Below are 52,641 nucleotides of genomic sequence, written 5' to 3' on the forward strand. Positions count from 1 at the left end.
GCCGGTGGGCCGGAGGTGCTCAAGCCTGTGGAGCGGCCGGTGCCGAAGCCCGGTCCGGGCGAGCTGTTGATCAAGGTGGAAGCGGCGGGCGTGAACCGGCCCGACGTCATGCAGCGCATGGGGCTCTACCCGCCGCCCTCCGGCGCCTCCAGCATACCGGGCCTCGAGATCGCCGGGAAAATCGTCGCGGTGGGTCCGGGCGAACGGCCGTCGTCGATCGGCAAGCCGGTCTGCGCGCTCGTGTCCGGCGGCGGCTATGCCCAATATTGCACGGCGCCTGCCGGCCAGTGCCTGTCGGTGCCGGGCACGCTCAGCATGGTCGAGGCGGCGGCGCTTCCGGAGACCTTCTTCACCGTCTGGACCAACCTGTTTCAACGCGGCGGCGCAAAGCGCGACGACACGGTGCTTGTCCATGGCGGAACCAGCGGCATCGGCACGACGGCGATCCTGCTGGGCAAGGCCTTCGGTCTCCACGTCATCGTCACGGCCGGTTCGAAGAAGAAGTGCGAGCGGGCCCTGGAGATCGGCGCTGAGCATGCGATCAACTACAACAAGCTTGATTTCGTTGAGGCGGTGAAGACGGTCACCGGCGGCAAGGGCGTGCAGATCGTCCTCGACATGGTCGGCGGCGACTATGTGGCGCGCAACCTCGCCTGCCTCGCCGACGAGGGCCGCCACGTCTCGATCGCCGGCCAGCGTGGGGCCGTCGCGGAGGTCCCGCTCTGGGAGGTGATGCGCCGTCGGCTGACCCTCACCGGCTCAACCCTCCGGGCCCGCTCGGTCGAGTTCAAGACCGCTCTTGCCGGCGAGATCCGCCGCGAGGTCTGGCCCCACCTCGAAGCGGCTCGCATCCGCCCGATCATCGACAGCATTTTCCCACTCGCACAGGCTGCCAAGGCCCACCGGCGCATGGAAAGCAGCGACCATGTCGGCAAGATCGTGCTGGAGGTGAACGGCCACGCAAATCTGCAAGCGTGACGCGCGCAAATTCGCAGTGGGCGAGGCGGGCGACGGCTGGGTAGAGAGGGGCTTCTCGAGCGGGAGGGGAAGCCGAAATGGAGCGCCTGGTTCTTCACGAATATGCGGCGTCGGGTAACTGCTACAAGGTTCGCCTCACCGCGTCCCTGCTAGGTCTGCCGCTCGAACGGCGCGAATATGATATCCTCAAGGGCGAGACCCGAACGCCTGAATTCCTGGCCGAAGTGAACGCCAACGGTCGCATCCCCGTGCTCCAAGTCGGCGACCGGTTCATCCCGGAAAGCAACGCCGCCTGCTTCTATCTGGCGGACGGCTCGCCGCTCATCCCCTTCACGCGGTTCGACCGAGCGGACATCCTGCGCTGGATGTTCTGGGAACAATATAATCATGAGCCGAACGTCGCGACCTTGCGCTTCTGGATCGCCTTCGTCGGGGAGGAGCGGTTGAACGAGGCCCGGCGGGGTCAGCTCGGCCCGAAGCGCTCTGCCGGCGAGGCCGCGCTCAAGCTGATGGACGAGCATCTCGCCAGTCGGAGCTTCTTCGTGGCGGAGCGCCTGACGCTCGCCGACATCGCGCTCTACGCCTACACCCATGTGGCGGAAGATGCCGGCTTTGATCTCTCAGCCTACCCCGCAGTGAGCCGCTGGCTGGCGCGGGTGGCGGACCAGCCACGCTACACGCCGATGAGCGCCTGAGGTCACTCGCTCCCGCAGATCTCCCCATCGGCGCAGAGCTGCCCGAGGGTAAAAACCGCCGCCGCCAAGACGCCGACGCCGATCGCGACCCAGCCCAAGGTCGAGACGCCCAGTCTGCGGCCCGCTGGTCCGGCAGAACCCTGCGCGAGCTGCGCGACCGGCGTTCCGGAAAGAGTCAGACGCATCGGCGCCTCATTTCCCGAGAAGCCGAGTTCCGCACCCTTGGCAAACCGCAGCTCGGCCCTCCCACCGTTGCGCAGCGTCGACGTGAGCGCGAGGCCGGCCTGCGGCTTCTCCTTGCCCCCGCCAAGGGGGACGCGCAGGCGGGCTCCGGCGAAGGCACCCATCTGCCGCGAAACGGCGGCGTCGCCGGCAGTCAGGTCTGCGGCCCAGGCAGGCACGGAGAGGGTCTGAACGGCGCACAAGGCGGCAGCGAGAACAAACTTCATTTGCAAATCCCCTTTGCTCGCGGTCGCACACGGCCGCATCAGCCGTAGATGCCGCGGCTGCTCCATCTGGATGTGCGGCTGCGATCTTTTGGTCTGGTCGTGCCGCCATCAAGAAGGCGAGTTGACCCGCTTTCCGCGCCACTTCCGGCTTGCCTCCCGTCGCGCGCGGGCTTACATCGCGCCCACGCCTCGGCCGCTCCGTGAAGGGGCGGCCCTTATTTTATCCGGGAGATGCCACAGTGGCCCAGCCGCTCATGCCCCACGCCACCGCATCCTGGCTGGTCGACAACACCGCGCTCACCTTCGAGCAGATCGCCGCCTTCTGCGGCCTCCACATCCTCGAAGTGCAGGCGATCGCCGACGACACCGCCGCCACCAAGCTGACGGGACGCGACCCGATCCGCGCGGGCGAGCTGACGCAGGAGGAGATCGAGAAGGGGCAGGAGGATCCGTCCTATCGTCTCCAGATGCACAAGCAGCCCGATCAGGTCCGCCGCACAAAGGGGCCGCGCTACACGCCGGTTTCGAAGCGCCAGGACAAGCCGGACGGCATCGCCTGGATCGTCCGCAACCATCCCGAGGTCTCGGATGGGCAGATCTCCAAGCTGATCGGCACGACGCGCACCACCATCTCGGCGATCCGCGATCGCAGCCACTGGAACATCGCGAACATCCAGCCCAAGGATCCGGTGACCCTCGGCCTCTGTTCGCAGCGCGAGCTCGACGCGGTCGTCGCCAAGGCCGCCAAGGCGGCGGGCGTCGAGGCGCCGCAGGACACGCGTCTCGCCGGTGATCGCGAGGCGCTGATCGAGGAGCTTCGCGCCGAGCGCGAGGCGAATGCCCGCCAGGCCGAAGCTGCCCATGCGGCGGAGCTGGCCGAGGCGTCGGGCGAGACCATCACCACCGACCGCGGCTTTGTCGACCCGTTCAAGAGCTGAGTTGGACGACGCGGCTCCCCCTGCCGAGCCTTATTCTCACAGGGGCCTGACCTACACGTTCGGTCGCCGTGCGCCGGAAGCGGGCGAGGTGATCGCGATCGCGCCCGGCATCGGCTGGGCGCGGCTGCCGGTTCCCGGCTCACTCAAGCACATCAACATCTGGCTGCTCGATGACGGCGATGGCGTCGCGGTCGTCGACACCGGGCTCGATATCGCGCCCTGCCGCGAGGCTTGGGAGGCGCTGCTCTCCAGTGCTCTCGCCGGCCGCGCCATCAGCCGCATCATCGTCACCCATTTCCATCCCGACCATATCGGCCTCGCCGGCTGGCTCGCCGCGCGTTTCGGTGCGCCCTTGCTGATGACGCGCGAGGAATGGCTGTTCGCCCGCATGCTCACCACCGATGTGCGCGATGCGCCGCCGCGGGAGGCGGTCGCCTATTGGCGCGCGGCGGGATGGGAGGAGGAGCGGATCGAGGCCGAGACGAAGAAAGGCTGGGGCCGCTTCTCTTCGGTGGTGAGCACGGTTCCCGTCAGCTTCATCCGCATCCGCGATGGCGAGACGCTCCGCATCGGCGACCGTTCCTGGCGCATCGTCACCGGCAACGGCCATTCGCCCGAACATGCCTGCCTGATCGACGAAGCCGGCAACATTCTCATCGCGGGCGACCAGGTGTTGCCGCGCATCACTTCGAACATATCGCTGAGCCTCAGTGAGCCCGAAGGCGACCCGCTCGGCGACTGGCTCGCCTCGATCGCGAAGCTGCGCGGCCTGTCCGACGATCTGCTGGTACTCCCCTCGCACGGCGAGCCGTTTACCGGCCTCCATGCCCGGCTCGATGCGCTTGCTGAGGGGCATCGCGGGCAACTCGACAGCCTTCACGACCGCCTCGCCGCGCCGCAGCGCGCGGTCGATTGCTTCCAGCTCCTGTTCGGCCGCAAGATCGAGGATCACAGCTTCGGCCTCGCCACAGGCGAGGCTATGGCCCATCTGCGCCACTTGGAAGTGGAGGGGCGGGCGGTGCGGGAGGTCCGGGGCGGCGTCCACTGGTTCCGAAGCAGCGCCTCCGCTTGACCCTCGCACCCGCGGCCGCCAAAGCTTCTCCCATGTCCGACCCGGCAGATGCCATCCAGCAGCTCTCCTTCGAAGTGGCCCTGAAAAGGCTCGAGGAGATCGTCCGCAAGCTCGAGAGCGGCGAGGCTTCGCTCGATGAATCGATCGATCTCTATTCCGAGGGCGACCGGCTGAAGCAGCAATGCGAGGCGCGGTTGCAGGCAGCGCAGGCGCGGATCGAGCGCATCCAGTTCGGCCGCGACGGCAGCCCCGGTGGCACGACGCCCTTTGACGCCGGCTGAGCGGGTGAGCGCCGGCGCGTCGATCAGCCTCACGCTAGCGCTCGAACAGATAGCGGGCGAGATCGACACCCTGTTCGACACGTTGCTGACCGCCCCGCCGGATACCCGCGCCCAGCTTTACGAGGCGATGCGCTACGCCTCGATCGGGGGCGGCAAAAGGATGCGGCCGCTGCTGGTGGTTGCCGCCTGCTCGCTCTTCCATGTCGATCGGGCGCGGGCGCTGCGGGTCGGTCTCGCCGTCGAGTGCATCCACGTCTACTCGCTGATCCATGACGACCTGCCTTGCATGGACGACGACGACCTGCGCCGCGGCAAGCCGACGCTGCACAAGGCGTTCGACGAGTGCACCGCGATCCTCGCCGGCGATTCCCTGCACGCGCTCGCCTTCGAGGTGCTCGCCGACGATGCGACGCACGAGGACCCGTTCGTGCGCGTCGAGTTGATCGCCGAACTGGCCCGCGCCTCGGGCCCATCGGGCATGGCCGGCGGGCAGATGATGGATCTGATGGCGGAGCGGAGCAGCCTGGATCTGGCGGCGGTTACGCGCCTCCAGCAGCTCAAGACCGGTGCCCTGATCGGCTTCTGTCTGGAAGCGGGGGGCATCATGGGCCGGGTGCCTGCCGAGGGGCGCCGCCCCTTGCGCGGCTACGCGCGCGATGTCGGCCTTGCCTTCCAGATTGCGGACGACCTGCTCGACGCCGAGGGCGAAGAGGTCAAGACCGGCAAGCGCGTCGGCAAGGACGGCGCCAAGGGGAAGGAGACCTTCGTCTCCCTGCTGGGCATCGAGCGGGCGCGCCAGCAGGCCAATCTGCTCGTCGACCAGGCGTTCCAGCATCTCCAGAGCTTCGGCGCCGAGGCCGACCTCCTCCGCGCCATTGCCCGCTTCGCTGTCGAGCGGGACCATTAAGAGGCAAGCCATGCGCACAGGCGTCTATCCCGGCACGTTCGACCCGATCACGCTCGGCCACATGGACATCATCCGCCGCGGCGCAAAGCTGGTCGACCGGTTGGTGATCGGGGTCACCACCAACCCATCCAAGTCGCCGATGTTCAGCGTCGACGAGCGGATGGCGATGGTGCGCCGCGAGATTGACGGGCTGTCGGGCGAAATTGAGGTGGTCAGCTTCGACTCGCTGCTGATGGATTTCGCGACCCGGGAGAATGCCTCGATCATCATCCGCGGCCTGCGCGCTGTGGCGGATTTCGAATATGAGTATCAGATGGCGGGCATGAACCAGCAGCTGAACGACCGCATCGAAACAGTCTTCCTGATGGCCGACGTGTCGCTGCAGCCGATCGCGTCACGGCTGGTTAAGGAAATCGCCCTCTATGGCGGCGACATCGGCAAGTTCGTCACGCCGGCCGTCGCCGACGACGTACGCAGCCGCGTCGACCGGATCGGCCGCAAGGGGTCATGATCCGTTCAGGCTCTGGGCTTTAGCCGGAGCCGCCGCTATCATGGTAAACTGAAACTGAATCTCAGGGGTCATATGCGTTTGAAGAGCTTGTTCGCCCTCGCTGCGGGGGTGCTGGTCGCCACGTCCGTCGCCGCCCAGACGCCTGAGGCCGCGCAACCGGCGCCGACACAAGAGGCAGCTCCGGCACAGCAGGCAGCTCCGGCTGCTCCCGCCGCCGAGCCGCCGGTCAAGGTGGCGCCGATCGTCGTGCCGGCGCTCGATCCCGAGAACACGCTCCACCTCGATCTCTCGACCGGCGGCCGCGTCAGCATCCAGCTCCGGCCGGATGTGGCGCCGACCCATGTCGAGCGGATCAAGACGCTTGCGCGTCAGGGCTTCTACAACGGTGTCGTCTTCCACCGGGTGATCGAGGGCTTCATGGCCCAGACCGGCGACCCGACCGCGACCGGCACCGGCGGCTCCCAGCTTCCCGATGTCGCAGCCGAGTTCAGCACCCTGCCGCACGTCCGCGGCGCCGTCTCGGCCGCGCGCGCGACCGACCCGAACAGCGCCAACAGCCAGTTCTTCATCGTGTTCTCGCCGCGCCTGACGCTCGACGGCAAATACAGCGTGTTCGGGCGCGTCATCAGCGGCATGCAATATGTCGACGCGATTGAGCGGGGCGAGCCGCCCGCCAACCCGACCCGCGTGCTGCGCGCATCGATCGGTGCCGACAACGTGGCGCCGCCAACCGCGGCCGAGACCGCCGCGATGATGCAGATTCGGGCGCCAGCCGCGGCGCCGGCGCCGGCGCCGGCGGCGACCGCGCAGGCCGGAACCCCGACCCCGCAGCAATAATCCGGCGCCGTGCGCGTCGACCTGTTCGATTTCGAGCTTCCGCCCGAGCGGATCGCACTGAGGCCGGTGAGCCCGCGCGACAGGGCGCGCCTGCTGCTGACCGAGGGGTTCCGGCGCGCGGATCACGTGGTCACCGATCTCCCCGATCTGCTTCGAGCAGGCGATACGCTGGTCTTCAACGACACCCGAGTCATCCCCGCCCAGCTCGAGGGCAGGCGAGGGGAGGCGAAAGTCGGGGCGACGCTCCACAAGCGCGAGAGCCTGCGCGGCTGGCGTGCCTTCATACGCAACGCGAAGCGGGTGCGCGAAGGGGACCTGATCGACTTCGGCAGCGGCGTTGCCGTCCGGGCGAGTGATCGTGCCGAGGACGGCTCCCTTCTGCTTACCTTCGAAGGCGAGGAGCCGGTCGAACTGCTGCTCGAGCGCGCCGGCCGCATGCCGCTGCCGCCCTACATTGCCGGCAAGCGAGAGGCGGACGAGCGCGATGCGGCCGACTACCAGACGATGTTCGCGGCCGAGAAGGGAGCTGTCGCCGCCCCCACGGCCGCGCTCCATTTCACTCCCGAGCTGATGGAAAGCCTCGCTGCCGCCAGCATCGCGCGCGAGACGCTGACCCTCCATGTCGGTGCCGGCACCTTCCTGCCCGTCAAGGCAGACGATACCGACGAACACCGGATGCATAGCGAGTGGGGCCGCATCGACGTCCACACGGCGGAGCGCCTGAATGCCGTGCGCGCTAGCGGCGGCCGGATCATCGCCGTCGGCACCACCTCGCTCCGCCTCCTCGAGAGCGCGACAGACGAGAGCGGCACGATCCAGCCTTTCGAGGGCGATACCGCGATCTTCATCACGCCCGGCTACCGCTTTCGCGCGATCGACGGCCTTATCACCAATTTCCACCTGCCGAGATCGACCCTCTTCATGCTCGTCTCGGCCCTGATGGGCCTCGAGGTGATGCAGGAGGCGTATGCGCACGCCATCGCACAGGGCTACCGCTTCTATTCCTACGGAGACGCGAGCCTGCTTCTTCCCTGACCGGCCGCTGTCAGCACGGTGAGCTGGATCATCGCGCGATGGTGAAAGCCGAGGCTTCGATAGAGGCCGATTGCGCCCTCATTATGGGCGTAGGAGTGGAGGAACGGCGTCTCGCCCCGCGCCAGCATCCGCTCGCAGACGATGCTCATCAGCGCGCCCGCCAGCCCGCGACCCTGGAAGTCCGGATGAGTGCAGACGCCGCTGACTTCGCAATAGCCGTCGATGCGCATCCGTTCGCCGGCCATGGCGACCAGGCGCCCCTCGTCTCTGACGCCGACGAACCTTCCGAGGCAGTGAGTCCGGCTGGCGAAGGGGCCAGGCTTCGTCATGGCCGCGAGCGCCTGCATTTCGGGCGCGTCGGCATCGCCAAGTTCGATCGCCTCGATCGCCCGATGCTTAGGCGTGAACGCCTTCATCAGCATCTGTGACAGGACGCCGCGACGGGCCACGTGCACATCTTCCGGGATCACTGCGCCCTCCAGCTCCACCACCCAGAGCTCACCCTCCTCCGGCACAAGCGCCGACAGGGCCGCCAGCTCTGCAGCCGTCGAACCGGCCGAGGCCCCGAACGGGCCATGATCCTGGCGGAGTCGGAGTGCGTGCCCGTCGCCCTCAGCTAGCGCGGCCCATCCCGATCTCAGCGAGTTCCACACCGGCCGGTCCAGCAAGTCCGCATCAGCCATCGAAAGTCTCCGAGTCGGTCAGATTAGTTGACTGTGGCAACTAATACCGGCACGTCAAGCTGCATGTCCGATGCACATAGGCAGGCTGTGGAAGCGCTCCGGGCCTTCAACCGCTTCCACACCCGCTTCTCGGGCGTGCTCGACTCCTCGTTCATGGGAAGCGGCCTCAGCCTGACCGAAGCGAGGATCCTCTTCGAGATTGCTAACGGGCAGCCGGTCCTGGCTGCGGAGGTCCAGACCGAGCTCGGTCTCGACCGCGGCTATCTCAGCCGCCTGATCGGGCGTTTCGAACAGCGCGGCTGGATCGAACGGGGCCGGGGCGAGGATGCCCGGCAGCGCCCGATTGCGCTGACGGAGGCGGGCAGGACCTTCTTCGACAGCCTGGACCGGCGCACCTATGATCACGTATCCGCCAGCATCGGGCATCTCGATGCCGGTGAGCGCCGTGCGTTGGTCGAGGCATTGAGCGCGGTCACCCAGCTGCTGAGCAAGGGCGGCGAGCAGGGCTGAGCGGCATTCCGCTTCCTGGACATCGCCGCTAAGGGCCGCCGATGCCCGAGCGCGCCCGCTTCTCCTTCTCCATCTCCGCCACCGACGGCCGCGCCCGCACAGGCCTGATCTCGATGAAGCGCGGAGACATCCGCACGCCCGCCTTCATGCCGGTCGGCACCGCGGCGACTGTCAAGGCGATGAAGCCGGCGGACGTGCGCGCGGCGGGTGCAGACATCATCCTCGGCAACACCTATCACCTGATGCTCCGCCCGGGCGCGGAGCGGGTCGCGCGGCTGGGCGGGCTGCACAAGTTCATGGGCTGGGACCGCCCGATCCTCACCGACAGCGGCGGCTATCAGGTGATGAGCCTGTCCGAACTCACCAAGCGGAGCGAGGAAGGCGTGGCCTTCGCATCGCATCTCGACGGCTCGCGCCACATGATCACGCCGGAGCGCTCGACCGAGATCCAGCGCCTGCTCGGCTCCGACATCGTCATGGCCTTCGACGAACTGGTGCCGACCACCTCGACTCGTGACGTGCAGGCCGAGGCGATGGAGCGCTCGATGCGCTGGGCGCGCCGCTCCCGCGACGCGTTCCAGTCCGGCGGCGAGCACGCGGACGTGGCGGCGCAGTTCGGCATTCAGCAGGGCGCGCTCGACGAGGAACTGCGCCGCATCTCGGCCGAGAAGCTGATCGAGATCGGCTTCGACGGCTATGCCGTCGGCGGCCTGGCGGTGGGGGAGGGGCAGGAGGCGATGTTCGCCGTACTCGACTATGCGCCCGGCCAGCTTCCCCAAGACCGGCCGCGTTACCTGATGGGCGTCGGCAAGCCCGACGACATCGTCGGCGCGGTCGAGCGCGGCATCGACATGTTTGACTGCGTCCTCCCGACGCGCTCGGGCCGCACCGGCCAGGCTTTCACTTCGGCTGGTCCCATCAACCTCAGGAATGCAAAGTTCGGCGAGGACCAGGGGCCGCTCGATCCCGCCTGCGCCTGCCCGGTCTGCAAGACCTGGAGCCGCGCCTATCTCCACCACCTCATCCGTTCGGGCGAGATCCTCGGCGCGATGCTGATGACGGAGCACAACATCCATTTCTACCAGCAACTGATGCAGGGCCTGCGCGACGCGATCGCCGAGCAGCGCCTCGCCGCCTTCGCCAACGAATTCCGCGCCCGTTACTGCCGCTAGAGCGTGTAGCCGCCGTCCGACAGGAAGCAGCTGCCGGTCACATAGGCGCAGCGGTCGGAGAGCAGGAAGGCGATCTGCCCGGCAATCTCCTCTGCCCTGGCGTAGCGGCCGAGCGGCGTCGCGATCGAGGCGAGCGACCGGAACGTCGCGTCCTGGCCTTTCTGGTCCATCATCTCGGCGATGCCCGGAATGCCGCGCCAGATCGGCGTCTCCACGCCCCCCGGCGCAATGCTGTTGACGCGGATGTTCGACGGCGCGCCTTCCTTCGCCGCAACCCGGGCGAGCTGGATCACGGCGGCCTTGGACGCAGCATAAGCTGCGATCCCGGGCTCCGCCTTCAGCCCGGCCGCAGATGCGGTCAGCACGATCGACCCGCCCCTCCCGCCCATCGCGCGCATTGCGGCCTGGAGCGTCAGGAACGCGCCGTCGAGATTGACCGACAGCACTCGCCGCCATTCGGCAAAGTCGAGATCGACGATCGGCCCGCCTGCGCCGATGCCGGCATTCACCACTGCGTGGGTGAGGCCGGTCAGATCGGCGTCGCGCCAGATCGCCTCGTCCGTCACGTCGCCGATGATCAGCTGGCGCTCACAGGGCAGTGTGAAGGCGAAATCGGCCAGTCGCCCCTCATCCCTATCGACCAGGATCAGTTTGCGCGCGCCGTCGCCGGCAAGCAGGGTTGCGGTCGCCGCGCCGATGCCGGACGCTGCGCCGGTGATAAGGCAAATCGCGCCTTCGAAATCTCGCATGAGGCCAGCTTAGCAGCGGCCGGACGCGTTCGCTACGCCGCGTCCCCGATGCCCAGCTCGCCAAGCTTGCGGTAGAGGGTCGACCGCCCGATGCCGAGGCGACGAGCGACTTCCGTCATGCGACCGCGATAATGGCCGATGGCGAGGCGGATCACGTCGGCCTCGATCTCCTCCAGCGTGCGCATGTTGCCGTCCGATTCGAACAAGGTGATGCCGCCGCCGGCCGACAAAGCCGCCGTGTTGGAGGCGCCGTTGAGCGGCTTGGCATGATAATCGTCGGCGCGCTTGGAGAAGGTTGATTCCTGCCGGATCTGCGGGAAGTCGGCGGCAGTCAGGGCATTGCCGTCGCACAGGACGGCAGCGCGGAAGAGGGCGTTCTGGAGCTGGCGGACGTTGCCCGGCCAGCCATAGGCCATCAGCACCGCCAGCGCGTCGTCGGTGATCGACAGATGGCGCATGCCCGGCTGCTCGGCGATCCGCGCGAGCAGGTGGCGGGCGAGGCCGGGAATGTCGCTCTGGCGCGCGCGGAGCGGCGGGATCTGGGTGTGGACGACGTTCAGGCGGTAGAAGAGGTCCTCGCGGAACGTGCCCTTGGCGACCTCGTCGATCAGGCGGCGGTTGGTTGCGGCGATCACCCGCACATCCACCGTCTGGACGATCCGGCTGCCGACGCGCTGGATTTCACCGGTCTCGATTGCGCGGAGCAGCTTCACCTGGGTGTCGAGCGGCAGCTCGCCGACCTCGTCGAGGAACAGGGTGGAGCCCTCGGCATCCTCGAAACGGCCGATATGCCGGTCGAAGGCGCCGGTGAACGCGCCCTTTTCGTGGCCGAACAGCACGGAATCGACGAGGTTCTCAGGGATCGCGCCGCAATTGACGGTGATCATCCCCTTCTTGCCGCGAGGGCTCGCGGTGTGGATCGCCTGGGCGATCACTTCCTTGCCGGTGCCGCTCTCGCCTTCGATGAGCACGGAGACGCGGGCGCGGGCGGCCTTGGCGGCGATCGCGAGGGCAGTGCGGAATTCCGGTGCGGAGCCGACGATCTCGTCAAAGGCGAGCGGCTTGGAAATCTTCTCCGACAGCGGCCTCAGCTCACCATGCGTCTTGCGGCGGTCGGTGGCGGCGTTGAGCGCGGCGAGCAGGCGGTCGGGCGCGAGCGGCTTCACCAGGAAGTCGGCGGCGCCCGCGCGCATCGCCTCGACCGCGACGGCGACCGAGGTCTGCGCGGTCAGGATCAGCAGCGGCAGGTCCGGACGGAGCGCGCGGATCTGCTCGATGACCTCGGTGCCGGCAGGGCCGGGCAGCCAATGGTCGAGCAGGATCGCATCGACCTCCTCGCCTTGCTCGCCCTGGAGCAGCTTGCCCGCCGTCTCCACGTCGGGCGCGCCCATCACCCACCAGCCGGCACGCGCGCCGATCGCAGTCACCAGCCGGCGCTGCGCGGGTTCATCGTCGATCAGCAACAGACAACGGGTGGCTTCCGGCCGCATGCTCGCCCCTTTACGCTTTGACAGGCGCAATAATCGGCTTCCGGTAAAATTGACCTTAAGGCAGCGTCGAAAGCGCTGTCCGGCCGTCGGCGCAGGTGGCTTTCCTCGCACGCGCCGAGTTGATAAGAGTGAAGGCGACAGGGACGACAAGAGGATCAAATGGCAGCCGACCGCGAAGTTCAGGCCGACCTTCAAGCCCATGTGAAGAGCTATTCCTCTTTCGCCTGGATGATGAAGTGGGGTACGATCGTCAGCTTCATCGTGGCGGCAATCGTCGTCCTTCTGATCTCCTCCTGATCGGGGCCGCGGGGGGTGAAGATCGCGGTTCTGAAAGAGACGGCTGAAGGGGAGCGGCGCGTCTCCGCCACCCCGGAAACCATCAAGAAATTCATTGGCCTGGGCGCCAGCATGTCGGTCGAGGCGGGGGCCGGCGAGGCGGCTTCGATCGCCGATTCCGATTATGTGAATGCCGGCGCGATGGTCGGCCCGCGCGAGCAGGTGCTGACCGGCGCCGAAGCGGTGTTCGGCGTCCAGGGACCGGATCCGACATCCCTCAACGGCCTCGCGCCCGGCGCCCTCATCGTCGCCTCGTTGAACCCGTTCGGCATGCGCTCCCGAGTCGACGGCTATGCCCAGGCAGGGGTGGAAGCGCTGGCCATGGAGTTCATGCCGCGCATTACCCGGGCCCAGTCGATGGACGTGCTGTCCTCCCAGGCCAATCTCGCCGGCTACAAGGCGGTGCTCGACGGAGCCGCCGAATATGGCCGGGCCTTCCCGATGATGATGACGGCGGCCGGAACGATCGCCGCTGCGCGCGTCTTCATCATGGGCGTCGGCGTCGCGGGCCTGCAGGCCATCGCCACCGCGCGCCGTCTCGGCGCGATCGTCTCCGCGACCGACGTGCGCGCGGCGACGAAGGAGCAGATCGAGAGCCTCGGCGCCAAGGCGATCTTCGTGGAGAAGGTCGCGGGCATCGAAGGCGAAGGCGCCGGCGGCTACGCGACCGAGATGTCGGACGAGTATAAAGCCGCCCAGGCCGAGCTCGTGTCGGGCCATCTCGCCAAGCAGGATATTGTCATCACGACGGCGCTGATCCCAGGCCGGCCGGCGCCCCGGCTGATCTCGGACGCGCAGATCGCCTCAATGCGCCCCGGCAGCGTCATCGTCGACCTCGCTGTCGAGCAGGGCGGCAATGTCGAAGGCGCGGTGCTCGGATCAGTCGTCGAGCGCCACGGGGTGCGCATCGTCGGCCACCGCAACATGCCGAGCCGCCTCGCCGCGGACGCCTCCGCTCTCTACGCCCGCAATCTCTACAACTTCCTCAGCGCCTTCTGGGACAAGGAGGCGAAGCGGCCGGTCCTCCCTGACGACGACGAGATCGTCCAGGGCGTGCGCCTGACGAAGGGCGGTCAGGTCGTGAACCAGCGTCTGCTCGCAACCTGAGGCCGGGGAGGGGGCGCTGAAACGATCGAACCACAGCATCCGAACCGCCGGTGCCGCGGCCCTGCTCGCGCTCGCCGGCTGCGCCTCGACGACGCCCACTCTCCCGACGGTCGGCACCGGCTGGAGCCGCGCGCCTGATCTGTCCGTCTATGCGGCGATGCGCACCGCCGGCGAGATCGCCCGCGAACAGGACATGCTCTGCTGGGGCCGCAACCCCGCCGATGTCGAGGATCGCTGGCGCCTCCAGTTCAGCGAGCGGGAATCCTGGATCGCATCGGCCCTCGCGGCCCGCTACGGCGCCGCCGCCCTGCAGGCGAGCGGCCCCCTGCGCGTCGGCCGCGAACGCTGCCCCACCTTCGACACCGCGCAGTGGCACCGCCACCATGCCGAATTGCTGAGAACTCTGGAGCTGCGGCTCTACCCGAAAGATCATTGGAGCGCCGGCTGATGGAATTCGTCTCGATCCTGTCGATCTTCGTGCTGGCCTGCTTCGTCGGCTATTATGTCGTCTGGTCGGTAACGCCGGCGCTGCACACGCCGCTGATGGCCGTCACCAACGCCATCTCTTCCGTCATCATCGTCGGCGCGCTGATCGCTTCGGCGGAAGCGGGCTCCGCCGCCGCCAAGTGGCTCGGCCTGATCGCGGTGGTGCTCGCCAGCGTGAACATCTTCGGCGGCTTCGCGGTCACTGAGCGAATGCTCGCAATGTATAAGAAGAAGGAGCGGCATTGATGCACGAGGTCGCTGACGTGCCGGCCTGGGTGCCGCTCGCTTATCTGATCGCGGGCGCGCTCTTCATCCTCGCGCTCAGGGGCCTCTCTAGCCCGGAGAGCTCGCGTCGCGGCAATCGTATGGGCATGCTCGGCATGGCGATTGCGGTGGTGACCACGCTCGTCATGCACGACATTGCAAGCCTGCCGGAAATATTGGTGGCAATCGCGATCGGCGGCGTGATCGGCTTCCTCACCGCCCGGCGCATCGCCATGACGGCGATGCCGCAGCTTGTCGCGGCCTTCCACAGCCTCGTCGGCATGGCCGCCGTGCTGGTCGCGGCGGCCGCGTTCCTCAACCCGGGCGCGTTCGGCATCGTTGGCGCGGACGGCGAGATCCTGCCGGTCAGCCGGATCGAGATGGGCCTCGGCATCGCGATCGGCGCGATCACCTTCTCGGGATCGGTGATCGCCTTCCTGAAGCTCAACGGCAACATGTCGGGCAAGCCGATCATGCTGCCGATGCGGCACGTCATCAATCTCGGCACGCTCGCCGCCATCCTCGTCCTGATCGGCCTGTGGACCGTCGCGGCGGATCCCGAGCCCTGGATGTTTTGGACGGTGACGGCGCTCGCCTTCCTGATCGGTTTCCTGCTGATCATCCCCATCGGCGGCGCCGACATGCCGGTCGTGGTGTCCATGCTGAACAGCTATTCCGGCTGGGCCGCGGCGGCGATGGGGTTCACGCTCCAGAACAGCGCGATGATCATCACCGGGGCCTTGGTCGGCTCGTCGGGTGCGATCCTCAGCTACATCATGTGCCGCGCGATGAACCGCAGCTTCATCTCCGTGATTGCGGGCGGCTTCGGCGGCGACGCCGCGATCGCCGGCCCCGGCGGCGCCAGCGACCGGCCGTGGAAGCGCGGCTCGGCCGAAGATGCGGCCTTCCTGATGAAGCAGGCCGAGCAGGTCATCATCGTCCCCGGCTACGGCATGGCCGTCGCCCAGTCCCAGCACGCCCTCCGCGAAATGGGCGATTTGCTCGAAGCCGAGGGAGTGAAGGTCAAATATGCCATCCACCCGGTCGCCGGCCGTATGCCCGGCCACATGAACGTCCTGCTCGCCGAAGCCAGCGTCGATTACGACAAGGTGTTCGAGCTGGAGGACATCAACTCCGAATTCGCCCGTGCCGACGTGGCGTTCGTGATCGGCGCCAATGACGTCACCAATCCGTCCGCAAAAACAGACAGATCGTCGCCAATCTATGGCATGCCGGTGCTGGATGTGGAGAAAGCGAAGACGGTGCTGTTCGTCAAACGCTCGATGGGCGGCGTCGGTTATGCCGGAGTGGACAACGAGCTCTTCTACCGCGACAACACGATGATGCTCCTCGCCGATGCGAAGAAGATGGTCGAGGAAATCGTCAAGAATCTCGGGTAACAATCCCCAGCCGCTTCAAAAAGCGGTGGGTAACTCCGACCGGCAGCCTGTTAACCATTTTGAGCGAGCGTTAGGCTGAGCGCCTGAGGCAGCCGATTCATCGGCTGCGGGGCAGACGGAACGAGGTGGGGTTGTGCGTAAACTGGGAATGATCGGCGGCACGAGCTGGCACTCGACCGCGATGTATTACGAGCAGATCAACAAGGGCGTGGTCCGCCGCCGCGGCTCTGGAGCCTCGGCGCCTTTGCTGATCGAGAGCCTCGATTTCGAGCGCTATAACGGCTTCCTCAGCGCCGAGGATTGGGAAGGCGCGGCCGACATGCTGGTCAACTCGGCAATCCGGCTCGAAGGGGCCGGCGCCGAAGGCCTGATCCTGTGCAGCAACACGGCCCACAAATTCTTCGACCGCATTGCCGGCGCGATCGAGATCCCGATGATCCATATCGCCGACGTGACCGCCGCGAAGATGGCCAGGGACGGCGTCAAGCGCACCGGCCTGATCGGCACCCGCACCACCATGACCGAATCCTATATTCGCGAGCGGATCGAGGCGCAGGGGATTGCCGTGTCCGTGCCCGATCCGGTCACCGCGAAGGAGATCGACCGGATCATCTTCCAGGAGCTGGTGCGGGGCCAGGTCTCGCGGACTTCGCAGCGCACGCTCAAGACCTGCCTCACCGTCATGGGTCAGGCGCGCCAGCAGGCCGTGATCCTCGGCTGCACCGAACTCGTCCTCCTGGTTGACCCGGTCGCCAACGTGCTCCCGGTCTACGACACCACTGCCCTCCACGCCCAGGCCGCCGTCGAGTGGATCCTGACGGAGCCGGAGCCCAAGGCAGAGGAGACGGTGGAAGTGGAAGAGGCCGAGCACGCTTAACCGGCGGTCGAAGCCGCGCTTAGGCGAATCTTCACCCGTTGCGACTAACTCCGCCTGCCGGACAGCAGGACGGAGGCACGGATGCGCGTCGTTTCGATCGCTTGGGGCACGGCACTTTCACTCATCGGCACCGCCGCCGGCGCGGCCGAGCTCGAGGCCCGCAACCCATTCCACTGCAGCCTCGCCATGCAGGTCTCCTACGAGCTTGCGAAGGAAGCCCGCGGGGCCGAGGATCCGCTGACCAAGGAACTGCACGGCCGCCTGGTCTATCAGGCGTTTGCCGCCGCCCGCTTCCCCAAGGCGATCGACTCCGACCAGCAAGCTTCGGTAATCACCGAGCAGCTTTCCAGCGACGGTGAAACCGCCTTCGCCCTCACCGAAGCCTGCATGCTCCGCCAGGACGCAGCGCCGCGCTTCCGCCAGGCGCGGCTCGAGAAGCAGATCGCCGAGAATTTCGAGAAGGCGCCGGTGACCGTCCATGCCAGCCTCGCCGAGCTCAAGGACCTGTTCAAGGTTCAGCGGTAAGCCCAGGCGAGCAGCCACGCGGCCAGAACGGCCGCCACGATCCAGACGAGAATGACGATCAGTGCACCCGCGCGTGAACGCGGCCGCTCCGCCGCGGCGGCGGCAGTGCGGCGATGCTCGTCCATGACGCCTGGCGGCAGCAGCTTTACGAACAGCCACAGTCCCGCCGGAACGATCAGGCCGTCGTCCACGAGGCCCAGCAGCGGGATGAAATCGGGAATGAGGTCGATCGGCGACAGGGCATAGGCCGTCACCAGCAGCCCCACCGCCCGCGCATGCCACGGCGTCCGTGCATCCCGCGCCGCCAGCCAGGCTGCATGCACCTCGATGCGGATTTGCCGGACGAGCGACGGCGTCTTGCTCGCGGCTTTCCTCGGCTCGTTCAGCCGATCGCCTCCAGCAGGCCTTCGAAGAGCCGCCGGCCGTCGGTGCCGCCATGGGCCGGCTCGATCATCCGCTCCGGGTGAGGCATCATGCCGAGGACGTTGCCTTTGTCGTTGATGATGCCCGCGATGTCGCGTGCGGAGCCGTTGACCTCGCCCGAATAGCGGAAGGCGATGCGGCCCTCGCCCTCGAGGCGGTCGAGCGTCGCCGCATCGGCCGTGTAGTTGCCGTCGTGGTGGGCGACGGGGATGCGGATTTCCTCGCCGGCATCATAGCGGCTCGTGAAGGCGGACTGGCTGTTCTCCACCTTCAGGTCGACATCGCGGCAGACGAAGCTGATCGTCGAGTTACGCATCAGCGCGCCCGGCAGCAGCCCCGCCTCGGTGAGGATCTGGAAGCCGTTGCAGATGCCGAGCACCGAGACCCCGCGGTCGGCGGCGTTCTTCACCGCGCGCATGATCGGCGAATTGGCCGCCATTGCGCCGGAGCGGAGATAATCGCCGTAGGAGAAGCCGCCGGGGACGCCGATCAGGTCCAGACCTTCGGGCAGCTCGCTTTCCCGGTGCCACACCATGACCGGATCGTGTCCGCTCACTTCCTTCAGCGCCACGGCGAGATCGCGGTCGCAGTTCGAGCCCGGGAAGACGATCACGGCGCTCTTCATTGCGCCCGCTCGATCCGGAAATTCTCGATCACGGTATTGGCGAGGAGCTTCCTGCACATCGCCTCGATGTCGGCATCGGCGATGCCCTCGGAAAGGTCGAGCTCGATCAGCTTGCCGGCGCGGACGTCGTTGACGCCGGCAAAGCCCAGCCCTTCCAGCGCGTGGTGAATCGCCTTGCCCTGCGGGTCGAGGACGCCGTTCTTCAGCGTGACGTAGACGCGGGCTTTCATGGCGTGGACGCTCCTGCTGGCGGGTTGCCGGCTCTATGGCGGCAAGTTTTTCGCGCCACAAGCTTCACCAGAGCTTTACCCTTGCGTGAGATGATCGGCCGTCTCGAGCCTGCTTCGGGGAACGCTTATGGTGCCGCTGGCACTTGGAATGTTCATTGCCATCTTCGTCTACGGGGCCAGCCTGCTCGGCTGGTACGACCCGGAGAGCAAGGTGCGCCTTGGCCTTACCATGTCATTCCTGTTCGGGGTGATCAGCGGCTACCGGGTCCGCAAATAGCCTCGCTTGCGGGCGGGATGCCGCCCTCCTATCTCCCGTTCATGACCGCCACCCAGGACATCGCCCTCACGCCCGCGGCCGCGGCCCGTGTCGCCGCCATTGCCGAGCGGCAGGGCAAGCCCGCAATCCTGCGCCTTTCGGTCGAGGGCGGCGGCTGCGCCGGCTTCCAATATCGCTTCGGCCTCGCCGATAAGGTGGAAGGCGACGATCTTGCCGCAATCCAGGACGGCGTCACCCTGGTGGTCGACGAAATCAGCCTCGACCTGGTCCGCGGCAGCGCGGTGGACTTCGTCGAGAGCCTCGGCGGCGCCGCCTTCCAGGTCAGGAACCCCCAGGCCGCCTCAGGCTGCGGCTGCGGTACCAGCTTCTCGATCTGAGCCGCGGCGGCTAAGGCCGTCGCCATGAAGATCGTCACCTACAACCTCAACGGCATCCGCGCGCGGCTGCCGCGGCTGATCGAATATCTGCAGGAGCAGAAGCCGGACGCGGTCTGTCTCCAGGAGATCAAGTGCGCCGACGATTCGCTGCCGCTCGCCGACATCCACGCCGCCGGCTATGACGGCGTCTGGCATGGCCAGAAGGGCTTCAACGGGGTCGCCATCCTGACTCCCAATGCCCCGCCGACGCTCCGCCGCATCGGCCTCCCCGGCGACCCGGACGATACCCACAGCCGCTATATTGAGGCCGAGGTGGGCGGCGTCGTGATCGCCAGCCTCTATTTGCCCAACGGCAATCCGGTCGGCACCGAGAAGTTTGCCTACAAACTCGCCTGGATGGACCGCCTGCGCGAACATGCCTTGGAGCTCCTGACCGAGGAACGCCCGGTGATCCTCGCCGGGGACTGGAACGTGATCCCGACCGACGACCCCGATGACGTCTTCTCCGCCAAGGCCATGGCGAGGGATGCGCTGATGCAGCCGGAAAGCCGCGCCGCTTTCCGCCGCATCCTCAACGGCGGCTGGACCGACGCGATCCGGGTTCGCTACCCCGAAGGCGCGATCTACACCTTCTGGGACTATACGGCCGGCTGCTGGCAGCGCGACGCCGGCTTCCGCATCGATCATCTCCTGCTCAGCCCGCTCGCCGCCGACCGCCTGCTCGATGCTGGCGTCGACAAGGAATATCGCGGCCGTGAGAAAGCGAGCGACCACGCCCCGACTTGGGTGAGGCTGGAAACAGACACATAATTCTATCCGGATGATATTGACACTCATTTGATCCGGGTATAAATCGCCGCTGAAGGAGAGCGGCGATGACTGCAACCGTGACTGCATTTCTGGAGGACCGCGTTATCGCCGCCGGCGTGCGCGAGGAGGTGACTCGCCTCATCGAGGACCGCTTCGCCGCCGGCGACCATAGCGACATCCGCGTGTTCGAGGACGAGACCGGCCGGGTAACCGATCTCGATTATTGGGGTGCGGGGGCGTCGGCTCCGCAGCCGCGCGGGCGCGGCCGTCCCAAGCTCGGGGTCACCGCCCGCGAGGTCACCTTGCTGCCGCGCCAGTGGGATTGGCTTGCAGGGCAGCCCGGCGGCGCTTCGGCGACGCTGCGGCGGCTGGTGGACGAGGCCCGGCGCTCGGGAGCCTCGGCGACGCGCGAAAGGCGCGACGCCGTCTATCGCTTCATGCAGGCGACTTGCGGCGACCGCGCCGGCTACGAGGAAGCCCTCCGTGCCCTCTACCGCGGCGAAACGGACCGTTTCTCCGAACTGGTCTCAGGATGGCCCGACGACATCCGCGCCTATATCGCGCGGCTGCTCCAAACCTGATCGTCCACTATCCTTCGGGTGTGGGCGTGGGGGTCGGCGCCGGGTCGGCGGTCACCGTGTTCGCCTGGGCATTGCCGCCGGCCTGCAGCGCCTCCTGCGGGCCGGCGCCATTGTCGACTGCATCCTCGATGGCTTCGGCGGCGGCAGGATCGCTCTGCGCCGCCGCCTCGTCCAGCTGCTCGGTGCTGTTGGTCGCGGGCTGCGGGCTCCCGCAGGCGGCAAGGTCCACCGCAACGATCAAGGCGAGAAGGGCAGGGGCGGCTCTCATGACATCGTCCTTAAGATTGACGAGCCGCTGAACGAAACTAGGGCGCCGAGGTTGCGAAACGGTCCTCAAAGAGGCTTTTCGTAGATCCTGTAGATGCGGTTGACCTTGCTTTCGATCGTCTCGGCGATCGACCGCATGCCGACATTGTCGTCGAGGATCCAGCCGATCTCGCCCCGCGAGCAGCCGAAGCTCACGATCGCGTCGCGGCGGATATATTCGATCATCATGAAGGCGAGCTGGCTGGCCAGCCGCGTCGACTGGAGCCGCTTCACCACCCCCATCAGCGGCACGCGCATCGTCCGTACCTGCGGCTTCCTGAGGCGCCACAGCAATTTCGCCCAGCCGAAGGGGAACAGCCGCCCGTCGAGGTCGCGGGTGAGTTCGTTGAGGTCGGGCAGGGTGATCATGAAGGCGACCGGCTCGCCGTCCACCTCCGCCACCCGGATCAGCTCCTCATAGACGATCGGCTTCAGCTTCTTGCCCGCATAGGCGATCTCCTCGTCGGACAGGGGGATGAAGCCCCAATTGTCCGACCAGGCATCGTTGAGGATGCCGAGGATCAGAGCCGCTTCCTCGTCGAACCTTTTCTTGTCGACCTTGCGGATGCGGATCCGGGGGTTGCGCTCGCCACTGGCCACGATGCGCTGAACGAGCGGCGGGAAGGGTCCCGTCACGTCCAGGTCGAAGGTGTGGAGGTCCTTCACGCCCTTATAGCCGGCGGCCTCGACCCAGGCCTCGTAGCGTGGGCTGTTATGCCCCATCATCACCGTTGGCGAATGATCGAAGCCTTTGACGAGCAGGCCCGGCTCGTCCCAGATCGACAGGCTGTAGGGACCTTGGCTGACCTTCATCCGCCGGCCGCGCAGGAAGTCCTCGGCTCGTGCGATCAGCTCTGCCGCGACCTCGCCGTCCGCGGCCTCGAACATGCCCCACTGGCCGACGCCGGGGCCGATATGCTCCAGCACCTCCTGGTCGACCTGCGCGGAGATGCGCCCGACCGGCTCGCCGTCTCGCTCGGCGAGGAAGAAGCGCGCCTCGGCATGCTCGAACCACGGGTTGGTGCGCTTGTCGATGAGACCGTGCACCTCCGTCTTCAACGGCGGCACCCAGTGGGGATCGTCCTTGTTGAGCGTGTAGGCGAGATCGACGAACGCCTTGCGGTCGGCGGCGTCCTCGACGGGGCGGATGGTAACCGGGGGCGAGCTCATCGCCGCTCTGGTAGCCGCTCCTTCAGAGCCTGTCACCGAGTGACGCGGCCCGCTCGAACAGCAGGGCCGGATACCCCTTATACTCGATCTCCGTGAAGGGCCGGTAGCCCAGCTTCTCGGCCAATCTGAGCGAGGGGACGTTCGCGATGTGGATCATGCAGACCGTCGCCTCGGCTTGAATTCCATCCATCCAACGAAGAGCGGCCTCGGCGGCCTCGCGCGCAAAGCCTCGGCCCTGGCGCCCGGCCGTAATCGACCAGGTGACCTCGAGGCGGCTGTCGAACGGCTCACCGAGCGCGCGACGGAACTGGCTCAGCCCCGCCTCGCCGACGAAGCGGCCGGTCTCCTTTTCCTCGACGGCGAAGACGCCATAGCCGAGCAAGCTCCAGTGCCCGGCGTGGCGCAGCAGCCGCCCCCAGGCTTCGTCGCCGGTCATCGGGCCCCGCTCGGAATAGCGGAACATGCCCGGGTCGGCCGCCATGGCTGCAAGATCCTCGAAGTCGCTCTCCCGATAGCGCCTCAGGATCAGCCGCGGCGTCTCGACCCGGACATCGCCCCCGTCATCCTTCATTCCGCCGGTTATACACGACGGCCGCCACGTGCGAAGGCGGCTGCCATGCCGGGCGGGCTGGTGGGCCCACGCGCCCCGAATATTCCTGCGCAAGGCGGTCTCTCCCGATCGGCCTCGGCCGCGGCCGCCCCGCTGCCGAGCTCGAGCCGCCGTCGCGCCGCAGCGCTGAACGGCGGCAGGAGCGCGCCAGAGGTGAGCGCGTCAGGCAAGAGCCCTCTCCGCGCTGGGCAAGCAGCCCAGGACGACGACGGCACCGAATGCGCTCAGCGAAGCTGCGATCGCAATCAGGCGCCACTCGAACATCCTCACCTCCGGCTCTCCCTGCAGGACCGGGATTAGGAGCGGGCGCGGCCGATATCCTGAGCCAATTGTGAAAAGATTCTGGAATTGCGCTCCATCATGCTAGCCAGCGGGAGAGCTCGGGGGGCCAGCCCCGGGTCTCGCACGGTGGGGTTATGTCAGTTGCTACGGACCCGGGCAGGGTCCTCGTCTTCGGAGACTTCCGGCTCGATACGGAGGACGAGCGGCTGTGGGGCGCCCACGGCCCGGTCAAGCTCGGCCATAAGGCCTTCGGAGTGCTCCGCATGCTCGCCGAGCAGCAGGGGCGGCTGATCACCAAGGATGCGCTCTTCTCGTCTGTCTGGGACGGCACGATCGTGAGCGAATCCGCGCTCACCTCGGTGATCAAGGAGCTGCGCCGGGCGCTGGGCGACGAACCGCGCTCGCCCCAGTATATCGAGAGCGTCTACGGCCGCGGCTACCGCTTCATCGCACCGGTGAGCGGCGGGGGAGGCAAGGCCAACGGCACCGCTCCTGCCGCGCACAGGAGCGAGGAACCGAAACCCGTCGGTCGCCCGCCCTTGCTCTACCTGCCCCAGTTCGAAACCTTGGCCGCCGAGGACCCACGCGCCCATTTCGGACCTGCCTTGCGCGAGGAGGTGCTGTTCGCGCTTTCCCGCTTCCGGGACATCCGCCTCGTCTCCGATGTGGATGCCGAAGCGGCACAAGGGCAGGGTCAGTTCGGCAACCGCGACTATCAGCTGTCGGTGAAGCTGCTCCCGGAGGGCGAGCTCGTTCGCGTCTTCGCCCGCCTTTCGCGGCTGCGTTCCGGTGCGATCCTCTGGGCCGAGACGCTTGATCTCACCGCCGGCAATCTCGGTCGCAACGTCGAGGCACTGGTCCGCAAGATCGCGGCGGCGGCGCTGCCGCGCCTGCACGACGACCTGCTCGCGAACCTGTCGGAGCAGCCGCACGACCTTTACGAACTCTATTTCCAGACCAAGCTCAGGATGCGCCGCGGCGAGAGCCTGGCCGAAGCCATGGAGACCGCGGCGGTCTGGGAACGGCTGATCGCCGAGCAGCCCGGCTTTGCCCAGGCCTATCCGCCGCTCACCCGCCTCTACAACACCGACTTCTGCTTCAGCGGCATCGGCTCGACAACGGACGAGACCCGTGGGCGGGCCTATGAGCTTGCGCACCAGGCGATCGCGATCGATCCGACCGAGTCCAACCTCCACACTGCCAAGGGCTGGTGCCACCTCTGGGCGGGCGAGAAGATGCTCGCGCGCGAGCATCTGCAGGAGGCGCTCTACCTCAATCCCTACAACCAGCGCCGGCTGATCGAAGTCGCGACCGGCTTCATCTTCCTCGACGACCTGGCCGGCGCAGCCGACCTGCTCGAACGGCGCGATACCCTAAGCCCGTTCCCGAGCGAGGCACCGCATCTCGAGCAGGGCATGCTGCACTTGCTGCGCGAGGATTTCGGCCTCGCCGCGGAGAAGTTCTCGATGGTCCGCCGCCACCACCCGGACGACCATGCCAAGCCGAAGCCGACCGTGATGAGCGAGCTCTACGCCTTGCTCGCCGCGGCGGGCGCGGGAGCGCCGGACCTGCCCAGGCGCCTGTCCGCTTGGCGCGACCTGATGGCACGCGCCTGGTCGCGGCCCGAGCCGCTCGATGAGGCGCGGCTCAAGGAATGGGCGCTCTTCCACAATCCCTTTCAGGACGAGGGGCGCCGCGCCTGGCTCGGCGGGCTGCTGGACCGCGCGCTCGGCTGAGCGTCAGCGGTCCTGATCGTCCCCGATATTGGCCGCGGTCGACGGCCGCGACATCATCTGGTCGTTGCCGATGTTCGCGCCCGCCATCGGCTGCTCCATCGCCGGATCGTTGCCGATATTCGCGCCTGCGCTCGGCGCCGCCATCGACTTCACCTCCAGGTCGGGCAGCATAACCGCGCGGCCCACCTCGCCCGCCTGGTCGAGCATGGCCAGCATCTGCTGGTCGTCGGAGTCGAGCTCCGCCACTGCCTGGACCCGGTAGAGCCGTCCGCCATAGCCGACGACGAATTGCGGTTGCCCCTGTTCGCTCATGTTCGTTTCTCCTCCCTGAGACCGTGAGTGTGATCCTCTTTCCCCCGCGCCTCAAGGTCGATTCCGCACTCCTCCGCCAGCCGGCGCAGCGATGATGTGACGATCGGCTGCGGCCGTGGGGGCCTTGCCTCGCTGCTGCCCAGAGCCTCGCGCACGCAAAGCATCGCATCCGCCTTCTTCTGCTCGACGATTGGCCCCGGCAGCCACGCCTCCAGTTCTGCCCGGCTCCGGTCGACATAGTGGATCGTCGAGGCCCGGCGCAGCACTTCCCGCGCCTCCGCCAGGCCCAGGGCCCGCCGCCGCAGCGCCTCCGAGAGTGTCACCCGCACGTCCACCAGCGGCACCGAAAGAGGCCTCCAATCCCGCTCCTCGGAGGCATGGATCAGCGCCACCTCGTCGTCGCCCGTGATCGTGCCCCTCCGATAGGCCCGGTAGATTGCGCCGACGCCTGTCATCCCAAGCCTGTCCATCTCCGCCGCTCTCAGCGCCCCGATGCTGCCAGCGCCCAGCACCCGCACGCCTTCAGACAGCAGCAGCAAGATCTCCTTGTGGCGCACCGCCGGCCGGTGGTCGAAATAGCCGTCGATCAGGCAGATCGTGTCTCCAGGCGCCGCATCGAGCCGCAACAGGTCCCCGGCTTCCGCGGGCGGCCTCCACTCGACGTCGCCGACGGCCTCCCGCGCCGATGGCGGCAGCGACGGCCCGGCAAAGGCGATCACCCTCATGTCCGCCGTGTCCGCGTCAATGATCCCAAGCCCGGCACGAAGGCCCGCACCACCGATACGCCCTCGAGACCTTCTCCGAGCCGCTTCACCGCCACCTGCCGGAAACCGCGCCGAGCCAATTGCTCCACCACATGCTCGACAGGCCTCGCCACCGTCTCCCGCTCGTGCCACGGCAAGGCCCCGTCCGGCGGCCAGTCCTGCGGCCGCCGCGACGCCTCCTGCCGCCGATAAGCGGAAGGGAGGAAGTCGTCCCGCACCCCCGCGATGAAGGTGAGCCGCGACTGGATCGCCTCGGCCAGCGCCTTGAACAAGGCCGTCTCCGCTGAACCATGCGCCGCATGTCCCTCGAACCTGCGATATCCCTTGCCGAATTCTCCCGCGCCGCCGACGATGCACAGGAAAGCCGGCACCGCCGCCGCCGTCTTCAACTCGAAGACCTGCAGGTCCGCACCCGCGCACGCCAAACGCTCCCGCCACTCCCGGAACCATTCGAACGGCACGGAGCCGAGCTTCAGTGCCGTCACCGCCCGCGCGCCCGCATCCTGCCTCTGCCACTCCCCGACGGCGTCACGCTCGACGAGCTCGAGCAAGGCCGTCGACAGCGCATGCTCCTCGTCCGGCCCCGCGCCGAGGCCGCCGCTGACCCGCTCGAACAGGCTCGTCGTTTCGCTACGGAAGTCGAGTGAGACCAGGTTGTGCGGCAGATAGCAGGCCGCTCCGCTGGCAAGATCCGCCGCCTCGGACCAGCGCACCCGCGCGTCGAGGGGCGGCACCCGGCTTCGGTCCCGGCAATAATCCGAAATCTCCGCAGCCCTCTGCCCCTCCGGCAGCGAGGCTAAAGTTGTCACAGGCCCATCTCCAGGGACGCGCTCAGCGCAATGCGCCTCGATTGCCTCGCATAAGGCACCGATCTTCGCTTGGGCGGGCCAGGCGCCTTTGCCCTGATGCACCGACAGCGACCATCCCGCCGGCCGCACCGCCTGCCAGACCGGTAGTCCCAGCCGGTCGAGCCCAGTGACGTCGGCGAGCCGCGTCACGCCGCATAGCCGCGCCGCGGCGAGTGCGGTTTTCAAAAAATCGAAGGTAGGTTCGTCAGGCTCCGACGCCCGACGCAGCACGGAGCAGGCTCAGCCTTCGCCGCGCTTGCGCGGATGTCCGGTCGCCACGCCGCCGCTCAGCCGCGCCACGTGCGGCCACCGCTCCGCCACCTCCGGCGTGTAGCCGAGGTTGAAGACGGTCGGGCTCTTCGCAGGCCGTTCGGCGCGGTCGTAATAGGTGCGGAAAAGCTTGTCCCAGAAGAAGGTGGTGATGCCGTAATTGCCGTTCTCGTCGTGGAAATGGTGCGCCATGTGCCGCTTCTTCATCTCCGCCAGCCACTTCGACTTCGGCTTGTAGGCGAGGTGCTGGATGCAGTGGACGAACTCGTAGAGGCAGGTGGTGAGCAGGCCGGTGGCGAACGCGATCGCGGCGCCGCCCACTGCCGCATCCGGGCCCCACGGGCTGCCGATCGCATAGCCGACCGGAGCGGTCGCGATTGCGATCGTCGGCAGCGTGGTGTGGAGCGCGCCGAACAGCACTTCGAGGTGATTGGGATCCTGATGGTGGTCGTAATGGATGCGCTTCCAGGTCGAGGCGAGGAAGGGCAGCTTGAACATCCAGCGGCTGTGCAGCACCCAGCGGTGGAGAACGTACCAGACCAGCGGATATATGAATGCGGACACCAGAACCGCGGCAAGCGTCGGCACCAGCGGCGCCGGCTTCCAGGCAAACACAGCGATGGCCGCGAGTGCGAGCAGCCCGTAGGCGATGATCGCCGGATAGGTGATGTAGGCGACCCAAAGCTCCTTCAGCGTCATCTTGTCCAGATGATGCGAGCGATTCCAGAATCCCGGACGCGTGGCTTGAGCGATCTTCACGGCTAACCCTTTGATTTCCTGAGCCTGGCGCGGCGGCTCTGCCTATCCCCGCCTATGTATGTGCCCGTCATGTATTCGCAATAAGGCAGATTTTGGGCCGCAGCGCTAGACGAGGCGAAGTCGGCGCGCGATGCCGCCCAGCGCCTCGCGATCCGGGCGGTTCAGGCCGAAGCGCAGCGCCAGCCAGCTGGTCGCCGCCCAGAGCGCGAGAACGGAGCCGAAGCGAAGCGGGCCGCGGGTCACGCTCTCCGCCAGCGCCATCAGCGCGACGCCGGCAAGAGCGATCCCCAGGCCCTGGAAGAGCTTGTAGTCGAACGGCGAGAGTCGGTCCGACAGGCGCAGCTCCAGCGTTGCTGCATAAGCGATCAGCACGGTGGCGGCGGAGACCGCAATCGCCATGCCGAGGGCCTCCTGCTCGGGCACCAGCCAGATTGCGAGGGCGGCGCCGAGCGCAACGCCGATGACGCTGTTGAGGAGCGGGAGGAGGCGGTGGCCGGCCATCTCGACGATCGGCGTCGCAGGGCCGACGATCGCCTCGGCTGCGCGGGCGGCCACGAGCAGGGCGAGCAACGGCAGTGCCGCCTGCGCCTCCGGACGGTAGACGCTCAATATGTCGGTCCCGGCGAAGACGAGCAGGCCGGACAGCGGCACGACCAGAGCGGTCGAGACGCGCGCGGCGAAGCGGTAGAGGGGGCCCAGCTCGGCGCGGTCGACATGCGCCTGCGCGGAGGAGAGCGGCGCCATCACATATTGGAACGCCTGGCGGACGATCAGCGGCACGGTCGAGAGCTTGCGGGCGATCTCGAACAGACCGGCGGCGACCGCTCCCCTCGTGCCGGGCAGCATCAGGTTCAGCGCCACGGGCGGCGCGTCGATCAGCAGGCGGCGGGATAGGGTGGCGGGGAGGAGGGCGAGACCGGTCAGCAGCATCGTGCGGGGAAGCCCTGCGGGGAGGGGCGCGCGCAGGACCAGCCTCAGGTCGTAGTAACGGGCGAGAAGCGGCACGCAGAGCATAGCGGTGAGCGCGAGCGAGGAGAGATGCGCGGCCATCAGTCCGAGCGTGCCGGCTCCCACCGCGAAAAAGCCGAGCGCGAAGAGGATGCGGGCGATCTGCTCCCAGAAGATGCGCAGGCGGATCTCGGGACCGAAGGCGCGGCGGGCGCGGGCGGCGGAGGTCGCGACCTCGACGAACACCCACAAAGGCAGAGCGGGCGCGAACAGGGCGATGGCGGTGGCGAGGCTGTCGCGATCCTTGGGCGCGGCGGAGAAGAGCGGTGCGATCTCCCCGGCGAACATGGCGATCAGAGCGGCGGCGACCACGGACGGGACAAGAGCGAACAGCAAGGCGAGCTTGACGGCGGCATGGGCGCTCTCCTCTCTTTCGGCAGTGGGGACGACGCGCTGGAGAGCGGCGGTCATCGAGAGATCGACGATGTTCGAGAGCAGGTTGATGGCGCCCCAGAGCACCACATAGAGCCCGTAAGTGGCGAGGCCGAACAGCCAGATGAAGAGCGGCTGGGCGACGGCTTCGATCAGCGCGCCGAGGCGGGCGAGGCCTGCCAGTCCCGCCCCCCTCGCGACATCGCTGCGGCTGACCTTCACTCCTCGGTCCGGATCAGCACCGTTTCCCCGATGAGCAGGAAGAGCACGAATGGCGCCCACGCCGCGAGCAGGGGTGGATAGGCTCCGAAATTACCCATCGCGAGCGCGAAATTGTCTGCGACGAAATAGGCAAAGCCGAGCGCCATGCCGATGACCGCGCGCAGGAAGAGCTGGCCGGAGCGGGCGAGTCCGAACGCCGCGACGGCGGCCAGGAGCGGCATCAGTAGGGCCGACAGAGGGCCCGATATCTTGTGCCACAGACCGGCTTGAAGCGCCCCGGTGGGCCGCCCAGCGGCTTCCATCTGCGCGATCGAGTCCCTGAGCTGTGCAAAGTCCTGCTCGTCCGCGTCGACGTTGGCGAGGGTGAACTGGGTAGGATCGACGCCGAGACCGACGATGAGGCCGCTCGCCGCCTTTTCGGTGGTGCTGGCTACGTCGAACACTCTTGCGCCGTCGAGCAGCCAGCCCTCGCCGGCAGGCCGGGCAGTCTCGGCCTGGATCATCGTCTCGAGCGTGCCGCCGCTGCGGTCGTAGACGGTGACACCGCGCAGCCGTGTGCCCTGACCGCGGCCGGTGACCACCTTCGCGAAGATGAGGTCGTCCTCGTGCCGCACCCAGACATTGTTGGCGACGCCGCTTTCCGCCGGGACCGGGCCGTAATCGACCGCCTGCCACGAGGCGAGCCGCGCCGTCGCCTTGGTGACCACCGCTTCCTGAAAGACAAAGGAGGCCGCCGCGATAGCGAGGCTCGCGAGCACCAGCGGCGCGATGATCTGGTGGGCGGAAATGCCCGCCGCCTTCATGCTGACGATCTCGCTATTCTGGTTGAGCGTCGCCAGCGTGATCAAAGTCCCCAGCAGCACCGAAAAGGGCAGGAAGCGCGCGACGAGCTGCGGGATACGAAGACCGACATAAAGCCACAATTGGGCATCGCCATTGCCCTCGACGCGGAGGATCTTGCCGGATTCGCCGAGCAGGTCGAGCGTCATCAGCACGACCACGAGAGCGGCGAGCACGGCGAGGCTGCGCAGCACGAACAGCTTCGCCATGTACATGGCAATGCGCTTGGAGGGAAAGAAGTCGAGATTGACCATCAGGCGATCCCGGGCTCCCGCCGCCGGATGCGCAAGATGCGCCCGATCGTCTTGCCGCTCTTGGCGAAGGCGCGTTCCAGCGCGCCGATCGGCTGGCCGCCCGGCTTGTGCGCCAGCGTCCAGTACATCCACAGGATGATGCCGGCGAAGACGGCGAACGGCGTCCACAGCGCGAGGATCGGATCGAGCCGGTCCTGCGCCGCCATCTGCTCGGCATATTGGTTCACCTTATGATAGGTGACGACCATCACGATCGACAGGAAGATGCCGAGCCCCGACGTGCTGCGCTTGGGCGGCACCGCCAGCGCCACCGCCAGCAGGGGCATCAGCGCCATCATCGCGATCTCCACCATCCGGAAGTGGAAATTGGCGCGCACCGAATCGCGCAGCTTCTCGGGCGCCTGGTCCGATCGACCGAGCCGCATCAGCTCCGGCAGAGTGAATTCGTCATTACCGTCGCCGCGGCCGCGGAAGGACTCGATCGCCGGAAGATCGATCGGCAGATCCTGCTGCTCGAAGCTCAGCACGCGCGGCACCTTGTAGTTAGGTGCGTCGTGGACGAGGCGGCCCCGCATCAGCCTCAGCACGATCGTGTCCTCGTCCTCGGTGGCGAGGAAGGTGCCGAGGTCGGCGGTGGCGGCGACCGAGCGCCCATCGGCCGTCTCCGCACGCACGAACACGCCGTGCAGATGCCGCCCCTCGTCATCGCTGCGCTCGACCCGCAGGGTCATGCGCTGGCCGAGGCGGTTGAACTCGCCGACCTTGATCGAGGCGCCGAGCGCGCCGGAGCGCAATTCGAAGCGCAGCCCCTCATAAGCATAGCGCGCATAAGGGGAGACAAATCCGACGATGGCGAGGTTCAGCGCCATCAGCGCGATCGCATACATGTAAGGTACCCGCAGCAGGCGGCCATAGCCGAGGCCGACGCCGCGCAGGCTGTCCAGCTCGGAGCTGAGCGCCAGCTTCCGGAAGGCGAGCAGCACGCCGAGCAGCAGCCCGATCGGGATGCCGAGCGCCATATATTCCGGGATCATGTTGGCCAGCATCTGCCAGACGATGTTGACCGGTCCGCCCTCGCTGACGACGAAATCGAACAGGCGCAGCATCTTGTCGAGCAACAGCAGCATCGCCGCCAGCACCAGCGTCGCCACCAGCGGCACGAAGATCAGCCGGGCGAGATAGCGGTCGACACGGGTGACAATGTTCAAGTTTCGACGCCTCATGACCATATTTTGGCCGCAAGCATGGACCATCTGGGCGGCCATGGGGGCGTGAACATTCGCGCCCATGTCCGCGTCAGGACGTGGGTTTAGCTTCCAGGAGCAGAAACGTCATGTTGAAACTGATCGTGCCGACCGCAGCTGCCGCGCTGGCGCTCGTGGCGAGCGCCGCGCCCGCCCAGGCCGCGCTCGGCCCCGATGCGCCGTCCTGCCGCGACGGCGCCAACGATCCCGCCGTGCTGGTGAACGTCAACGGCTTCAAGGCGCCGACCGGGCGCGTGCGGGTGCAGATCTACGACAGCTCGAATTTCCTGGTGAAGGGCAAGAGGGTGCGCCGCATCGACCTGCCCGTCACCGGCCGCGGGCCGATGCAGGTCTGCGTCGCCTTGCCCAAGGCCGGAAATTACGCGGTCGCCGTGCGCCACGACGTCAACGGCAACAACAAGAGCAGCGATTGGAACGACGGGGGCGGCTTCTCGCGCAATCCCAAGCTGTCGCTCCTGAAGCTGAAGCCGAGCTACGATCAGGTCGCAATCCCGGTCGGCAACGGTGTCAAGCCGGTGAGCGTGACGCTCAACTATCGCAACGGCCTCAGCATCGGTCCGGCGAGCCGCAGCTAAGCATGGCCCGGGTCGCGCTCCTCTCCAATCCGCGATCGACCGGAAACAGATCGCTGCTTCCGAGGGTGAGGAGCTTTTGCGCCGAGCACAGGGACATCTTCCACTATGAGGTGGAGCATGTCGACCAGATCGGCCAGGCGCTGAAGACGATCGCCCGGGTGAAGCCCAAGGTGCTGGTGATCAACGGCGGCGACGGCACCGTCCAGGCGGCGCTGACCGAGCTCTACCATGGCGGCCATTTCGGCAAGAATCCGCCGCCGGTGGCGGTGCTGCCCAACGGCAAGACCAACCTCATCGCGCAGGATCTCGGCGCGGCCGGGGATCCGATGGCGGCGCTGGAGCGGGTGGTGGAGCTGGCCCGCACCGACATGGTGCCTCACATCGTCTCGCGCGAACTGATCTCGCTGTCTGACGGCAGCGTGGGCGGCAAAGCGGTGCTCGGCATGTTCCTCGGCGGGGCAGGGCTCGCCGACACGATCCTCTTCTGCCGCCACAAGATCTACCCGCTGGGCCTCCCGAACGGCTTCAGCCACGTGCTGACCGCTCTCGCTGCGGTCGTCTCGGTCTTCCTCGGCGTGACCGCGGCCTTCCTGCCGCCGCGGCCAACGCCGGTGAAGGTGTCGGTGCTGAAGCGCGGGCAGCATCAGGGCCGGTTCACCCTTCTGATGGTGACGACGCTGGAGCGCCTGCTCCTGAACAGTCATGTTCCTCAGGAAGGCGAACGGACGGGTGCGCTGCAATTAATCATGGTTGAGCGCACACCTATGGCGGTGGTGCGCGTGATCTACGGCGCAGTGCTCGGCAAGCTCGGCCGCCACAAGTTCACCGGCGTCCATCTCGAACGCGGCGACGAGATCCGGATCGAGGGCGAGCATTCGAACGTGATCCTGGACGGCGAGCTGTTCGAGGCCAAGACCGATCGGCCGATCGTGCTCAAGCCGACCGCGCCGGTGCCGTTCCTGAAGCTCGCCGCCTGAAGCGCGGCGCGCGCGCTTCGCCCGGCTCAATGGCCCACAAGCTCAGAGATCTTGTTGCCGCGGAGCTTGCCGTGCCGGTCGACCCCCGCGTGGCGGAGATGGCGGCAGCCATCGCCGCACGGTACGGCTCCGCTGCGCGTGCGGTGCTTTTCTACGGCTCCTGCCTTCGATCCAGCGAGCTCGAAGGGCAGATGCTGGACTTCTACCTGATCGTCTCCAGCTACCGCGCCGCTTATGGCAAGAGCTGGCTCGCGCCTGCCAATCGGCTCATCCCGCCGAACGTCTTTCCATTCGAGCATAGCGGCCTCGCCGCCAAATATGCGGTGCTGAGCGAGGCCGACTTCTTCCAGCTGAACGGGCCAAAGACCATGTCCGTCTCGGTATGGGCGCGTTTCGCGCAGCCTTCGCGGCTGGTCTGGCAAGCGGACGACCGGGCCGCGGCGGCCTGCGTCGTCTCCGTCGCCCAAGCCGCGCCGACGCTGCTCCGTGCGGCCCGGCCGATGCTCGACGACGGGGTCCGAGATCCTCTCCAGCTGTGGCGGGAGGCGTTCGCGCTCACCTACAAAGCAGAGCTGAGGGCGGAGCGGCGAGAGCGCGCGGCCTCGGTGGTCGACGCCGATGCGGACCGCTACCTCCGCTTCACTTCGCCTGCGCTGGAAGCGGCAGGGATCGGCGGTCTCGACACGGACGGCACCATGGTCCTCGCGCCGGTGAGCGAGCGGCACCGACAGGCGGCGGCGCGCCTCTGGGCGAGACGAAGGCGGTCGGGAAAGGCGTTGTCCGTCATTCGGCTCGCCAAGGCGAGCGGCACCTTCGCGGGCGGCATCGACTACATCGCCTGGAAGATAAACCGGCACGCCGGCACGGACATCGCGGTGAAGCCCTGGCAGCGGCGCTGGCCGCTGGTGGGCGCGCTTACTCTGCTGCCTCGCTTGCTGAAGCAGAAGGCGATCCGGTGAACTTTCGCGAGAGCGCCGTGGCAACCGCCTCGGCGAGCCCGGAGACGGTGAAGGGCTTTCGAAGCAGGTCATAGCCGGTGAGTTGCTCGGCCTCGCCCGCTTCGCCGGCGAAACCGGTCACGAACAAAACGGCGATATGCGGATGGCGCTCGGCGACCACGCGCACCAGCTCCGGGCCTGTCATTTCCGGCATCATCACGTCGGTGACGATCAGCTGGATCTCCGGCATCGCCGCGAGGATCGTCAGCGCTTCCCGGCCGCTCGCGCACGGGATGGGGTGGTAGCCGAGCTCGTCCAGCGAGCTCACGGTCGAACGGCTGACCCGCGGATCGTCCTCCACCACCAGGATGGAGGTTCCCTCATAGGCCCTCTCTGCGCGGTCCCAGGCTCCGCTCTGCCCCTTCCATCCTTCCCTCGCCGCCTCCGCCGCACGGTGCGACCGGGGCAGGTAGATCGACACGGTCGTGCCGACATCCACGGTTGACTGAATGCCGACGTCCCCGCCGGACTGGCGGGCGAAGCCGAAGATCTGGCTGAGCCCGAGCCCGGTCCCCTTGCCGACCGGCTTGGTGGTGAAGAAGGGCTCGAACACGCGATCGAGAATCTCAGGCGGGATGCCGCTGCCCGTGTCGGCGATGCTGATCCGGACATAGTCGCCAGGTTCCAGCTCTCCGCTCTGGATTGCGAGCGTGACATTCTCGACGGTGATGCCGACCTCGCCTTCGCCGTCCATCGCGTCGCGCGCATTGACGCAGAGGTTGAGGATCGCATTCTCGAGCTGGTTACTGTCCGCCCATACCGGCCAGGGCTCGTCCGGGAAGCGCGTCTGCAGGGTCATCCGCTCGCCGAGCGCCCGGTCGATCAGTTCCAGCATGCCCTCGACCAGATCGCCCGGCGCGATCGCCTGCGGCAGCAGCGCCTCTGATCGCGAGAAAGCGAGCAGGCGGCGGGTGAGGGCGGCGGCGCGCGTGGCGCCCTCCATCGCATTGTCGAGGTGGAATTCGACCTCCCGTTTGGGGCCGCGGAGCTTGCGCCTCGCAAGATCGAGCCCGCCGACGACCACCGCCAGCATGTTGTTGAAGTCATGCGCGATGCCGCCGGTCAGCTGGCCGACCGCCTCCATCTTCTGGACCTGGCGGAGCTGCGCCTCGGCCGCGGCGCGCTCGGCCGCCTCGTCGCGGAGCAGGTCGTTCGCCTCGCGAAGCTCGCGGGTGCGCGCCTCCACCGCCTGTTCGAGCGCAGCGGCGCGGTTGGCCTCACTCTCCGCCTCCTCGCGCGCGATCAGCCGCTCGGTGATCAGCCGGTAGGCGACGAGGCCGAGCACGATCGCGCCCATGCCGATCAGCACCCCGAACCAGCCGAGCCAATTGGTCAGCTTCGCAGCTCTCTCGTCGAACCGCTGGGTCCGGCTCATGCGCTGCCGCAGCTTCTCGCTCTCGACATCGGCAACCGCCTTCAGCGCTTCGCTTATCGCAGGGCCCGTCCCAGAGCGTGCGGCCTGATAGAATAGCGGAACCCCGCCGCTTTCCTGCTTGGCGACCGCACTCGATGCGGCGGCGGCGAATTCGAGTCCGCGCTGGTCGAACACGGTGCGAAGCTGCTCGATCCGCTTCACCTGGTCGGGATCGTGACGCAGCAGCAGCCGAAGCTGGCCGATCTGATAACGTGCCGACCGCCATTGGCTGGCATAGTCGCGGCCAGTCTCCAGATTTTCATCGAGCACGAAGCGGGCGAGGGAGCTCTCCGCCCGCGCCATGGTGGCATCCACCGTCCTGGTGCGCAGCACCACGTTGAAAGTGTGCCGCTCCCAGGCAAGGGCTTCGTCGCGCGCGCGATTGGACAAGGCGAGGAGCGAGACGAGGCCGACGAGCAAGACGGCGGCAACAATCGCGCCGACGCCGGCCCAGGCCCGCCACCACGATCCGGAGCCGGCCTCCGGTGCGGCGTCCATCTCTTCTCCCGCCATAGCGGAACGATACTAGAGGATGGCGCGACTCGTGGGAAGGCTTAGGGTTCCACCGCCCCGATCGGACCGTCGCGTCAGGCGATGCAGCCGGTCGCGTGGCCGGCAGCGGCGAACATGGCGAGGATCTGATCGACCTGCTCGCTGGTGTGATCGGCGCAGAGCGAGCAGCGCAGGAGATACATGCCGGCGGGCGTGGCCGGCGGGCGGGCCATGTTCACATAGACGCCCTGCTCCAGCAGGCCCTGCCACATGCGCACCGTGGTCTCCTGGTCGGGCAGCAGGATGGCGATGATCGCCGACTGCGCCTCGGGCGTCGCGATGTTGAAGCCGAGGACGCGCAGCCCCTTGTGGAGCTTGCGGCTATTCTCCCAGAGATGCGCCCGCTTGTTGCCCGAGTGCATCAGCTTGCGGATCGAGGTGGCTGCCGTCGCGACCACGGATGGCGGCAGCGACGCGGTGAAGACGTAGGGGCGGCAAACGAGGCGCAGCACCTCGAATTTCGGATGGCTGGAGACGATGAAGCCCCCGACCGTGCCGACCGATTTGGAGAAGGTGCCGATCACGAAATCGACATCGGCCTCGACCCCGGCTTCCTCGAATACGCCGCGGCCATTCTCTCCGAAAAATCCCATGCCGTGGGCTTCGTCGACCGCGATCATGGCGCCGTGGCGCCTGGCGACCGCCACCATCTCCTTCAGCGGCGCGATGTCGCCGAGCATCGAATAGACGCCTTCCAGCACAACCAGGCGGCCGCCCGTGGCGGGCAGACGACCGAGGCGCTTGTCGAGGTCCTCGACGCTGTTGTGGCGGAAGCGGACGATCTGGGCATTGCCGAGCGCGCAGCCGTCATAGATGGAGGCGTGGCTGTCCGCGTCGAGGATGATGTAATCCTCCTTGCCCGCGATCGTCGACATCAGCCCCAGATTGGCCTGGTAGCCGGTCGAGAAGACCATCGCGAACTTGGTGCCGTAAAACTCCTTCAGCGCTTCCTCGCACTCCCGGTGCCCCTGATAGGTGCCGTTGAGCACGCGGCTGCCAGTCGTCCCGGAGCCATAGGCGTCGAGCGCATCCTTGCCGGCCTGGACGACGTCCGGATCGAAGGTCATGCCCATATAATTGTAGGTGCCGAGCAGGATCGTCTCCCTGCCCTTGATGATCGCCTGCGTCGGCGAGAGCACCTTTTCCATCACCACCGCGAACGGATCGCGCACGCCGGTGGCGAGCAGGTCCTCGCGCTCCTGGATCAGCGCGTCGAATTTGCTGAACAGGTCGCGTCCGTGCGACGGCGCGATCGCAGTTTCCTCGGCCGGGTCGTTCGGGGTGCGTGCGGCCTCGGTCATTCGCCGCCGTTCCTCAGCTCCTCGACCGCGTCGACGAGCTGGCCGACCGTCTCGATCTCGGCCTGCATGTTCATGGTGATGAGGATGTCGAACTCGTCCTCCACCGACGCGACGAAGTCCATCACGATCAGGCTGTCCCATTCGAGGTCGCCGGCGAAGCTGGTCTCCTCCTTCAGCTCGATGTCCTTCTTGTTGAAGGGCTCGATCAGCTCGGCCACCTTGGCGAAGGTCTCTTCTCTGTCGGTCATGCCGGCCCTTTATGGTTCCGGTCCGCCTCTGCCAAGCGAATAGGGCGACAAAGCGGCCGTGGGGCGGCGCCCTCACAGGCTCACCCCATGCTCCTCGACGCGCTCGGGACATGCTTGGCAAGGCGGGGCCGTCATGCAATTGTCACGGCTTCGAAGGGGGGCTTCGACTTGGCCGATCAAATGCCTGACAAACCGCCGTTTCCGGCGAACGCGATCCATCTCGTCAGGACCGCGCAGCAGATCCACGTCCAGCTCTCCGCCATGGCGGATCACAAGGCGAGCATCCTGATGGGCGCGACGTTCGTGATCTTCACGATCACGATCGGCCAGGCGCGGACGTCGGCAGCGCCGATCCCGTTGCTGATCCTCGGTGCCGCGGCCTTCTTCTCCGCGGTGTTCGCGGTGCTGGCGATCCTGCCGGCCACCCACTACCGGCGCAGCGGCACGATCAACCTCCTCTTCTTCGGATCGTTCACCCAGCTTCAGGAGGAGGATTATCTCGACCAGCTCGTCGCACGGCTGCAGCAGGAAGAAGAAATCTACCGCACGATGGCGCGCGATATATTCCAGAATGGCGTCGTGCTGGAGCGCAAGAAATACCGGCTGCTCGGCTATGCCTATCGCATCTTCCTCGCCGGCCTGACGCTCAGCTTCGTGTCGTTCCTGGTCCAGTTCCTGGTCTGGTATACCTAAAGCCAGCCTTGCTTCTGATACCATTCCGCCGTCGCCTTGAGGCCGGTGGGCGTCCTCACCTGCGGCTGCCATAGATCGGCCGGCGGGCGCCGCTCGGCACGAGCGACCCAGTCGGGATGGCAGAAATAGCTGACCCGGTCCGCGGTCAGCTTTGCCCCGCCGCGGCGAAACAGTCGGTCGAGCCGCGCGGCGCCCTTCAGCACCAGCCGGGGCATCGCCAAGGTCGTCGCCCTCTTGCCGAACAGGCGGCCGAGCGTGCGGGCGAAGTGGCGGTGGTCCCAGCCTCCTTCGCGGCCGTCGTCCGGCTCGTAGATGGCACCGATGCTCCCTGGCGCATCAAGAAGCCCGAGGACCAGCCGGCACAGATCCTCGACATGAATGACCGAGAAGCGGCCGCGGGGCGGCAGGGCAACCAGGCCGCGCTTCGCCATCTTGAACAGCTCAAGCGTTTCGCGGTCGCCGGGCCCGAACACGGCCGGCGGGCGGATGATGGTCCAGTCCAGCGACGAAGCCGCGACGATCCGCTCCGCTTCGCATTTCGACCAGCCATATTGCGAGAGGTCCGGCTCGCGCGCGGCGAGCGAAGAGATGTGTATGAAACGCCGCGAGCCGACGCTCTGAGCGGCTTCGATCATGTTGGCAGTGCCGCCGGCATTCACCGCCTCGAATTCGGCGCGGCTGCCGCTGATGAGGCCGGCGATGTGGACGACAGCTCCGGCGCCTTCCGCGAGGCGGGCAAGGCTGTCGGGCCGGTCGAGCGCGCCGTGGATCCAGACGATGCCCTTTTCGGCAGCGCGGGGCGTGCGAGTAAGTGCCCGGACCGAATAGCCGGCCTCTAGCGCTAGGCGGAGCAGATGCTCGCCGACGAAGCCGGTGCCGCCGGTCACCGCGATCGTCATCCTCTCGCCGGTCACAGCGGCGACCAGTCCTTCTTCTGCGGTTGCTCCTCCTCCATCTCGCCGAGGTGCCGGAGGATCGCGTCGAGCACCGCGGAAGTGCCCTCGCCGGTGGCGCCGGAGACGCGGAGGGGAGGGGTGCCGCTGGCTTCCTCAAGCTCAGCCGCGAGCGCGTCGAGCAGCTCCTCGTCGAGCGTGTCCGCCTTGTTGAGCGCCACGACCTCCGGTTTGTCGGTGAGGCCGGCGCCATAAGCGTCGAGCTCGCCGCGCACCGTCAGATAGGCTTCGGCGACGTCCTCGGCATTGGCGTCGATCAGGTGGAGCAGCACCTTGGTGCGCTCGACATGGCCGAGGAAGCGGTCGCCGATGCCGGCGCCCTCGGCCGCGCCCTCGATCAGGCCGGGGATGTCGGCCATGACGAACTCGCGCCCCTTATGCTGGACGACGCCGAGCTGCGGGTGGAGGGTCGTGAAGGGGTAGGCGCCGACCTTGGCGTGGGCATTCGTGACCTGGTTGAGGAAGGTCGATTTGCCGGCGTTTGGCAGGCCGACCAGTCCCGCATCGGCCAGCAGTTTGAGGCGCAGCCAGACCCACATCTCCTCGCCCGGCCAGCCGGTGCCATGCTGGCGCGGGGCGCGGTTGGTGGCGGTCTTGTAGCTGGCATTGCCGCGGCCGCCGTCGCCGCCGCGCAGGAACACGCGGCGCTCTCCCGCCTTGGTGAAGTCCGCCAGCACATGCTCCTTGTCCTCGGACAGGATCTGGGTCCCGACCGGCACTTTGATGACGAGATCGTCCCCGCCGCCGCCGGTCATGTTCTGGCCGGCGCCGCCCTTGCCGCGGGGCGCCTTGAAATGCTGGGTGTAGCGAAAGTCGATCAGGGTGTTGAGGCCGGCGGTCGCCTCGAACACGATGTCGCCGCCCTTGCCGCCATTGCCGCCGTCCGGGCCGCCATATTCGATGAACTTCTCGCGCCGGAAGCTCACCGCGCCGGGGCCGCCGGAGCCCGAGCGGAGATAGATCTTTGCCTGGTCGAGAAAATGCATGGCCGCGACTTAGGGGCCGCGGACCGCCTTCGCTAGCCCACGCGTGATCTCAGCGCTTCGCCCAGGCGACGGCGGGCGCCATCCATTCCCGCAAGGGACGATAGACCACGCCGTGGCCGAGCCCGGTCTCCAGCCGCACCTCGGAGAAGGTCCTTACTTCCGGCGAGCGGTCGACCAGCGGCTGGCATGTGCCGCCGATCTCGTCCGACGCTTCGTAGAGGGACAGCACTTCCCCGGTCAGGTGCGGGTCGATCTCGCGGATCAGCCACGGGTTGCAATTGGCGATCAGCACGTAGCGAACCTGCGGCTGCCTGAGGCGGGTCGAGACCAGGGAGGCGATCACCGATCCCTTCGAAGCGCCCGCAATGGTGATGCGCGACGGCGGCACACCCGCTGCGATGCGCGCCTGAACGTCCGCGACGACCCTGTCCGCATAGGTGGATGGATCGGTGTCCTTCGGCCGGACTTCGCTGACGACCGTCAGCCCCGCTTGTTCGAGCGCCGAGATGATGCCGGGATAATCATAGGCGCCCCAGCGTGGGCTGATGCCGCGCGGGCCGAGATCCTCGACGATCTTGCCGTGCAGATAGTAGAAGTAGCGGGCATCGGGCTGCTCCTTGGCCGGAGGCGCCGCTGCGCAGGAGGCGAGGGCCAGCAGAGCGGCGAGGAGCCCGAGCCCGATCATGCCTCGCGCCGACTCGCAGGCGTGAGGAGCAGGGTCGCGATCTCCCGCGCGCGCTCGCGCGGCAGGCCGAGCGCGCCGGCCATCGGGGCGCCGAGCAGCGAATCGCCGAGCGCCATCAGGACGAGTCCGAGCGTGTGATCGTGCACCGGCCGATCCTCATGTCCCTGGCCGAGCTGGTCGACCAGATTGTGGATGGCGTCGAGCACCGGGTTGAGCGCCTCGCGGTCGCCCGACAGGATCATCCAAGCGGCGAGGGCGCCGGCGCCCTCCCGGTCGAAGGCGTCGAAGGTGCGGTCGACGATGTCGCGCGGGTCGGCTTCGCCTTTGCGCTCGCGTTCGACGACGCGCGCGATCTCGCCCGTCACGCGGTCGCTGATCATCCGCGCAAGCTCCGACTGCAGCCCGGCCGCCGATCCGAAATGGTGGAGCAGGTTCGCATGGGTCTTGCCGATCCGCCCCGCCACCGCCTTCAGCGTCACCGCCTGCGGTCCGTCCTCGAGCAGCAAGGTGCGCGCCGCCTCGAGGGCCAGCGAACGGCTTTCCTCGGGGCTCAGGCGTTCGCGACCTATTGACATGAATGTAAGTATTCGTCACTGCTCATCCTGCAGGAGATACAGATATGGCGCGTGAAGTCACACCCTCCGACCTTACGATCACGCCGCGTGACCGCCGCTTCGGCCGCGGCAGCAAGACCGACCGCTGGTGGAATGGCGGCGATCCGGTCGCGACCGCGCTCTACAATGCGCTCTCCGCCACCTTTCCGAAGGGCGAGGCCTTTTTCGTCGAGAGCGTGCGCAAGTTCCGCGACGACGCGCCGCCCAAGCTCGCCGCGGAGATCAGGGCGTTCACCACCCAGGAGGTGATGCACAGCCGCGAGCATGTTGCCTTCAACAAGCGCGCGCATGAGGCGGGTTACGATCTGAAGCCGCTCGAGGATCGCGTCGACTGGCGGCTCGAGTTCGTGCGGTCGAAGCCGCCCATTGCTAGCCTCGCGGCAACTATGGCGCTGGAGCATTTCACCGCCATCCTCGCGCACGAGCTGTTAGACGATCCGCGCCATCTCGAGGCTTGTGACCCGGAGAGCGCCGCCCTCTGGCGCTGGCATGCGATCGAGGAGATTGAGCATAAGGGCGTCGCCTACGACACCTGGCTCCACGCCACCCGCCACTGGCCGCGCTTCAAGCGCTGGAGCGTCAAGGCCAAGGTGATGATGCTCGTCACCCGCAACTTCCTGGTCGACAGGACGATCGGTGCGCTCGAGCTGCTCAGACAGGACGGGCTCACCGGGCCCCGCATCTGGGCGCGGCTCTTCTGGTTCGCGTTCGGCAGTCCCGGCATGATGCGCAAGGTGTTCGCTGCCTGGGCCAGCTTCTTCATGCCCGGCTTCCACCCATGGAACCATGACGATCGCGCGTTGATCGCAGACGCTGAGAGGAGCCTCGGCGCGGCCGTGCCGGCTCAGGCCTGAGGAAGATCGGCCTCCGGCGGTTGCTCGTCGCGGACGGGCGAGAATTCGATCAGCAGCACGCATCCGACCCAGATGGCGAGGGTTGCCGCGAGCCGGTTGAAATCGTCGGCAGCCATGCCCTCGGGACGCTGGCCCGGCAGCAGGAAGATCGCCGCGAACAGTGCGACGTACAAGGCGAGAAGCCTCAGAGCATGGCGGCGGTCGTTCGAGGTTGAGATGATGCGGATCGTCATCACCGTGCCTGCCAGGACCAAGATCATCATCACGTAATCCGACAGCGCCACGCCCTCCAGCGTGCCAAGATTGGCGCCGAGCAGCGCGCCGAAGAACAGGTTCATACCGTCGAGGCTGCCGGCCTTGCCGCCTGCCGTGTTCCTGAACAGTCTTTTCATCCATCCCTCCCGCCGCAGCTATAATCCGCCGCGGGGGAAGGGGACAGCCCGGTCAGGCGGCCATCATCTCCAGCGCCGACGGCGCAACATCAGCCTCCGCAGGTTCGGTGAGGTCGAGCTCGAACAGCTTGCAACGCGCGATCGCGTTCCGGCCGGCACTGTAGCGTGACGCCGTGCGGCCGATCGAACGGAAGCCGAGCTTCTCCAGCACGCGGCCCGAAGCCGGATTGTCGAGGAAATGGCCGGCGTGCAGCTTCGGCAGGCGCAACGCCTTGCGAGCGATCTCGGTCGCCGCCCGACCCGCCTCCGTCGCATAGCCGCGTCCCCAATGGCTGCGTGCGATCCAATAGCCGAATTCGAGCGCCCCATCGGGCCGGCGACCGAAGCCGATCGTGCCGATCAGCTCAGGGTCAGCCTCGCTACGGCGGAAGATCAGCATCGAGGCTTCGTGCGGCTTGCGCGCGGTGGCGAGGAAGGCACTGGCATCCTCCGGCCGGTAGGGCCAGGGCGCGCTGGCGAGGTTCCGAACGATCCCCTCGTCGGCGATCGCGTTGAACAGGGCAGGGGCGTCTTCGGCCCAGCCCGGTCTCAAGAGCAGTCTTTCCGTCCTCGCGAACATTTCCGTCTCTCCCCTTCCGAGCCGGCCCATGCCCAAAGCGGGTTACGGACCGGCGACAAACACGTGAGGGAGAAATGAAAAAAGGGAGGAGGGGGGCTGCCCCTTCTCCCTCGAACGGTTCCGTCGTGTGAACCTTGGGGCCGCCCCTTTGAGGGACAGCCCGTTATCGGCCGTCCCTTATTCCGCCGCTTCGGTAATCGGCATGTCTACACACACGAATTTGCGGCCGAGCTTGCCGTCCTTAAACGCGACGCGGCCGCCCTCGAGCGCGAACAGGGTATGGTCCTTGCCCATGCCGACGCCGGAGCCCGGATAATATTTGGTGCCGCGCTGACGCACGATGATGTTGCCCGGAACGACGATCTCGCCGCCGAACTTCTTGACGCCAAGGCGCTTGCTCTCGGAGTCGCGGCCGTTGCGGGACGAGCCGCCTGCTTTCTTATGTGCCATCGTTCAGTACCTGATCTCTTATTCGCTGTCGTTCTTAGCAGAGACGGGGCTGTCCGTCATCTCGCTTTCGGCGCCCTCGACCTTGAGGGGAGCCTGCGGCTTGGCGTCGGCCTTCTTGGCGCGCGGCTTCTTGGCCGGAGCCTCGGCGGCCGGAGCCGTGTCGGCCTGCGGCTGCTCGGCCGCGGCGACGGGAGTCTCGTCGGCCGGCTTCGGGGCCTTGGCGGCCTTCTTCGGCTTCTCGGCCGGCTGGTCGCCGATCGCGGTGATGCGCAGGATCGTGTGCTGCTGGCGGTGGCCGTTCTTGCGGCGATAATTGTGCCGGCGGCGCTTCTTGAAGACGATCACCTTCTCGCCCTTGGCCTGGGCGATGATCTCCGCGGAGACGGTGAGGCCGTCGGTGGAGCGCAGCTCCGAGCCTTCGCCCGCGAGCAGCACGTCGCCGAGCTGAATGGTCTGACCCGCCTCGCCGGCGAGCTTCTCGACTACGATCTTGTCTCCGGCGGCGACGCGATATTGCTTGCCGCCCGTGCGCACGACTGCGAACATGGCTCTTTCCATTACTTTCAAAGCTGTCCGCGCAAGGCAGTGGCCGCGGCCGACCCCGCGCGGGAAACCGGGCTGCTACATAAGGGCAGCGACCCTGTCAACCAAGGCTAATGGCGATGCTCGCGCCTCAGCCGATAGCGGCCGTCCTCATAGGCGCTGAAGATGCCATCGATCGCCGGATGGTCGACCGGCTCGCCCTCCTCGTCCGGCAGCAGATTCTGCTGGCTGACATAGGCGACGTAGCTGCTGTCGGAATTTTCGGCCAGCAGGTGGTAGAAGGGCTGGTCCTTGGGCGGGCGGATCTCCTCCGGGATCGCCTGATACCATTCCTCGCTGTTGGCGAAGACGGGATCGACGTCGAAGATGACGCCGCGAAACTCGAAGATGCGATGGCGAACAATATCGCCGATCGAGAAATGAGCGTGCGCGACGGGCGGCGCGGTCACGGGCGCGATATCGGTGGCAAGGGTGTCGTGTCTCGGCATGTTGCACTCAATTTAGGCGATAACGCCCGACACGCAAGGACGGGTGCGTCGGCGTCTCTCGGCGGCTCAGCACATGCCCTTCGACGTGCTCAGGACATGCTTGGCAAGGCCTCCGCCATCGTCTAGAGCGCGCCGCTCAACGACCCCCGGGCCGTCCCTCGCGGCCGCCCGACCTCGTGCGGAGAGGTGGCAGAGTGGTCGAATGCGGCGGTCTCGAAAACCGTTGTGCGGGCAACCGTACCGAGGGTTCGAATCCCTCCCTCTCCGCCACTTCTGCTTCGACAATATTCACCTGCTGCCAGCGTCATCCGCTTTCCTGACGCGAGCGCCGCGTTCCTCCACGATCGGCTGGCGGTCCGCGGTCGTGACGCTCAAGCCCCGCGCGTCGACCGTGGCGTGGCGGACGAGAAGCCCACGCTTGGAACTGACCTCGACATCCGTGAACGTAAGCCCATCGATGCTCCGCTCCGGCAGGCCGACGACGATTCCGGCGCGGTCGGCGCCGGTGGCGCGGAGGCCTTCGACGCGGACGTTGCGGATCCAGGGCGTGGCGTTCGGCTTGTACGGCTGCGCTGGGTCGGCATCGCTGGGGTAGATCTGGTGGCCGAGGATGAAACCGCCCTCGCGGGCGAGTTGGCTCGCGACCGCGGTCTCGTCATAGCCGGCGCCCGTATAGTAGCCGGAGAACACCATCGGCGTTTCGACATCGGTCATCCGGTTGTTGCGGAAGACGATGTCCTGGACGATGCCGCCGCGCTCGCGTGGCGTCTTGATGCGGATGCCGTACATCGACCCGATGAGCTCGTTATCCTCGATGAGTACGTTGCGGACGCCGCCGATCGTCTCGCTGCCGATGGAGATGCCGCGACCGGCGAGACCTTTGTTGCCGCGGATGACGATGTTCTCGACGGCGGCATCCGGGCGGGCGGGGTTCACCTTTAGCGACTTGATCGCGACCACATCGTCGCCGACGTCGAAGTGGTTATTGGTGATGAGCATGTCGCGGGTGTCGATCGGGTCGATCGCATCGGTGTTCGGCGAATGGGCGAGGGCGACGAAGCTCATACCGTTGACGGTCACGCCCTCCGAATCCTTCACCACCAGATGGAAGCTCGGTGAGTTCCAGAGGCCGATGCCGTCGAACAGCAGGTTGCGGCTGCGCGCGGCGTGGACGAGGCGCGGCCGGTTGGTGCCGCCGCCGCGCTTGTTCGCCCGCGCCTGCTCGCGCCAGCGCTCCCACCAGCTCGCGCCCTGGCCGTCGATCCGCCCGCTGCCGGTGATCGCGACGTTGCTGGCGTCGGCGATGTTGACGAGGGCGATCCAGTCGACGTTCGTCACGTAGACCTTCGTCGCCTCGGTGACCTTGTACGGCTGCGGGTCGTCGACGCCGACCACCTCTGAATAAGGTGCGAGATGCAGCCGAATGTTAGACTTCAGGAAGATTGGGGCGATGAGATATTCGCCGCGGGGCACCAGAACGGTGCCGCCGCCTTGTCCGGCACAAGCGTCGATCGCCCGCTGGAACGCCTCAGTGTCCGGGAACACTCGCGTGCCCTTCGCGCCGTAGCGGGTGACGTCGCAGGTGCGCTCCGGAAAGGAAACTTCGGCTCTTGCGTCAGCGGCTCCGGTCTTCAATCCCAGCATCAGCAGGATCGCCCCGACTGTTGCGGCTGAACGACAACATCCCATTTCATCCCTCTTGCGGTGACACCGGTTTCCCGCTTACTCTGACACCGGTAGCAGTGAAGTTGCAATGCCTTACGTCGAGATAACGACGGAGGCGTCGGATGGGGATTGGGAGGTTCAGCTCACATGGTGAGGACGCCACTTTTTAGCACCGCTTCGGCGGGCGCAATGATTATCGCTGGTGCACTGTTCGCTGCGCCGGCCTTCGCTCAGGATACCGGCTCGTCCGGTGAGACGACGGCGGCGCAGGCCGCGGCGTCCGCCCAGGCGTCCACCAGCACGGGGGCCATCACCGGCACCGTCACCAACGAGACGGGCGAGACCAACCTCGAAGGCGCGCTGGTCCGTATCGAGGAACTTGGACGGGAAACCTCGACTGATCGAGAAGGCCGCTTCGGCTTCAGCGACGTCGCGCCGGGCACCTACAACGTCACCGTCACCTATTTCGGCGCCGCGCCGTTCGGGGCGCAGGTGACCGTCGCGACTGGCGAGTCCGCCGCGCTGCAACTGCGGCCGACGCAGGCAGGCCAGGAGATCGTCGTCACCGGCATCCGCGGCAACATCTCCGCCTCGCGTTCGCGCGAGCGGTCATCGGACGTGCTCCAGTCCGTCATCTCCGCCGACGCGGCCGGCGAATTCGGCGACCAGAATCTTGCCGAGTCGCTTCAGCGCGCGCCCGGCGTGTCGATCATCCGCTCCGAAGGCGAAGGCACCCTGGTCTCGATCCGCGGTCTCGCCCCGCAATTCACCAAGGTGACGGTCGACGGCGTCCAGCTCGGCGCCACCGGCGACGGCCGCGAAAGCTCGCTCGACACCATCTCCTCCGATCTCGCCTCGGCGATCACGGTCAGCAAGTATCAGCTTCCCGACCAGCCGGCCGATGCCATCGGCGGCACCGTCAACATCGAGGGCCTCTCCGCATTCGACCGCGGCGGCTTCTCGCTCAACCTGCGCGCGGAGGGCAGCTATCAGGAGGAAAGCGAGAAGATCTCGCCGATCCTGTCGGCCAGCACCACCTTCCTCACCGGCATCTTCGGCGGCGAGGACAATCTCGGCATCTCGCTCGCCGGGAACTGGTCGCAGCGCAAGCTGGCGGTCGACGTCATCGATGGCGATCAGCCGCCCTATCTCTATCAGGACCGCGCCGGCGACGTCGGCTACGTGCCCGACAAGATCATCCTCCAGCGCGAGCTCGCCAAGCGGACCCGCTGGGGCCTGTCCGGCGGCCTCGAATTCCGGCCGACCGATCAGGACGAGGTCTTCTTCCGCGCCACCTATGCACACAATCGCGATCTCGATCAGGCCTATATCCAGGAATGGGATATCGACAATTCGCAGGGCGGCACCCGCGGCGTCGTCGTCGAGGTGCCGGACATTGACGGCAGCAACTTCATCCTCGCCGATGCCGACGTGCTGCTCGAGCTGTCGCATCAGCCGGAGACCGACAAGCTGTACACGCTCACCTTCGGCGGCGAGCACACCCGCGGCGACTGGCTGGTCGACTACCAGGGCTATTTCTCGCACCGGAAGATCTTCAAGGACAATTTCATCAAGGGCGAATGGCGTGAGCAGAACGTGCTCGTCGCCGGCTCGACCACGCCCGACGGCTATGAGATAGGCCAGATCACGCTGGACGAGATCCGCCAGCGCACCGGCCTGCCGAACAACCAGCTGCCGACCGCGTCGGGCCTCAGCGACGGCAACATCAACAATCCGGTCAATTTCGAGCAGATCCAGGTGCAGACCGAGGAGGGCCTGCGAGACGACAAGGTCTGGTCGGCAAAGGCCAATGTCCAACGCAATTTCCTGACTGCCGCAGACCGCGAAGGCTATTTCAAGGCGGGTCTCTCCTATCTCGGCCGCGACCAGATGCGTGATCGTGACCGGCAGAATTACAATCCGACCAACGCCGTCGACCGGCAGCGTATCTGCGGCTCGACCAGCGCCACTAATGCCTGCGTCATCGGCATCGGTTCGCGGGTCAACGCTTTCGACCTCAGCATTCCGAAGAATAGTCTGATCACGATCCCGATGCCCACCTTCGGTCAGGTCGTGCCATTCTTCAACGACCAGGCCGAGCAGTTCCTGCCTCTGGCAACCTTCGGCACGGCCCGTGACGACGTTCTCACGGCCGCAGACGATTATGACGCGCATGAGGAGGTCTATGCCGGCTACGTCATGGGCCAGGTCGCCGCGACCGACCAGCTGACGGTCACCGGCGGCGTCCGGGTGGAGCATACCAAGTTCCGCTCGAACGGCTTCCTCACGGTCAACAATGAGGGCTCGGCGCTCGAGGGAGATCCGGGGGCACTGGTGTTCGTGGCGCCACTCGGCGAGGCGACCAACAGCTACACCGACTTCTTCCCGAGCCTGCTGCTGCGCTACGAGCCGAGCCGAGACCTGGTGATCCGCGCCGCTTATTCGACCTCGACGCTGCGCCCGAGCTTCAACCAGACCCGCAATTCGATCGTGTCGGAAGACGATTTCGCGAGCGACGACGCGGGCACGCCCAACGATACCAGCGACGACACGATCAGCACGGATCTCGGCCTTCGGCTCGGCCGGCCGGACCTCGATCCCTATTTCTCGCACAACTTCGACCTGTCGCTGGCTTATTATCCGAACCGCTCGACGGTTCTCTCGGTCGCCGGCTTCTACAAGAAGGTGAAGAACTTCATCGTCGACGCGGAGTTCACCAACATCACCCTGGCCGAGCTCGGCTTCCTCGATTTGCCGCAGGTCGGGCAGTTCACCTTCGATCCGAACCTCAGCTATTCGACGATCGAGACGACGATCAACGGCGACAGCGCCACGGTCTATGGCGTGGAGTTCGACTTCGCCCACACTGCCAACTGGCTGCCGGAGCCGTTCGACAATATCTTCGTGCAGGGCAACGCGACGATCGCGAAGAGCAAGTCCGCAGTCGGCGATCTGCGCGAGGAATCGATCCCGCTGGTCGGGCAGGCCGATCTCGTCGCGAATCTGTCGATCGGCTACGAGGACAAGAGCTTCACCGCGCGCGTGTCGGGCAATTATTCGGGCGAGCGGCTGGCCGAGCTCGGCTCGACGCTCCCGGTCGCCCAGCGGCTTGATCCCGACAGCCCGTTCGACCGCTTCGGTGACCTCTACATCGAATCCTATCTAAGCGTGGACGTGAGCCTGCGCTATCGCGTCACCAAGCAAATCCAGCTCTCGTTCGACGCCATCAACATCAACAACGAGAGCGACGACATCAACTACAAGCGGAGCGACCGCAACTATTTCTCCGAGAGGGAAATTTACGGCCGCACGTTCAAGGCGGGCGTGCGCGTCAGCTTCTGAGCCAGCGCGCTTGCGAACTCCCTTGGCGGCAGGCCTAGGCCTGCCGCCTTTTTTGTCAGTTCGGCCGCCAGTCGCCGAAGATGGCTGACGGGCGGTAGGCGGCGCCTTCGGCCGGACTCAGCGCCGGTCTCGTTCGGCTTGGGTGTGCGCCGGGACCGCTGCTCGCATATTCGGCAAAGCGGGCGTCGCCTGCTTCCAGCTTCATCGGATAGCCGCCGGGGCCGCGATAGCCCATCCAGGTCCAGCCATCGGGATGAATGTGCGCGTCCATCCAGCAGCGCAGGTAGACGGCGGCGCCGAGCAGCTCCGTGTTGCCGCCGGCCCGCCAGGGACGTCCGAGCCAGACCGACCCGTCCGGCAGCCCGGCTTCGCGGGTGAGGCGGCAGCGGTCGAAGACGAGGCCGATCGGCTGGTCTCGATGGGTGCTCGGCGCGGCGACATAGCCCTGGAGCTCTTCACCGCGGCGCAGGCGCGAGCGGATCTCGCAGGCCTCGAACAGAGCCGAAGCGCCGCCGAAGATGAAGTCGATGCTGCCCATGATCAGGCAGTCGCGCACCAGCGCACGGCCGGCCCGAAGATAGAATGTGTCCTGGTGACCGATCAGGTCGCAGCCTTCGATCAGCGTGCGGTCCGCGGCATTGCCGAGCGCCAGCGCCACCGCCTGCGCGTCGTCGACGCGACGGGTGCGGAGATTGGCGAGATAGTCGAAGCCGTTCTCGATGGTGAGATTGCGGGCAGTGAAGCCGGGCGCCTCCACCGTCAGCGTCGCCGAGCCGAATGTGCCCCACTTGCCGCCGCCGGGCTTGTCGTGACCGGACGCTACGGAGGAGGTGATCACGCTGCGGCCGCGCTGCTCGCCCACCAGCACCACGTTTGGCCGGCTGATGGTGAGCTTCTCTTCCCAGCGGCCGGAGCCGATCAGGATATGATAAGGTGCGTCCCCCGCGGGCGCGTCTGCCAGGGCCGCGGCGAGGCTGGGATGGGTGCCGCCGCTCTTCCGCACCACGGCGTTGAAGCCGGCCGCGCGGGCGGGGCGGGCGAGCAGCGACGCCGCCATGCCGGCGCAGACGCCGCGGCGGGAAAGACGGATCATCGCACCAGCGAGTTCAGCCATTCCTCGACATTGGTGTAGCCGTCGCCATCGCGGTCGGCCGAACCGTCGGCGGGACTGGCCGGATCGAGGCCGTGGGCGCGCTCCCAATCGTCGGGCATGCCGTCGCCGTCGCCGTCCTGCCAAGGGGTGCCGCGGGCGAGGTCAGGCCAGCCGCCGACTTCCTTCTGGCTGTCGATCAGGCCGCCGGTCCCGGTTCGGACCGTCTCGACCACACGCTGGTCCACCGCGTCCCTGACGCGGGACGCGCCGGCACTGGCAAGCACCTTTTCAAACGCCTTCGGTGCCGCATCCCGGGTGACTGCGGGGAAGTGGATCGGGCCGGCGAGGCGATAGGCCGCATCGTCGCGTCCGGTGACGAGGCTCCAGGGATTTGCCGGGATCGTGCCGTTCATGCTGTTGCCGGCGAACCAGGCACGGGCGATCGGGTTGCGCTCGTTGAAGGCGACCGGCTTGTCGGTGTCGGGCCCCGTTTTGTAGGCGTTGTCGACGAAATTATACGCCGCATGCGACGCCTTCTCGCCGCTGTCGGCATTGTAGCCGGCCTGGCTCCCGCCCCAATTGTAGAAGACGTTGGAGCGGAGGTCGTAATAGGCGCCGACGCTGTCCTGCGCGGGCTGGAGGTAGTTTCCCGGCCGCGGCATGCGGGCGACATGATGAGCCCAGAGATTGTGATGGAAGCTCATTCGCGCTCCGCGGGCGCCGCGGAGCAGCGAGCCGTAGCCATGCTCGCCCTTTGCGTGGACGGACTTCCTCAGGGATTCCGAGATGATCGACCACTGCACCGTGACGTCGCGAAGATCGTCCTTGGGCGTCTTATAATCCGATCCGGAAGAGAGCGTCTCGTCCACAGACCAGCTGGCGGAAACATGGTCCACGATGATCCGCCGGCCGCTGCTGATCGTGAAGGCGTCGCTCTCGACGCGGCTCTCGTCGCCGAGGCGGGAGCGGATGTAACGAACGACTACGTCGTCCGCGGCGATGTCGAGGTGGCGGTCGCGCAGCGTGATGCCGCCGCCCGGCGCGGTCTGGCCGGCGATCGTCACCTGTCCGTTGCGGACCACCAGCGGCTTCTTCAGCTGTATCGTGCCGCCGACGTCGAACACGATCGTGCGCGGCCCCTTCGCCTCAACTGCGGCTCGCAGCGAGCCGGGACCGCTGTCCTCCAGATTGGTGACCTTCAGCACGCGTCCACCGCGACCGCCGCGAGACAGAGCTCCGGCTCCCTCGGCACCGGGAAAGGCGGGAGGGGTGGAGGTCGCGGGGGCGGCCAAGGCAAGCAAGTAAGTCAGCAGCATAGAGGTGGCGTAGCAGCTATTGATACCGGTGTCATCCTGTGCCACGTTGCGATCACGCAAGGCTGCCGCCAGAGCAGACGACCAGAGAGAGTGCGATGAAAGCAGAGACGATGCGCCGCGTGTTTGCGAGGCGGATCCCATGAGCGGATGGAGCAGGCGAGGGGTGCTGGCCGGCGGCCTCGCCGGCGTGCTCGCCTTGCCGCTCGCCGGGTGCGGCCGCTCCTCGGGTGGAACGCTCTA

The 52,641-nt window shown here is 67.0% G+C and carries 61 protein-coding genes, 1 tRNA gene and 1 pseudogene (2 of these 63 only partly in view); 31 read left to right on the forward strand and 32 right to left on the reverse strand.

Going from position 1 to position 52,641, the window contains the following annotated elements:
- A protein-coding gene (locus tag AC5JBD_RS00730; RefSeq protein ID WP_495719838.1) for an NAD(P)H-quinone oxidoreductase crosses the window boundary here: on the forward strand, positions 1-978 show its 3' portion. It extends 45 nt beyond the left edge of the window; only the last 978 of its 1,023 coding nucleotides appear in the window; its start codon lies off the left edge, out of view; it ends in the stop codon at positions 976-978.
- 77 nt (positions 979-1,055) lie between these two features.
- A complete protein-coding gene (locus AC5JBD_RS00735; RefSeq protein WP_495719839.1) occupies positions 1,056-1,673 on the forward strand; it encodes a glutathione S-transferase family protein in 618 nt (205 codons plus the stop codon).
- Positions 1,674-1,675: 2 nt separating this feature from the next.
- Here the strand turns inward: AC5JBD_RS00735 and AC5JBD_RS00740 are convergent, their stop codons facing one another.
- Complete coding sequence (locus AC5JBD_RS00740) at positions 1,676-2,122, reverse strand: hypothetical protein (RefSeq protein WP_495719840.1); 447 nt, start codon at positions 2,120-2,122, stop codon at positions 1,676-1,678.
- Positions 2,123-2,361: 239 nt separating this feature from the next.
- On the opposite strand from AC5JBD_RS00740, the gene AC5JBD_RS00745 reads away from it, so the two are divergent.
- From AC5JBD_RS00745 to queA, 7 genes are all read left to right on the forward strand, one after another.
- Positions 2,362-3,060, forward strand: coding sequence for a DUF1013 domain-containing protein (locus AC5JBD_RS00745; protein ID WP_495719841.1), 699 nt, complete (start codon positions 2,362-2,364; stop codon positions 3,058-3,060).
- Between the two features lies 1 nt (position 3,061).
- Entirely contained in the window at positions 3,062-4,132 is a 1,071-nt protein-coding gene (locus AC5JBD_RS00750) for an MBL fold metallo-hydrolase (RefSeq protein ID WP_495719842.1), read from the forward strand.
- Positions 4,133-4,164: 32 nt separating this feature from the next.
- Positions 4,165-4,413 (forward strand): exodeoxyribonuclease VII small subunit, encoded by a 249-nt coding sequence (locus AC5JBD_RS00755; protein WP_495719843.1) that lies wholly within the window; start codon positions 4,165-4,167, stop codon positions 4,411-4,413.
- Positions 4,400-5,320, forward strand: coding sequence for a polyprenyl synthetase family protein (locus AC5JBD_RS00760; protein ID WP_495719844.1), 921 nt, complete (start codon positions 4,400-4,402; stop codon positions 5,318-5,320). The genes AC5JBD_RS00755 and AC5JBD_RS00760 overlap by 14 nt, the downstream gene beginning before the upstream one ends.
- Before the next feature lie 10 nt (positions 5,321-5,330).
- Positions 5,331-5,831: a pantetheine-phosphate adenylyltransferase gene (gene coaD, locus AC5JBD_RS00765; protein ID WP_495719845.1), complete on the forward strand. Its 501-nt coding sequence runs from the start codon at positions 5,331-5,333 to the stop codon at positions 5,829-5,831.
- Positions 5,832-5,903: 72 nt separating this feature from the next.
- Positions 5,904-6,668, forward strand: a complete 765-nt coding sequence (locus AC5JBD_RS00770) for a peptidylprolyl isomerase (protein WP_495719846.1) — start codon at positions 5,904-5,906, stop codon at positions 6,666-6,668.
- 9 nt (positions 6,669-6,677) lie between these two features.
- Positions 6,678-7,703 (forward strand): tRNA preQ1(34) S-adenosylmethionine ribosyltransferase-isomerase QueA, encoded by a 1,026-nt coding sequence (gene queA, locus AC5JBD_RS00775; RefSeq protein ID WP_495719847.1) that lies wholly within the window; start codon positions 6,678-6,680, stop codon positions 7,701-7,703.
- Here queA and AC5JBD_RS00780 read toward each other — a convergent pair.
- A complete protein-coding gene (locus AC5JBD_RS00780) occupies positions 7,673-8,386 on the reverse strand; it encodes a GNAT family N-acetyltransferase (RefSeq protein ID WP_495719848.1) in 714 nt (237 codons plus the stop codon). The two genes, queA and AC5JBD_RS00780, sit on opposite strands and share 31 nt — an antisense overlap.
- Positions 8,387-8,449: 63 nt before the next feature.
- Between AC5JBD_RS00780 and AC5JBD_RS00785 the strand changes: the two genes are divergently transcribed.
- Together AC5JBD_RS00785 and tgt are read left to right on the forward strand one after the other, a co-directional pair.
- Positions 8,450-8,896 carry a MarR family winged helix-turn-helix transcriptional regulator gene (locus AC5JBD_RS00785; protein ID WP_495719849.1) on the forward strand — a complete coding sequence of 149 codons (447 nt, stop codon included), beginning with the start codon at positions 8,450-8,452 and terminating at the stop codon, positions 8,894-8,896.
- A 41-nt stretch (positions 8,897-8,937) separates the two neighbouring features.
- Positions 8,938-10,068, forward strand: coding sequence for a tRNA guanosine(34) transglycosylase Tgt (gene tgt, locus AC5JBD_RS00790; RefSeq protein WP_495719850.1), 1,131 nt, complete (start codon positions 8,938-8,940; stop codon positions 10,066-10,068).
- Here the strand turns inward: tgt and AC5JBD_RS00795 are convergent.
- Entirely contained in the window at positions 10,065-10,817 is a 753-nt protein-coding gene (locus AC5JBD_RS00795) for an SDR family NAD(P)-dependent oxidoreductase (protein ID WP_495719851.1), read from the reverse strand. The genes tgt and AC5JBD_RS00795 overlap by 4 nt on opposite strands.
- A gap of 32 nt (positions 10,818-10,849) precedes the next feature.
- Positions 10,850-12,307 (reverse strand): sigma-54-dependent transcriptional regulator, encoded by a 1,458-nt coding sequence (locus AC5JBD_RS00800; protein ID WP_495719852.1) that lies wholly within the window; start codon positions 12,305-12,307, stop codon positions 10,850-10,852.
- Positions 12,308-12,466: 159 nt separating this feature from the next.
- Here AC5JBD_RS00800 and AC5JBD_RS00805 point away from each other — a divergent pair, with 159 nt between their 5' ends.
- The 7 genes from AC5JBD_RS00805 (at position 12,467) to AC5JBD_RS00835 (ending at position 17,302) form a co-directional block, all read left to right on the forward strand.
- Positions 12,467-12,604 carry an aa3-type cytochrome c oxidase subunit IV gene (locus AC5JBD_RS00805; RefSeq protein WP_495719853.1) on the forward strand — a complete coding sequence of 46 codons (138 nt, stop codon included), beginning with the start codon at positions 12,467-12,469 and terminating at the stop codon, positions 12,602-12,604.
- A gap of 15 nt (positions 12,605-12,619) precedes the next feature.
- Positions 12,620-13,750: an NAD(P) transhydrogenase subunit alpha gene (locus AC5JBD_RS00810; protein WP_495719854.1), complete on the forward strand. Its 1,131-nt coding sequence runs from the start codon at positions 12,620-12,622 to the stop codon at positions 13,748-13,750.
- A 157-nt stretch (positions 13,751-13,907) separates the two neighbouring features.
- Positions 13,908-14,198 carry a hypothetical protein gene (locus AC5JBD_RS00815; RefSeq protein ID WP_495719855.1) on the forward strand — a complete coding sequence of 97 codons (291 nt, stop codon included), beginning with the start codon at positions 13,908-13,910 and terminating at the stop codon, positions 14,196-14,198.
- Complete coding sequence (locus AC5JBD_RS00820) at positions 14,198-14,482, forward strand: proton-translocating transhydrogenase family protein (protein WP_495719856.1); 285 nt, start codon at positions 14,198-14,200, stop codon at positions 14,480-14,482. Before AC5JBD_RS00815 ends, AC5JBD_RS00820 begins: the two co-directional genes overlap by 1 nt.
- A complete protein-coding gene (locus tag AC5JBD_RS00825; protein ID WP_495719857.1) occupies positions 14,482-15,900 on the forward strand; it encodes an NAD(P)(+) transhydrogenase (Re/Si-specific) subunit beta in 1,419 nt (472 codons plus the stop codon). The genes AC5JBD_RS00820 and AC5JBD_RS00825 overlap by 1 nt, the downstream gene beginning before the upstream one ends.
- A gap of 133 nt (positions 15,901-16,033) precedes the next feature.
- Entirely contained in the window at positions 16,034-16,777 is a 744-nt protein-coding gene (locus tag AC5JBD_RS00830; protein ID WP_495719858.1) for an aspartate/glutamate racemase family protein, read from the forward strand.
- Positions 16,778-16,858: 81 nt separating this feature from the next.
- Positions 16,859-17,302 carry a hypothetical protein gene (locus AC5JBD_RS00835; protein WP_495719859.1) on the forward strand — a complete coding sequence of 148 codons (444 nt, stop codon included), beginning with the start codon at positions 16,859-16,861 and terminating at the stop codon, positions 17,300-17,302.
- Here the strand turns inward: AC5JBD_RS00835 and AC5JBD_RS00840 are convergent.
- The 3 genes from AC5JBD_RS00840 to purS are packed head-to-tail and all read right to left on the reverse strand — an operon-like array spanning position 17,293 to position 18,580.
- On the reverse strand, positions 17,293-17,625 hold the full coding sequence (locus AC5JBD_RS00840; protein ID WP_495719860.1) for a YkvA family protein: 333 nt from the start codon (positions 17,623-17,625) through the stop codon (positions 17,293-17,295). The genes AC5JBD_RS00835 and AC5JBD_RS00840 overlap by 10 nt on opposite strands.
- 59 nt (positions 17,626-17,684) lie before the next feature.
- Positions 17,685-18,350, reverse strand: coding sequence for a phosphoribosylformylglycinamidine synthase subunit PurQ (purQ, locus tag AC5JBD_RS00845; protein WP_495719861.1), 666 nt, complete (start codon positions 18,348-18,350; stop codon positions 17,685-17,687).
- Entirely contained in the window at positions 18,347-18,580 is a 234-nt protein-coding gene (purS, locus tag AC5JBD_RS00850; protein WP_495719862.1) for a phosphoribosylformylglycinamidine synthase subunit PurS, read from the reverse strand. The genes purQ and purS overlap by 4 nt, the downstream gene beginning before the upstream one ends.
- 148 nt (positions 18,581-18,728) lie before the next feature.
- On the opposite strand from purS, the gene AC5JBD_RS00855 reads away from it, so the two are divergent.
- The 4 genes from AC5JBD_RS00855 to AC5JBD_RS00870 all read left to right on the forward strand — a co-directional run bounded on the left by AC5JBD_RS00855 (position 18,729) and on the right by AC5JBD_RS00870 (position 20,625).
- Positions 18,729-18,857, forward strand: coding sequence for a hypothetical protein (locus tag AC5JBD_RS00855; RefSeq protein ID WP_495719863.1), 129 nt, complete (start codon positions 18,729-18,731; stop codon positions 18,855-18,857).
- A gap of 41 nt (positions 18,858-18,898) precedes the next feature.
- The gene (locus AC5JBD_RS00860) at positions 18,899-19,234 is read left to right on the forward strand and encodes a HesB/IscA family protein (protein WP_495719864.1); all 336 of its coding nucleotides are present in this window, start codon (positions 18,899-18,901) and stop codon (positions 19,232-19,234) included.
- A 24-nt stretch (positions 19,235-19,258) separates the two neighbouring features.
- Positions 19,259-20,044, forward strand: a complete 786-nt coding sequence (xth, locus tag AC5JBD_RS00865) for an exodeoxyribonuclease III (protein WP_495719865.1) — start codon at positions 19,259-19,261, stop codon at positions 20,042-20,044.
- Positions 20,045-20,109: 65 nt separating this feature from the next.
- A complete protein-coding gene (locus AC5JBD_RS00870) occupies positions 20,110-20,625 on the forward strand; it encodes a DUF2239 family protein (protein ID WP_495719866.1) in 516 nt (171 codons plus the stop codon).
- Between the two features lie 7 nt (positions 20,626-20,632).
- On the opposite strand, the gene AC5JBD_RS00875 is transcribed toward AC5JBD_RS00870, so the two are convergent.
- The 3 genes from AC5JBD_RS00875 to AC5JBD_RS00885 all read right to left on the reverse strand — a co-directional run bounded on the left by AC5JBD_RS00875 (position 20,633) and on the right by AC5JBD_RS00885 (position 22,672).
- A complete protein-coding gene (locus tag AC5JBD_RS00875) occupies positions 20,633-20,893 on the reverse strand; it encodes a hypothetical protein (protein ID WP_495719867.1) in 261 nt (86 codons plus the stop codon).
- A 65-nt stretch (positions 20,894-20,958) separates the two neighbouring features.
- A complete protein-coding gene (locus AC5JBD_RS00880) occupies positions 20,959-22,101 on the reverse strand; it encodes an N-acetyltransferase (protein ID WP_495719868.1) in 1,143 nt (380 codons plus the stop codon).
- Positions 22,102-22,123: 22 nt separating this feature from the next.
- Positions 22,124-22,672, reverse strand: a complete 549-nt coding sequence (locus tag AC5JBD_RS00885; RefSeq protein WP_495719869.1) for a GNAT family N-acetyltransferase — start codon at positions 22,670-22,672, stop codon at positions 22,124-22,126.
- A 455-nt stretch (positions 22,673-23,127) separates the two neighbouring features.
- On the opposite strand from AC5JBD_RS00885, the gene AC5JBD_RS00890 reads away from it, so the two are divergent.
- Positions 23,128-24,729, forward strand: coding sequence for a winged helix-turn-helix domain-containing protein (locus AC5JBD_RS00890; protein ID WP_495719870.1), 1,602 nt, complete (start codon positions 23,128-23,130; stop codon positions 24,727-24,729).
- Positions 24,730-24,732: 3 nt separating this feature from the next.
- On the opposite strand, the gene AC5JBD_RS00895 is transcribed toward AC5JBD_RS00890, so the two are convergent.
- The 7 genes from AC5JBD_RS00895 to lptF form a co-directional block, all read right to left on the reverse strand.
- Positions 24,733-25,041, reverse strand: coding sequence for a hypothetical protein (locus tag AC5JBD_RS00895; protein ID WP_495719871.1), 309 nt, complete (start codon positions 25,039-25,041; stop codon positions 24,733-24,735).
- Positions 25,038-25,766, reverse strand: a complete 729-nt coding sequence (locus AC5JBD_RS00900) for a TfuA-like protein (protein WP_495719872.1) — start codon at positions 25,764-25,766, stop codon at positions 25,038-25,040. Before AC5JBD_RS00900 ends, AC5JBD_RS00895 begins: the two co-directional genes overlap by 4 nt.
- Positions 25,763-26,884, reverse strand: a complete 1,122-nt coding sequence (locus tag AC5JBD_RS00905) for a YcaO-like family protein (protein WP_495719873.1) — start codon at positions 26,882-26,884, stop codon at positions 25,763-25,765. Before AC5JBD_RS00905 ends, AC5JBD_RS00900 begins: the two co-directional genes overlap by 4 nt.
- A 9-nt stretch (positions 26,885-26,893) precedes the next feature.
- Complete coding sequence (locus tag AC5JBD_RS00910) at positions 26,894-27,622, reverse strand: sterol desaturase family protein (RefSeq protein ID WP_495719949.1); 729 nt, start codon at positions 27,620-27,622, stop codon at positions 26,894-26,896.
- Positions 27,623-27,787: 165 nt separating this feature from the next.
- Positions 27,788-29,284 carry a lipopolysaccharide biosynthesis protein gene (locus tag AC5JBD_RS00915; protein ID WP_495719874.1) on the reverse strand — a complete coding sequence of 499 codons (1,497 nt, stop codon included), beginning with the start codon at positions 29,282-29,284 and terminating at the stop codon, positions 27,788-27,790.
- The gene (gene lptG / locus AC5JBD_RS00920) at positions 29,281-30,378 is read right to left on the reverse strand and encodes an LPS export ABC transporter permease LptG (RefSeq protein ID WP_495719875.1); all 1,098 of its coding nucleotides are present in this window, start codon (positions 30,376-30,378) and stop codon (positions 29,281-29,283) included. The genes AC5JBD_RS00915 and lptG overlap by 4 nt, the downstream gene beginning before the upstream one ends.
- Positions 30,378-31,580 carry an LPS export ABC transporter permease LptF gene (lptF, locus tag AC5JBD_RS00925; protein ID WP_495719950.1) on the reverse strand — a complete coding sequence of 401 codons (1,203 nt, stop codon included), beginning with the start codon at positions 31,578-31,580 and terminating at the stop codon, positions 30,378-30,380. Before lptF ends, lptG begins: the two co-directional genes overlap by 1 nt.
- A 131-nt stretch (positions 31,581-31,711) precedes the next feature.
- Between lptF and AC5JBD_RS00930 the strand changes: the two genes are divergently transcribed.
- The 3 genes from AC5JBD_RS00930 to AC5JBD_RS00940 are packed head-to-tail and all read left to right on the forward strand — an operon-like array spanning position 31,712 to position 34,154.
- Positions 31,712-32,218 (forward strand): DUF2141 domain-containing protein, encoded by a 507-nt coding sequence (locus AC5JBD_RS00930; RefSeq protein WP_495719876.1) that lies wholly within the window; start codon positions 31,712-31,714, stop codon positions 32,216-32,218.
- Positions 32,219-32,220: 2 nt separating this feature from the next.
- The gene (locus AC5JBD_RS00935; protein ID WP_495719877.1) at positions 32,221-33,195 is read left to right on the forward strand and encodes a diacylglycerol/lipid kinase family protein; all 975 of its coding nucleotides are present in this window, start codon (positions 32,221-32,223) and stop codon (positions 33,193-33,195) included.
- Positions 33,196-33,224: 29 nt separating this feature from the next.
- Positions 33,225-34,154: a hypothetical protein gene (locus AC5JBD_RS00940; protein ID WP_495719878.1), complete on the forward strand. Its 930-nt coding sequence runs from the start codon at positions 33,225-33,227 to the stop codon at positions 34,152-34,154.
- On the opposite strand, the gene AC5JBD_RS00945 is transcribed toward AC5JBD_RS00940, so the two are convergent.
- The 3 genes from AC5JBD_RS00945 to AC5JBD_RS00955 form a co-directional block, all read right to left on the reverse strand.
- A complete protein-coding gene (locus tag AC5JBD_RS00945; RefSeq protein WP_495719879.1) occupies positions 34,111-36,105 on the reverse strand; it encodes an ATP-binding protein in 1,995 nt (664 codons plus the stop codon). The two genes, AC5JBD_RS00940 and AC5JBD_RS00945, sit on opposite strands and share 44 nt — an antisense overlap.
- Positions 36,106-36,194: 89 nt before the next feature.
- Complete coding sequence (gene spt / locus AC5JBD_RS00950) at positions 36,195-37,460, reverse strand: serine palmitoyltransferase (RefSeq protein WP_495719880.1); 1,266 nt, start codon at positions 37,458-37,460, stop codon at positions 36,195-36,197.
- Positions 37,457-37,708: an acyl carrier protein gene (locus AC5JBD_RS00955; RefSeq protein WP_495719881.1), complete on the reverse strand. Its 252-nt coding sequence runs from the start codon at positions 37,706-37,708 to the stop codon at positions 37,457-37,459. Before AC5JBD_RS00955 ends, spt begins: the two co-directional genes overlap by 4 nt.
- Before the next feature lie 180 nt (positions 37,709-37,888).
- Here AC5JBD_RS00955 and AC5JBD_RS00960 point away from each other — a divergent pair, with 180 nt between their 5' ends.
- Positions 37,889-38,401 (forward strand): Pycsar system effector family protein, encoded by a 513-nt coding sequence (locus AC5JBD_RS00960; RefSeq protein ID WP_495719882.1) that lies wholly within the window; start codon positions 37,889-37,891, stop codon positions 38,399-38,401.
- Here AC5JBD_RS00960 and AC5JBD_RS00965 read toward each other — a convergent pair.
- From AC5JBD_RS00965 to AC5JBD_RS00980, 4 genes are read right to left on the reverse strand one after another with little or no spacing between them, the layout of a single operon-like run.
- Positions 38,398-39,300: an NAD-dependent epimerase/dehydratase family protein gene (locus AC5JBD_RS00965; protein ID WP_495719951.1), complete on the reverse strand. Its 903-nt coding sequence runs from the start codon at positions 39,298-39,300 to the stop codon at positions 38,398-38,400. The two genes, AC5JBD_RS00960 and AC5JBD_RS00965, sit on opposite strands and share 4 nt — an antisense overlap.
- An 11-nt stretch (positions 39,301-39,311) precedes the next feature.
- The gene (obgE, locus tag AC5JBD_RS00970; RefSeq protein WP_495719883.1) at positions 39,312-40,340 is read right to left on the reverse strand and encodes a GTPase ObgE; all 1,029 of its coding nucleotides are present in this window, start codon (positions 40,338-40,340) and stop codon (positions 39,312-39,314) included.
- Between the two features lie 49 nt (positions 40,341-40,389).
- Positions 40,390-41,025: a hypothetical protein gene (locus AC5JBD_RS00975; protein WP_495719884.1), complete on the reverse strand. Its 636-nt coding sequence runs from the start codon at positions 41,023-41,025 to the stop codon at positions 40,390-40,392.
- Positions 41,022-41,600 carry a TetR family transcriptional regulator gene (locus AC5JBD_RS00980; protein ID WP_495719885.1) on the reverse strand — a complete coding sequence of 193 codons (579 nt, stop codon included), beginning with the start codon at positions 41,598-41,600 and terminating at the stop codon, positions 41,022-41,024. Before AC5JBD_RS00980 ends, AC5JBD_RS00975 begins: the two co-directional genes overlap by 4 nt.
- Before the next feature lie 44 nt (positions 41,601-41,644).
- On the opposite strand from AC5JBD_RS00980, the gene AC5JBD_RS00985 reads away from it, so the two are divergent.
- Positions 41,645-42,493 carry a metal-dependent hydrolase gene (locus AC5JBD_RS00985; RefSeq protein ID WP_495719886.1) on the forward strand — a complete coding sequence of 283 codons (849 nt, stop codon included), beginning with the start codon at positions 41,645-41,647 and terminating at the stop codon, positions 42,491-42,493.
- On the opposite strand, the gene AC5JBD_RS00990 is transcribed toward AC5JBD_RS00985, so the two are convergent.
- From AC5JBD_RS00990 to hspQ, 5 genes and pseudogenes are all read right to left on the reverse strand, one after another.
- Positions 42,484-42,885 (reverse strand): hypothetical protein, encoded by a 402-nt coding sequence (locus AC5JBD_RS00990; RefSeq protein WP_495719887.1) that lies wholly within the window; start codon positions 42,883-42,885, stop codon positions 42,484-42,486. The two genes, AC5JBD_RS00985 and AC5JBD_RS00990, sit on opposite strands and share 10 nt — an antisense overlap.
- Positions 42,886-42,937: 52 nt before the next feature.
- Complete coding sequence (locus tag AC5JBD_RS00995) at positions 42,938-43,504, reverse strand: GNAT family N-acetyltransferase (RefSeq protein ID WP_495719888.1); 567 nt, start codon at positions 43,502-43,504, stop codon at positions 42,938-42,940.
- 177 nt (positions 43,505-43,681) lie between these two features.
- Positions 43,682-43,954 (reverse strand): 50S ribosomal protein L27, encoded by a 273-nt coding sequence (gene rpmA / locus AC5JBD_RS01000; protein WP_495719889.1) that lies wholly within the window; start codon positions 43,952-43,954, stop codon positions 43,682-43,684.
- Between the two features lie 174 nt (positions 43,955-44,128).
- Positions 44,129-44,500 (reverse strand): annotated as a pseudogene (gene rplU, locus AC5JBD_RS01005) (50S ribosomal protein L21); the annotation flags it as partial.
- Positions 44,501-44,607: 107 nt separating this feature from the next.
- A complete protein-coding gene (hspQ, locus tag AC5JBD_RS01010) occupies positions 44,608-44,985 on the reverse strand; it encodes a heat shock protein HspQ (RefSeq protein ID WP_495719890.1) in 378 nt (125 codons plus the stop codon).
- Positions 44,986-45,165: 180 nt separating this feature from the next.
- On the opposite strand from hspQ, the gene AC5JBD_RS01015 reads away from it, so the two are divergent.
- Positions 45,166-45,255: transfer RNA gene (locus tag AC5JBD_RS01015), tRNA-Ser, on the forward strand.
- 18 nt (positions 45,256-45,273) lie between these two features.
- On the opposite strand, the gene AC5JBD_RS01020 is transcribed toward AC5JBD_RS01015, so the two are convergent.
- Positions 45,274-46,629 (reverse strand): glycoside hydrolase family 28 protein, encoded by a 1,356-nt coding sequence (locus AC5JBD_RS01020; RefSeq protein WP_495719891.1) that lies wholly within the window; start codon positions 46,627-46,629, stop codon positions 45,274-45,276.
- A 210-nt stretch (positions 46,630-46,839) separates the two neighbouring features.
- Here AC5JBD_RS01020 and AC5JBD_RS01025 point away from each other — a divergent pair, with 210 nt between their 5' ends.
- Positions 46,840-49,992: a TonB-dependent receptor gene (locus AC5JBD_RS01025; RefSeq protein WP_495719892.1), complete on the forward strand. Its 3,153-nt coding sequence runs from the start codon at positions 46,840-46,842 to the stop codon at positions 49,990-49,992.
- Between the two features lie 55 nt (positions 49,993-50,047).
- On the opposite strand, the gene AC5JBD_RS01030 is transcribed toward AC5JBD_RS01025, so the two are convergent.
- Together AC5JBD_RS01030 and AC5JBD_RS01035 are read right to left on the reverse strand one after the other, a co-directional pair.
- Positions 50,048-51,085 carry a pectinesterase family protein gene (locus AC5JBD_RS01030; RefSeq protein ID WP_495719893.1) on the reverse strand — a complete coding sequence of 346 codons (1,038 nt, stop codon included), beginning with the start codon at positions 51,083-51,085 and terminating at the stop codon, positions 50,048-50,050.
- Entirely contained in the window at positions 51,082-52,401 is a 1,320-nt protein-coding gene (locus AC5JBD_RS01035) for a pectate lyase family protein (protein WP_495719894.1), read from the reverse strand. Before AC5JBD_RS01035 ends, AC5JBD_RS01030 begins: the two co-directional genes overlap by 4 nt.
- A gap of 139 nt (positions 52,402-52,540) precedes the next feature.
- On the opposite strand from AC5JBD_RS01035, the gene AC5JBD_RS01040 reads away from it, so the two are divergent.
- Positions 52,541-52,641, forward strand: partial view of a TRAP transporter substrate-binding protein gene (locus tag AC5JBD_RS01040; protein WP_495719895.1) — the 5' portion only. Its footprint extends 904 nt past the window's final position; 101 of the gene's 1,005 nt are visible here — the first part of the coding sequence; the start codon lies at positions 52,541-52,543; its stop codon lies beyond the right edge, outside the window.

The organism is Allosphingosinicella sp. (assembly GCF_059502505.1).

What these genes read in the sequence shown, in the direction of transcription:
- AC5JBD_RS00735 (WP_495719839.1), top strand. Translation starts at nt 1,056, where the DNA reads ATGGAGCGCCTGGTTCTTCACGAATATGCGGCGTCGGGTAACTGCTAC.
- AC5JBD_RS00740 (WP_495719840.1), bottom strand. Translation starts at nt 2,122, where the DNA reads ATGAAGTTTGTTCTCGCTGCCGCCTTGTGCGCCGTTCAGACCCTCTCC.
- AC5JBD_RS00755 (WP_495719843.1), top strand. Translation starts at nt 4,165, where the DNA reads ATGTCCGACCCGGCAGATGCCATCCAGCAGCTCTCCTTCGAAGTGGCC.
- coaD (WP_495719845.1), top strand. Translation starts at nt 5,331, where the DNA reads ATGCGCACAGGCGTCTATCCCGGCACGTTCGACCCGATCACGCTCGGC.
- AC5JBD_RS00770 (WP_495719846.1), top strand. Translation starts at nt 5,904, where the DNA reads ATGCGTTTGAAGAGCTTGTTCGCCCTCGCTGCGGGGGTGCTGGTCGCC.
- AC5JBD_RS00780 (WP_495719848.1), bottom strand. Translation starts at nt 8,386, where the DNA reads ATGGCTGATGCGGACTTGCTGGACCGGCCGGTGTGGAACTCGCTGAGA.
- AC5JBD_RS00785 (WP_495719849.1), top strand. Translation starts at nt 8,450, where the DNA reads ATGTCCGATGCACATAGGCAGGCTGTGGAAGCGCTCCGGGCCTTCAAC.
- tgt (WP_495719850.1), top strand. Translation starts at nt 8,938, where the DNA reads ATGCCCGAGCGCGCCCGCTTCTCCTTCTCCATCTCCGCCACCGACGGC.
- AC5JBD_RS00795 (WP_495719851.1), bottom strand. Translation starts at nt 10,817, where the DNA reads ATGCGAGATTTCGAAGGCGCGATTTGCCTTATCACCGGCGCAGCGTCC.
- AC5JBD_RS00800 (WP_495719852.1), bottom strand. Translation starts at nt 12,307, where the DNA reads ATGCGGCCGGAAGCCACCCGTTGTCTGTTGCTGATCGACGATGAACCC.
- AC5JBD_RS00805 (WP_495719853.1), top strand. Translation starts at nt 12,467, where the DNA reads ATGGCAGCCGACCGCGAAGTTCAGGCCGACCTTCAAGCCCATGTGAAG.
- AC5JBD_RS00815 (WP_495719855.1), top strand. Translation starts at nt 13,908, where the DNA reads ATGCGCACCGCCGGCGAGATCGCCCGCGAACAGGACATGCTCTGCTGG.
- AC5JBD_RS00820 (WP_495719856.1), top strand. Translation starts at nt 14,198, where the DNA reads ATGGAATTCGTCTCGATCCTGTCGATCTTCGTGCTGGCCTGCTTCGTC.
- AC5JBD_RS00825 (WP_495719857.1), top strand. Translation starts at nt 14,482, where the DNA reads ATGCACGAGGTCGCTGACGTGCCGGCCTGGGTGCCGCTCGCTTATCTG.
- AC5JBD_RS00835 (WP_495719859.1), top strand. Translation starts at nt 16,859, where the DNA reads ATGCGCGTCGTTTCGATCGCTTGGGGCACGGCACTTTCACTCATCGGC.
- purQ (WP_495719861.1), bottom strand. Translation starts at nt 18,350, where the DNA reads ATGAAGAGCGCCGTGATCGTCTTCCCGGGCTCGAACTGCGACCGCGAT.
- purS (WP_495719862.1), bottom strand. Translation starts at nt 18,580, where the DNA reads ATGAAAGCCCGCGTCTACGTCACGCTGAAGAACGGCGTCCTCGACCCG.
- AC5JBD_RS00855 (WP_495719863.1), top strand. Translation starts at nt 18,729, where the DNA reads ATGTTCATTGCCATCTTCGTCTACGGGGCCAGCCTGCTCGGCTGGTAC.
- AC5JBD_RS00860 (WP_495719864.1), top strand. Translation starts at nt 18,899, where the DNA reads ATGACCGCCACCCAGGACATCGCCCTCACGCCCGCGGCCGCGGCCCGT.
- xth (WP_495719865.1), top strand. Translation starts at nt 19,259, where the DNA reads ATGAAGATCGTCACCTACAACCTCAACGGCATCCGCGCGCGGCTGCCG.
- AC5JBD_RS00870 (WP_495719866.1), top strand. Translation starts at nt 20,110, where the DNA reads ATGACTGCAACCGTGACTGCATTTCTGGAGGACCGCGTTATCGCCGCC.
- AC5JBD_RS00875 (WP_495719867.1), bottom strand. Translation starts at nt 20,893, where the DNA reads ATGAGAGCCGCCCCTGCCCTTCTCGCCTTGATCGTTGCGGTGGACCTT.
- AC5JBD_RS00880 (WP_495719868.1), bottom strand. Translation starts at nt 22,101, where the DNA reads ATGAGCTCGCCCCCGGTTACCATCCGCCCCGTCGAGGACGCCGCCGAC.
- AC5JBD_RS00885 (WP_495719869.1), bottom strand. Translation starts at nt 22,672, where the DNA reads ATGAAGGATGACGGGGGCGATGTCCGGGTCGAGACGCCGCGGCTGATC.
- AC5JBD_RS00890 (WP_495719870.1), top strand. Translation starts at nt 23,128, where the DNA reads ATGTCAGTTGCTACGGACCCGGGCAGGGTCCTCGTCTTCGGAGACTTC.
- AC5JBD_RS00895 (WP_495719871.1), bottom strand. Translation starts at nt 25,041, where the DNA reads ATGAGCGAACAGGGGCAACCGCAATTCGTCGTCGGCTATGGCGGACGG.
- AC5JBD_RS00900 (WP_495719872.1), bottom strand. Translation starts at nt 25,766, where the DNA reads ATGAGGGTGATCGCCTTTGCCGGGCCGTCGCTGCCGCCATCGGCGCGG.
- AC5JBD_RS00910 (WP_495719949.1), bottom strand. Translation starts at nt 27,622, where the DNA reads ATGACGCTGAAGGAGCTTTGGGTCGCCTACATCACCTATCCGGCGATC.
- lptG (WP_495719875.1), bottom strand. Translation starts at nt 30,378, where the DNA reads ATGGTCAATCTCGACTTCTTTCCCTCCAAGCGCATTGCCATGTACATG.
- AC5JBD_RS00930 (WP_495719876.1), top strand. Translation starts at nt 31,712, where the DNA reads ATGTTGAAACTGATCGTGCCGACCGCAGCTGCCGCGCTGGCGCTCGTG.
- AC5JBD_RS00935 (WP_495719877.1), top strand. Translation starts at nt 32,221, where the DNA reads ATGGCCCGGGTCGCGCTCCTCTCCAATCCGCGATCGACCGGAAACAGA.
- AC5JBD_RS00940 (WP_495719878.1), top strand. Translation starts at nt 33,225, where the DNA reads ATGGCCCACAAGCTCAGAGATCTTGTTGCCGCGGAGCTTGCCGTGCCG.
- AC5JBD_RS00945 (WP_495719879.1), bottom strand. Translation starts at nt 36,105, where the DNA reads ATGGACGCCGCACCGGAGGCCGGCTCCGGATCGTGGTGGCGGGCCTGG.
- spt (WP_495719880.1), bottom strand. Translation starts at nt 37,460, where the DNA reads ATGACCGAGGCCGCACGCACCCCGAACGACCCGGCCGAGGAAACTGCG.
- AC5JBD_RS00955 (WP_495719881.1), bottom strand. Translation starts at nt 37,708, where the DNA reads ATGACCGACAGAGAAGAGACCTTCGCCAAGGTGGCCGAGCTGATCGAG.
- AC5JBD_RS00960 (WP_495719882.1), top strand. Translation starts at nt 37,889, where the DNA reads ATGCCTGACAAACCGCCGTTTCCGGCGAACGCGATCCATCTCGTCAGG.
- AC5JBD_RS00965 (WP_495719951.1), bottom strand. Translation starts at nt 39,300, where the DNA reads ATGACGATCGCGGTGACCGGCGGCACCGGCTTCGTCGGCGAGCATCTG.
- obgE (WP_495719883.1), bottom strand. Translation starts at nt 40,340, where the DNA reads ATGCATTTTCTCGACCAGGCAAAGATCTATCTCCGCTCGGGCTCCGGC.
- AC5JBD_RS00975 (WP_495719884.1), bottom strand. Translation starts at nt 41,025, where the DNA reads ATGATCGGGCTCGGGCTCCTCGCCGCTCTGCTGGCCCTCGCCTCCTGC.
- AC5JBD_RS00980 (WP_495719885.1), bottom strand. Translation starts at nt 41,600, where the DNA reads ATGTCAATAGGTCGCGAACGCCTGAGCCCCGAGGAAAGCCGTTCGCTG.
- AC5JBD_RS00985 (WP_495719886.1), top strand. Translation starts at nt 41,645, where the DNA reads ATGGCGCGTGAAGTCACACCCTCCGACCTTACGATCACGCCGCGTGAC.
- AC5JBD_RS00990 (WP_495719887.1), bottom strand. Translation starts at nt 42,885, where the DNA reads ATGAAAAGACTGTTCAGGAACACGGCAGGCGGCAAGGCCGGCAGCCTC.
- AC5JBD_RS00995 (WP_495719888.1), bottom strand. Translation starts at nt 43,504, where the DNA reads ATGTTCGCGAGGACGGAAAGACTGCTCTTGAGACCGGGCTGGGCCGAA.
- rpmA (WP_495719889.1), bottom strand. Translation starts at nt 43,954, where the DNA reads ATGGCACATAAGAAAGCAGGCGGCTCGTCCCGCAACGGCCGCGACTCC.
- hspQ (WP_495719890.1), bottom strand. Translation starts at nt 44,985, where the DNA reads ATGCCGAGACACGACACCCTTGCCACCGATATCGCGCCCGTGACCGCG.
- AC5JBD_RS01020 (WP_495719891.1), bottom strand. Translation starts at nt 46,629, where the DNA reads ATGCTGGGATTGAAGACCGGAGCCGCTGACGCAAGAGCCGAAGTTTCC.
- AC5JBD_RS01025 (WP_495719892.1), top strand. Translation starts at nt 46,840, where the DNA reads ATGATTATCGCTGGTGCACTGTTCGCTGCGCCGGCCTTCGCTCAGGAT.
- AC5JBD_RS01030 (WP_495719893.1), bottom strand. Translation starts at nt 51,085, where the DNA reads ATGATCCGTCTTTCCCGCCGCGGCGTCTGCGCCGGCATGGCGGCGTCG.
- AC5JBD_RS01035 (WP_495719894.1), bottom strand. Translation starts at nt 52,401, where the DNA reads ATGCTGCTGACTTACTTGCTTGCCTTGGCCGCCCCCGCGACCTCCACC.